Here is a 57671-nt window from a genome sequence, read left to right as displayed (position 1 = left end):
CTTTCATCCGGAAAGGCTGACCCTGATAGCATGGGCTTGGACATGAGGATTATTTGATTAAAAATCAAGTAAACAGAGGTGTGGTATTCGCTAGCTATTTATTAATCTTACAAGGGTTCAGGAGGAATAATGGATGCTTCCAATCGCTTTCGATCAAAAAGGAATGATCGATTTCGACTACTGGGTTGAAAATCCGATTGTTCCTATGTTTCACTCCCATTCTTTTTATGAAGTGTATTATTTTCATCAGGGACGCTGCAATTATTTGATTGGTGACAAGATTTATATGCTCTCTCCCGGCGATTTGATTCTCATGTACGGAATGACGCTTCATGGCGCAAATGCCGATCCTACGGTTCCTTATATTCGGACCATCGTGCATTTCGACCCGACCTTTCTGAGACCTTTTCTGGAGCTGCCTTATGCTGTTAATTTGCTTCAGCCTTTTCAGGAACTCAGGAATCGGAGAATCAGCCTTAATGGGAAAGAAAAGGAAGAAGTGGAGCGCCTGCTGGCTAATATGAACGAACAGCAGCTGCGACAAAATCGAACGGGTGTATATCGGATGCAGTTGGCTTTCGTCGATTTGCTTTATATCATTTATGAGCAATGTCTGAATCCTTTGCAGCATAAAACGGAAAGCGCCTCGGAAAAGGAACGTATTGTCCAGCAGATCATCTCCTTTATTGAAGATAACTACGCAGCCGAAATTCATTTGGAGCAAATGGAGGATCACCTGCATTTCAGCAAGTCCTATTTGTCCAAGCTGTTTAAGGAAATTACAGGCTTTACGATCTTCGATTATATATACCGTCGACGGATTAATCAGGCTCGTAATTTGTTTATGACGAATCCGAGACGAAGCGTGACCGAGATTTGCGTGGAAACAGGTTTCAAGCATCTGGCCCATTTCAGTAGATTGTTCAAGCTGCACGCTGGCATTACACCCGAAGTTTACAAAAGACAGATTAGAGATAGCTTGTTAAATCGACGTTAAAATCACGGGTGACAACGTGTCCATGGACACCCACCCCAACAATTATTTATGTAATCGATTACACAAATCCTGAAATATACGATGGAGGAATGTTCTGTGTCAAGAATCAAGCTTTCCTTAATGGGTTTATCGTTCACGTTATTGCTTTCTGCTTGCTCTGGTGCTGCAGGTACGACCGGGACTGCCAAAACCGTCGGAAATGAAGGCACTTCAAAAGAAGCTCCCAAGTCAGCTGCAAAAAGTGACGTCCAATTGACAATATCCCGCTGGGCAGGACCACACGCCGACGATCAAGCCGAGCTGCTGAAGGAATTTGAGAAGGAAACGGGCATCAAAGTCAAGATGGACGCGATCGATTTCGGACAGCTGAAACAAAAGCAATCGCTGAACATGTCAGGCCAAACCGGTCAATACGACCTGATCTGGGCACAGGAAGCCTGGTTGGGCGATTACGTGAAATCGGGCTTTTTGGCCCCACTGGATGATTTGATTAAAGATACGTCATTAACAGGCAGCAATTTTGACTTTGCGGATTATAATCCCAGTGTCATCAAGACGTTTACGGTTGACAATAAATTGTATGGGCTGCCTAATTTCGAACAAACGCCTTTACTCGTATATAACAAGGAAATGCTGCAGGCTGAAGGGCTACAACCACCCAAAACCTGGGATGATATTTTAAAAGTATCGAAGCATTTCTTTGACAAGGGCACAGGAATTGGCATCCCGGGCAAGCAAGGCAGCGCAAGCGTCAGCATCTATACGATTCTGAATCATTCCAACGACTCCAATTATTTTGACAAATCGGGCAAGCTGGCACTGGCCACACCCGCGAACATCGAAACGATGGAATTCTGGAAAAAGCTTGCCGCAACCTCCGCCAAGGGTAGCACAACATGGTGGTGGGATGAGGTTACCAAAGGGCTTCAGTTCGGGCAAATACCAATCGGTATTACGCAATCGGGTCTGCTCTCACAGCTTGAAGACAAGGAAAAGTCCAAGGTCGCGGGTAAGCTGGGCTATGCTCCTCTGCCTTATAACAAGCATGAAGCCGGTTTGATCAATGTGTGGAGTTGGTGCCTGCCCAAGGACAGCAAGCATCCGAAGGAAGCCTTTCAGCTCGCAGCATGGTTAACCAGTAAAACGACCGAGAAGAAATTGAGCTTGAAAAACAGCAGCCATATTAGCCTGAGGCAATCGTTATTTAACGATAGTGAGCTTGTCTCCAAAGCGCCGTGGCTTCCAGCAGTCGGTGCCGCACTAAAGGATGGCGTCACTGCACCGATGCAGCCCAATGCACCCAAACTGATAGAAGCACTTGGCAATGGAATGTCGTCCATTATTGTTACTGGTGCAGATCCGAAACAAATATTAGAAAAAATTCAAGCTGATTTAGCTGCTTCCTTCTAACTAGCATGAATAACTACTATACAAGGGGGAGAGCCCAGTATGAATACATCCCACAACGGAGCTATTGATATGAAGAAGCTTTCCCGGAGCAGCCTTAATTCGGGGAAGGTCAACTATCTTGCCGGATTTCTCATTCTTCCGGCAGCGGCCGTGGTCTTCATAGCAATGATTGTTCCTCTCTTTTATGCGCTGGTTATGAGCTTATATGATTATAAACTGGGGCAAGAGGCAGCAGGAACCTTCGTTTTTCTAGATAATTACATTCGATTTTTCAAGGATGAAGTCGCGCTACAATCTTTATGGAACACCCTATTGTTTACTGCCATGGCGCTTACCCTTGAGCTGGCACTGGGCATCGGCATTTCAATCTTCCTGTTAGGTCTTCCTATGAAGATGGCGAATTTCTTCCGCGCCTTGTTCACCATGCCGCTATTGATTTCACATGTTATCGTCGGTTTGATATGGCGCTATATGTATGATCCCACCTATGGCATTGTGTACTACGTGCTGGGCTTATTCGGACTTGATTCACATTTCGGCGGCTTGCAGACGACGGGCTGGGCATTATTCAGCATCGTGCTGGCCGATGCCTGGCACGCTACTCCTTTTATTATGCTGGTCGTGTCCGCAGGGCTTACCTCAATTCCCAATGACTTGTATGAGGCTGCCAAAATTGACGGAGCAGGACCTTTTCGGACCATGGTCAATATCACTCTTCCCTTGTTAAGCAAGGTGATCGTGGTCGTCCTGCTCATACGCGGTACCGATGCTTTTCGGGTATTCGACATCATCTTCGCCCTGACCGGCGGTGGACCTGCCAATTCCACCTCCTCACTCAGCATCTACGCGTTCAAACAAGCGTATGAGAATAATGAAATGGGTTACGCGATGGCAGTATCGGTATTAACCTTGGTTGGACTTATCCTGCTCTTCGGCTCTTTAATGAAAAACTCGGCTGCGGGAAAAGAAGATTAAGACTCGTGTTTGCCAAGCCACTTCTGCTTCATACAACAAGTTCATGCTTACGAAGTCAGCGTTCCATAAGGAACGCGCCTAGGAGGAGACCCTATGCTAACACGCTGGACAGGTGTGGGTTTTAAAATCATTGTACTGCTCTTTTTCACGCTGTGGACCATCGTGCCCATTGCATTAGTCGTCACCAATTCGTTCAAAAAAGAAATGGACATTTTCACTACCACACCTACCTTGTGGTTTAGTCCAACTTTAACGAACTATTTTAACGCATTTTCAAAAGGGGACTTCTCCTTATACTTTATTAACAGTACGTATGTCGCCGTGATCTCTTCACTCATTGCTGTCGGCTTCGGCACGTTTGCCGCTTATGGCTTGACCAGCTTTCGCTCAAAATGGTCCAATACGATAGCCAACGGCTTTCTGCTGGGCAAGCTGGTTCCGGCGATCTCCATGCTGCTTCCCTTGTTCACTTTAATCAGGCTTACCGGCTTCCTCGGCACTCTGGTCGGTCCCATTGTTGCCCATGCTGCACTTAATTTACCTTTTATAATTTGGCTGCTGATGGGCTTCATGCGGGATGTGCCGAAGGAGCTTAACGATGCAGCAACCATTGATGGCTGTACGAAAATGCAGGTTTTTTGGAAGGTTGTCGTCCCGATTATACTGCCGGGCATTGCAGCGGCTTCTATTCTGGCCATGCAATATTCGTGGAACGAGCTGCTGTTCTCCATGCAGCTGACGGATATGGACACCTACACCTTACCTGTAGGCATCTCGACCTTCGTAGGCGCAATTTCCGTAGATTGGGGCAAAAGCAGCGCTGCAGCCACAGTCACGATGGTACCTATGATCATTGTCGGATTTTTCGTACAGAAATATATTGCACAAGGCACTACTAGCGGTGCCGTAAAAGGCTAATACAACCTACACACTGGAAGGATGAGAGAAATGGCAGTTATGACAGCAGAAATGAAAAAGTTTTTTCAAGAAAATGGGTATGTGGTTATTAAAAATGCGGTTCCCAAGGAAAACTGCCAGAAGGCCGTAGATACGATCTGGGAATTCATGGGTAAATCACCGGATAATCAGGATGAATGGTATACACCTCCTGAAGGTATGGATCAGCTGTGGAATGATCAACAAAGAGGCATGGTTCCGCTTTTCCAGCATCAGGCCTTATGGGACAACCGTCAATATCCGCGGTTATATGAAGCGTTCGCTGAGCTGCTGGGTGAAGAAAAGCTGTGGGTAACCGTTGACCGCGTCAACATGAAACCGCCTAAGCGGGACGATAAACCGGAATTGAACGCGAGCTTTATTCATTGGGATTCCGATACGACCAACCTAACCTTCCCTCTTCCCCAACCGCGGCCGTTGCAAGGCGTTCTGTTCCTGGAGGATACGAATATTCATCAAGGCGGCTTCCGCTGCGTACCGAGTATTTATAAGGATTTTGAGCAATGGCTGAAAACCCAGCCGGAGGACCGTAACCCAATCAACCCTGATTATTCGGGACATGAAGTCGAGGTCATTCCAGGCGAAGCTGGCGATCTGCTGCTATGGGATGTTCTGGTTGCGCATGGTAACGGAGAGAATTTATCAGACCGGCCACGGTTGGCGCAATATATTACGATGTACCCGTCTGACCCTTCACAATTTGAAGAAAGACAAAGATTGGCTCTAGAAAGCTTGAAGAACAAAACCTCGATGCACCAGCAGTCCAATAAATTCAATCCACTGCCTGTTGACCCACGCGGCTGGGAGCTTACGCAAACACCTGAAGATCCCGACCTCACTCCGCTCGGAAGAAAGCTGCTGGGACTTGATCCTTGGTAAAAAAACGCGAGGGCTACCGCTTCAATCCAACGATTGAGCGGCAGCCCTTGTTGATATGATAAGCTTTATAAATCAAACGGTTATAGAGGATAATAGACTACAAGCATCGAAATGTTTTGGAAGAGAAACAGCACCGATGCTTGATCTCCTTGAGAACATAACTCCAAGTCGCTTAATTACTATGACATAGGTTGCCTGACCGAGCTGGAATTTACTATGGATACCACGGAGGAGCTACGATGATTGAATTTGAAAGGCTGCACCATATTAGTCTTGCTATCAGGGATTTGAAGCAGGCCAAGCAATTCTACGGCAGTACGCTTGGATTTCAGGAGTTAGTAAGACCTCCATTCGATTCAGAGGGGGCCTGGTATGCGATAGGTGACTCCCAGCAGCTGCACTTACTGGAATTTCCAGATGGAGAAACGTTGCGCAAAAGTGAAATTAATTCGATTGACGGCCATTTTGCCATCTGGGTCAAAAGCTATCAGAATACGATACAATCGCTGGAAGCGGCAGCTATTCCTTATGAAGCCCGACCTAACAGTCTCGCCGGCTTCTCGCAAATTTATATTTTGGATCCCGATCACAATATTATTGAATTCGATGCTGCTTACGGCTCATAGCCAGTCATCATGACAATAAGCTCGTCCCAATTAAAACAAAAATAACTGCCCTGCAGGCTGGAGGAAAGAAATTTGGACACGTTACAAGTGGAATTGATTGTTGATGCGCAGGCCACTTTGGGAGAAGGCCCTTGCTGGGATCACCGCAGCGGGCTGCTTTACTGGGTAGACATTAAAGGACAAAGGGTGCATATTCTGAATCCGCAAACTTTAGAAGACCGTACTATTCAGCTGGACCAAATGGTAGGTGCTGTCGTACCGAGACAGTCTGGCGGTGTCGTGCTGGCCTTGCAGCATGGGCTCTTCCTGTTGGACCTGGAAACAGAGCAGCTGACATTGGTCAATGCCCCCGAGAAGCAGCTCCAGGATAATCGTTTTAACGATGGAAAATGTGATCCCGCAGGTCGGTTCTGGGCGGGTACGACAAGTCATCTCGAAGAGCAGCCTGTCGGTTCGTTATATTGTCTTGAAGCCGATCATACCGTTCGTAAGATGGTTGATGGGGTGACGGTTTCCAACGGACTCGCCTGGAGTCCCGATGGACGCACGATGTATTATATTGATTCGCCGACACAGCGAGTGGTAGCCTACGATTATGATATCGATACAGGTGCTATAAGCGGTCAGCGTACCATTATCACAATCCCTGAGGGCGGTGGATTCCCCGATGGCATGACGATTGATGTAGAGGGTATGCTGTGGATCGCGCAGTGGGACGGCTGGCAGGTGTCACGCTGGAATCCGCATACAGGTGAAATGCTGATTGCCATCCCGATCCCCGTAGCCCAGGTCTCATCCTGCACATTTGGCGGACCGAATCTGGATGAGTTATACATCACGACTGCCCGTGTTCGTCAATCGGACGAGGCTTTGGCGAAGCAGCCGCATGCAGGCGGCATATTTCGCGTGAAGCCTGGCGTAGCCGGCATGCCAGCGCACTTTTTTGCTGGTTAGCCGGTCAGTCGAACGATGAGCATATAAGTAAAAAGCAAGCTGTCGCGCTACTTACGTGCGGCAGCTTGCTTCTCATTTGATAAGCCTTCATATTTTATTTTTTATCGGATAACCGCTTTAGCAGCATGTCATATAGATGTATCAGATCCACGGACGGTCGGATACCAAGCTCCCGGCTGAGAAGCCGAACATAATCCGTATACAGAGCCGTTAAGCCTTTTTTGTCCCCGGTCATCTCGCGGATCGTTATAAGCTGGCGAATAACCGATTCGTCCAACGGATTGCGTTCATTCAGCTTAAGCAGCAGCTTGGAAGCGGTGGTCGTATCCCCCAGCGACATCAGCACGGCGGCAAGCCGCTTTACGAACGAAGCATACAGTTCCGCATAACGCTCCGTTTCGTGAATGGCCCACACGTACGCCTTGTCCCCGAACAGATCGCCCGTATACATCCGTTCGATCTGCAGCGCACTCTCCACATTTTCGATATCTATGGTTTGCAGCCTTTCCACTTGCTTTTCGAATTCCACGCAGTCGATAATGTAATCCTTTAGTTCGAGCGCATAGCCATCATTCTCCGAGCGTACGACCTCGCGCATGCCCAGCGGTTCCAAAGACTTACGCAATTGATAGGCGGTCGTATTCAAGTAATTCTCCGCATTGACTTGGTACATCCCTCCGAAAATATCCGTTACCAGTCTTGAACGAGGAATTCGTTTGCCTCGGTAAAGCAGTAAATAAGCGAACAGCTCCACGCATTTTCGCGAGATCCACTTGACGCGTCCCGCTTCATTACTCACAGTAACGTCGCCAAGTGTCGTTAAGACGATCCTGCCACAATCTGCGGAAGCCGGGGCTGACAGTAATGGCGAATGAACAGCCTGCTGATTCGCCAGCGCACGATTGACCGTCCGCTGCAGCCGCTCCTGGGAAACGGGCTTGACCAGGTAATCCAACACGGACAGTTCAAAAGCCTTCAAGGCATATTCCTTGTGCGACGTGACAAAGACGACTTGCATCGTAGGATCAGAAACTTCCAACTTGGCAGCAAACTCTACTCCGCTCTCGCCAGGCATGGAGATGTCTACGAAAGCGAGTCCGATACCGGTGTTCTCCCTTAGGAAGGAGGTTGCAGACTGCGTATCCGTAAAAGCTCCTGCCACGTCAACCCCAGGCAGCTTGACCAGCATTTTACGCAAAATCAGATGCATTGTCGGCTCATCGTCCACCAAAATAACTTTCATAAGCTTCCTCCTCCATTCCACCGTTGTCGAACGCGTTTCGCATACCAGCTGAGCCGGGTAAGGTGAACGAGAAGGTCGTTCCAATTCCAGGCACGCTCTCGAACCAAAGGGTACCGCCATGGATACGAACGAATTCACGGGTCAGCGCGAGTCCGAATCTTGTATCCCCAGAATCGTTCCCGTTAACCATCGCCTTTAAGAATGGCTCCTCCAGACGCAGCAATTCCGATGTCTGATCATCGATTCCCGCTCCGTTGTCACGGATGGACACGACAATCAGATCACCCTCCAGAACGGCCCCGATCTCAATCGACCCACCTATTCCTGTAAACTTGATGGCGTTCGAAAGCAAATTTCGCAGAATGAGATCCAACATCTCTTTATCGGCCCTGACCGTAAGCTTCTCGTCAATTCCCTCCGTCATCCGAATTTGCTTCATAGCCGCCTTGGTACCAGATAACATCAAAGCCTGCCGGACGACCTGCTGCAAATTCCAGCCCAACGGTCGAAACACAACTTTCCCTTTCTGGCTGCGATACCAATCGAGCAAATTTTCGACGAGATGGAACGTGCTCTGCACTTGTCCTTTAAGCTCTCTAACCAATTCGGCATGCTCAAAGTCGGCTGCGGTCAGTTCATCGCCCAGCAGCTCGGTCAAGCTAACAAGGAGTGCGATCGGATCGCGAATGTCGTGTGCCACTACAGTGAACAGCTTATCCTTGAATGCGTTCAACTCGGACAGCTGCCGGGCGTTCTCGAGCAATCGGGTTTCGCTCTCCTTCAACTCCGTAATATCGCTGAACATCAAAATTTTACCGATCAGAATTTCACCCGATTCGTAGATGTGTGACAAACTGCAGTTGTAATACTTGATCCGGTTGGCATGGAATCTTTGAAACGGGAAGCGTTCGTCCCCGTCACTTGCGGTGCGAATACGTTCTAGCAGCTCCGGACTCGCCGACAAAACCTTCTCCATGTTAACGGGGGAGCGTTTCATCAATCCGAGCTCGGGAAGCACCTCTTGAGCTGCGCTATTGTAACTGACGATTTGGTCCTCATAATCAAACAAAATGACCCCGTCCCGAATCGTTTCAAACACTTTGGCCATCGCCAGCGGCGTTAAGCGAAGCAGATTAAACCGGAGAATTCCCCACGTGTAAACGACACCGGATACGGCGAATCCGAACGGTGTTAAATCAACTTTAATGCCGGCCCAAAAGAACAAATTTAAAAACATCGGTGCTGCTGCACCCAAAAGAAGGACAACGATTTGCTTGCGCACAATCGGCAAAGCCCGCCAATACATCGGGATAAACAACAGCATGCCGCACAGCAGCACGGAATAATTATAGATGGTGTGCACCTTATACCAAGGTCCCTTGTCCGTTGTGTACAAAGGAACCGAAGCGTCCTGATTGAGTATATAGCGTTCATAGATCAGGTGATGCCAATCATTCGTTAAATGGAGGAAAAAGACCGCTGTGGGGATAACGAACAGTACGATCGCAAGAAGCTTGCGATAACGAGCCGCCGTCCCGGTAAATTGAATGACCTGAAAGAACCAAAGTGTAGTAACGAAGGGAATACCCAAATATTGGATTTGAAGTGATAGCTTCACTTCATTTAAATCCCGGCTCAACACCTCAAACGCGTAACCGAGTGCATAGCAAGCTGCTGCCAGCATAATCAGAATCATCGTTTTGGCAACAGGCAGATGGCGTTTCCGATAAGACAAGAAAGAGACGAACACCATCAGCGCCGCTGCGAGAAAAAGTGTTACCGACATCCATTGTCTTGTGTCCACGGCTGCGTCTCCCTTGTTTCAAATAACTGTCGAACCGCTTCCACGGGCCAGTTCAACAAAATCTGCGTAAAATCAGGATATCATCTTCTCTAGGTTGTGTCCACGGTGCTTCTCCCTTCTATCAAGCGACTAACGAGCCGGTTCTAAGTGTTTCCCTTAATTGGATATTTGATTGGATATATTGGTTTTATTCATTCATAACCTTGATCGTGCCACAGCGGAACAGTATCCTTAATGATAGTGAGTCAAGTATGTTCCTTAAATAAGGAGGCCTATATGAAAATTAAAGCCCAAGGCGTGTCAGAGGTCGTGTTGGAAGTTAACGATATGAAACGTGCCGTTGACTTTTGGTCAGGTCAGTTAGGATTTCCTGTTGTGCAGCAATGGGGTTATCAGGACAATCAATTTACAGAAGAAGCCAATGAAATTTGGGCTACATGGCTGTATGTGGGTGGACCGACGAGATTAGGATTATGGCTGCCGCGCAATTTTAATAATCAGCAGCTTGTGGAAAAGGCCTCCCCGGTTTCTTTATGGAATGGGTTATTTGATGAAGGCGGTGTTCACGTGCATCTGGCGTTATATATAGGAATAGACCAAATTGAAGCAGCGATTCACTTGCTTGAGAGCCATCACATCGACAACAAGATCATCACAAGAGGTATTCATAAAAGAGTCTATTTTAAGGACACTGAAAATAATGTCATCGAGTTCTATACCCAAAGTATGGAAGAAGATTATTTGTCCAGGCTCAATCCCATGTAAGTCATGCACCACTACGTCATGTTCAGGAGGACTATCCCAATGAGTATAAATCTGCATGAATGGATCATCGAAGCAGACCTGACACAGCTGCAAACAGCTATGGAATCCGGATCCATAACCTCGGAAGAGCTTGTTCAAGCCTATTTGGACCGAATACATAAGTATGATCCCAGCATCAATTCCATCCTGGAGATCAATCCAGATGCGTTACATATCGCGCGTGCTTTAGATCAGGAACGCAGAGATACAGGAAGTCGGGGAAGCCTGCACGGCATTCCCATTCTTTTGAAGGATAATATCGATACACAGGATAACCTGCACACGAGTGCCGGATCGGTCGCTTTAGCTGGATCATTCGCAGCGGCGGATGCCTATATAGCATCAAAGCTCCGCTCGGCAGGTGCCGTTCTGCTCGGGAAAGCAAATATGACGGAGTGGTCCAACTTTATGTCCAGCCGGATGCCAGCGGGATACAGCTCACGGGGCGGATTTGTTCTAAATCCGTATGGTGCGGGCGAGCTCTTCATTAGCGGCTCCAGCTCAGGACCTGCGGCGGCTGTTACAGCAAATCTGTGCGCAGCAGCGATCGGAACGGAAACGGCGGGCTCCATTGTTGGACCGGCATGTCAAACCTCTCTGGTGGGGATCAAGCCGACTGTCGGATTGATCAGCCGTGCCGGAATTATACCGATTTCCAGCAGTCAGGATACTCCGGGACCTATAGCCAGAACGGTTACGGATGCAGCGATGATTTTGGGTGCATGTGCAGGGATTGATGAGAAGGATTCGGCTACGCTATTGAGTGAGAACCGTTCTTTTTCAGACTATACGCCCTTTTTGGATGCAAGCTTTTTGCGACACGCTAGAATAGGGATTCCCCGATATTATTACAGGCATTTGGACGAGGAAAGGCTTGCTATTATGGAAGCTGCCATTACGACTTTGATCCATGAAGGTGTCACTATCGTCGATAATGTTACGCTTCACGTTGAACAGAATAACTGGAACAATGATGTTATTACGTATGAATTCAAGAAGGGCTTGAACGATTACTTATCCCAATTAGCGGACTCCGTGCCGATTCACTCTTTGAAAGAATTGATTGCCTATAATGAAAAGCATGCCGAAATAACTCTGCAATATGGACAGGACACGTTGATCCGATCCGAAGAAACCACTCTAACCGAGCAAACCTATCTGATTAAGAAGCAAGCCTACTCGGAGCTCCCGCTGCAGCAAGGCATTGATTATGCCATAGATACGCATTCCTTGGATGCACTTCTGCTACCTGGGGATGTAGACGGCATGTATATTGCTGCACGATTGGGCTATCCCTTAATTACGGTTCCGGCCGGCTATTCAGTGAATGGCATTATCGATTCCGATGGAGACGCTACAAAAGGTCCATTTGGTGTTGTTTTCTCTGGTAAAGCATGGAGTGAACCGACTTTGATAAAAATTGCATACGGCTTCGAACAGGCTACACTTCATCGGGTTCCACCGCAATTGGATTAATTACACGGGAGATATATGAAGATGAACAGGCAAGTTATTTTGGAATACGTTCATTATTTACGTCCTATCGAAGAAAAATGGCGATCAAGGGAAATGAGGTATGACTATGACGAATTCGATTGAAGTTGGACCCATGACGAAGGCAGACATAGAACCCGTGTTTCGTATTTTTACTGAACACAAGATTAACAAGCCTTTGGATTACATCGAGAAGTGCTGGGAAGAAAATGTAACCAATCAACGGATAACGTTATTGGCCTCTTACGACGGTCAGTTTGCAGGAAGTCTGCATCTGCTCTCAACCTCTGAATATCCTTATTTTAGAGAAAATGGCATACCGGAAATCAACGATTTTAATGTAATCCCTCCTTTGCGAAAGCTCGGAATCGGTCATGCGCTCATGGAAGCCGTCGAGAACATAGCCTTCAACAAATACGGAATTGTGGGCATTGGTGTTGGACTTTATCAGAGCTATGGGAGTGCACAGCGCTTATACGCTAGAAGAGGATATATGCCAGATGGCAGGGGTTTGATGTACAGGCAGCAGCCTGTCACCCCCGGTACTGAGGTTTGTGCGGATGACGATTTAAACTTGTATTTCACCAAGTCCCTTATAAAAGAAAGTGAATGACACTCATCACGTAGACAGTAAAATAAGTCCATTACACGCACTCATGAACGGTCTCTTTATCAAAAGAGGTCGTTTTTTTATATTTCGGGAACTATTCACTTAGCAGTCTGTCTAATAGTAGAGGTGATTTCGTGGAACCACATTATTTACAGCATCTGAGTGGCGGGAGTGATAAAGACGTTATACTTGGGGACCTGATGACCCAATATGGAAACGACGTTTGGAACTTCGCGTTTTTTCTAACCCGTCATGCTGACGCAGCGGATGATCTCACTCAGGATGTGTTTTTATCCGTATATGACAAGTTATACAGCTTTCGAGGCGAATGTAGTGTGAAAAGCTGGCTATTGACGATCACGCGCAACAAGTCACTCAATTATTTGAAAAGTGCGTTCATCCGTAAAGTGACTTTGGTTGATTATGTTATTCGAAAAGGCTCCTCACGGTCGGCTGAAGCAGAGCTGTTTGATCGCTTGGAGACCCGCCATATTTGGGCAACTCTTATGCGGATTCCCCGCAAATTCAGAGAAATACTGCTTTTGAATGCTCATTATCAGCTAACGAACAAAGAAATTTCCATACTGCTTGAAATACCGGAAGCAACCGTCAAAACACGACTTCATCGAGCACGAAAAAAATTATCCGATATGCTGAACAACGATTACCAAGGAGGAGAGTGACAGTGACTATGAAAGAGCAACCGCCACAATGGAGCGAAGCGTTCAACTCATCCCCGTTCATGAAGCCTCGCTTTACGGAGCAAATGAAGCAGGACATCATGAACAAGACGAAGCAGCGGCCGCAAGCGAAAGAACAAAGGTCGCTCCTGTTGATTCCGGCGATGGCTATCCTTGTAGTTGTCAGTGCAATCATGGTATTCGCCCTCCTGCCGAAGAACGTTACAGAGCAAGGTCAGAATCCAACATCTGCAGCAGTAACAGACACTTGGACTGCTCGAATGGAATATCGACTTCATGATCAGACACTGTTCACTATTTTCCCTGACCCTAACCTTACTGCGGGCAGACCATTCGGGTATATGATTCATTTTACAGCGCCTTTTGCTACGTTTGCAGGTAACCAAATAGCGATCTCCGCTTATCATCAAGAAACCGGTATGAGCGTAATCGCACTCCCTCCACAAACAATTACAGAACCAAGCTCGGGGTATCCGGGTTTGGAGCGTTTTACAGCGACGTTTGCACTTCCTCTTGGTGGCATGTGGCGATATGAGGTGCTTGTAAACGATCAATTATACGGTGACGCTGTATTGTCTGTAGCGGAACCATCCTGGATGGTAAGTCCTACTTTTGAACTGCCTTATATAAGCGGGGATGGCAAGAACGGTTCCTATATTTTGGTTGGTGAGAAAGGAAAAGCTGGCTTTATTGTAGGTCCTTATCTAAATGAAAAGGGTGTAACACTAGACCAGCAACCTTTCATTGCAGGCAAGGGCAACAAATACATGTGGCATTTGTGGGGATCGGAGCAAGAGCTTGAGGGCGAATTCAAGGTAATGGCCGTCAAACAGGGTTCAACTGAACTCATACAAGTGTTCTCGACAAGTCAGTTAGGCGGAGGCCTGAATGGAGCTGATCGCACGGCGGTGTCATCCATGTCGTTGCCTGAACCTGGACGGTGGCGGCTTATGGCATACGTCAACGACCGCTTGCTTAACAGCATCGTTGTGGATGTGGTATCCAAATAGAAACGGTGCCATACACATGATCCACCTTACTCGGAGCCACATTGTTGATATACGGCCTTTTCTGCTGCAGCAGAAGAGGTCTTTGTATTGCGTTATTTGTGGCACCTACTGGCTCGCATACTTTTTGCTAGATACGGGAGGTCATCATTATATGGGAATTATTACATGTCGCCTTATCCTGCTTAACAACATACACGGCTTGCAGCTTTCACCATTGACCCCTTGGCAATATTCAGGATCGGTTGTTGGTAGAGATTGACCCTTATCTACATAAAACCTTTATATGTAGTTGACCCCTGGTTAACAAATGCGCTTTATACTGACAAAGATGCCAAGGAAGAACTCAGCTTCCCCATCAAATGCTAACCGCCTCTCTAAGGCCGTTACCGTCAGGAGTGAATGAAGCATGAGCCTCATGGAAAAACAACTCGGGAGCATTTCCAATAACAGACCAAAGCCAGCTGCCGTAGGCCGTACCCAAAGCCTTCACAAGCAGCGTCTGCAGGAAAATCTGCTTGCCTATTTATTTATGGCCCCCTCTCTGCTGCTGTTTGGCGTATTCCTATTTTATCCGCTGCTGCAATCCATCTATCTGAGTATGCATCTGACCGACCCGCGCGGACGCATTGCCGCATTTGTAGGCATGGCGAACTTCCAGGAGCTGTTCCTGTCAGAGCGCTTTTACCAAAGCTTGAAGGTAACGTTGTCCTTTACCCTGCTGACCGTCCCTACCTGTATCCTGTTGGCGCTGCTGCTGGCAGCACTGACGCAATCCAGACTGCGCGGCATGCGCGTGTTCCAGTTTATATTCTCTTTACCTATCGCCATCTCTGTCGGAACCGGCTCTGTGATCTGGATGATGCTGTTCCATCCAAGCGTCGGTACACTTAATTATTTTTTGAGCCTCGCGGGTATTTCACCTGTTGGTTGGCTTACCGATCCTGCCTGGGCGCTGATCTCTGTCTCGATGATGACGATCTGGATGACGCTTGGCTTCAATTACATCGTACTGCTGAGCGGACTACAGGGTGTGCCTGAGGAAATATATGACAGCGCCAAAATCGACGGCTCGGGACCGATCCGAACCTTCGTACAGCTAACGCTGCCGCTCGTATCGCCAACGCTATTTTTCGTAGCTATCGTATCGGTAATTGGAGCCTTCCAATCGTTTGGACAAATGCACATTTTGACCAAGGGTGGTCCGATGTACACGACCGATGTAGTCGTTTATAACATTTATCAGGATGCGTTTGTTAATTTCCGGTTCGGTATCGGCAGCGCACAGGCACTGGTTCTGTTCGCCATCATTCTTATTTTGACCGTGCTGCAGTTTACCTTTTTTGAAAAGAAGGTGCATTATCAATGACCACCCGCTTTCAAAATACCGTCGTATACCTTCTATTAGGTATCGCCGCAGCTTTGGTACTGTATCCTCTGCTGTTTACGTTCTCGGCAGCTCTGATGACTCCAGCGGAATCATCGTCCTACCCGCCCAAGCTGCTGCCTGGTGGATTGTATTGGGATAATTTCATTACTGTTACGCACCTGGTCCCGATCTTCACATTTATTATGAACAGCTTACTGATATCTACCGCCATTATGATCGGACAGCTGCTGACCGCCAGCATGGCCGCCTATGCCTTCTCTTTTTTAAGGTTCACAGGCAAAGGCATTCTGTTCGCGCTGTTCCTTTCCACGATGATGATTCCATGGGAGGTCACGATGATTCCCAATTATTTGACCGTTAAAAGCTGGGGCTGGCTGGACAGCTACGAAGGGCTGATTGTACCTTTTCTGGCTACGGCGTTCGGTACGTTTTTACTGCGCCAATTTTTCTTGCAGCTTCCTGCCGAGCTGTTCGAAGCAGCAAAGATCGATGGCTGCGGTCATATACGAAGCTTTTTCCAGATGGTCCTGCCCTTGGCTCGTCCGGCATTAGCGACACTTGGTGTTTACTCGTTCCTGACACATTGGAACATGTACCTGTGGCCGCTGCTGATCACAAACGGCGAGCAAATGCGTACCGTACAGATTGGAATCAGTATGCTGCAGTTCGAAGAAATGACTTCGTGGAATCTCGTATTAGCTGGCGTTACGTTGGTGATGCTGCCATCGCTGCTGCTTCTCGTGCTCGGAATCAAGCAGCTGGTTCGCGGTATTACAGCCGGGGCTGTGAAGGGTTAGCCTTACATTTGGTGGAAATAGCGCGTCCCCAAGACGCTCTATATAAATAAAACATTTTTTAAGGGAGCGAAGACGACAAATGATAAGCTGGAGTAGAAAAGGTTTAGTGACGCTTTGTATGGCCATCGTGATGCTCTTCATGGCAGCATGCGGCGGTACCCCAACACAACCGTCAGCCGCAAAGGGAACAGACAATAAAGAAATGGCCCCTAAGCCTGCTGCAAGCAAGGAACCGGTTAAGGTTGTATGGTGGCATTCCATGAGCGGAGAGCTTGGCAAAGCGATAGATAAACTTGTTGCTGACTTCAATGCATCGCAAAAAGATGTTGTCGTAGAAGCGGTTTTCCAAGGTACGTACGATGAAAGTCTGAACAAAATGAAAACGTCAATGGATTCCAAAAGCGGTCCTGCTCTGATTCAGGTATTCGAAATCGGCAGTCGTTTTATGATTGATTCCAAGGCGATTACCCCTATGCAAAAATTTATTGATGCCGACAAATATGACTTATCCCAGCTTGAAGAAAACATTCTCAATTATTATCGGATTGACGGCAAGCTGAACTCCATGCCTTTTAACACATCGAACCCGATCCTCTACTATAACAAGGATATGTTCAAAGCAGCAGGTCTTGATCCAGAGAAACCGCCAGCTACGTACGAAGAAGTAGCAGCAGCGTCCAAAGCATTAACCAAAGACGGCAAGTATGGCAATTCCTTCGCTATTTATGGTTGGTTTATGGAGCAATTTTTTGCCAACCAAGGTGCTGAGCTGCTGAATAACAGCAACGGCCGCAAAGGTCTGGCTACCGAATCAATGTTGAACAGTGACGCAGGCGTGAAAACACTTGCCTGGTGGAAGCAAATGGTGGATGATAAATCGTCCCTGAATCTGGGTCGTAAAACCGATGATACCAAAAAAGCCTTTATTGCCGGACAAGTTGCTATGACACTGGATTCCACAGGCTCTCTGCGCGGTATAGTTGACGGAGCACAAGGTAAATTCGCAGTGGGAACAGGCAATCTGCCTAAACCATCCGACGCTAAAGATGGCGGAGTTATTGTCGGAGGCGCCAGCGTTTATATTTTGAACAACCGCAGTGAAGCCGAGCAAAACGGCGCTTGGCAGTTTATCAAGTTCCTGGCTGAGCCTAAGCAGCAAGCTTACTGGCACGTTAACACTGGGTACTTCCCTATTACCAAAAAAGCTTATGACGAACAAGTCGTAAAAGACAATCTGGTGAAATATCCTCAGCTGAAAACAGCCGTTGACCAGCTTCACGCTACCAAAGCCAACACGGCAACACAAGGCGCTGTCATGGGCGTATTCCCGGAAGCTCGCCAGCTTACAGAAGGTGCGATTGAAGAGGTTCTTAATGGCAAGAAACAACCGAAGGAGGCACTTGACGGTGCAGCCAAGGAAATTACCGGTAAGCTCGGTACTTACAATAAAACTGTAAAGTAATTTATACTTTCAAAAAGCACCATACACGTACAAAAGGGGCCTCGGTACATACCGAAGTCCCTTTGTTTATCATCACCATGTATACTCAAGCTCCAACAAAAAGCCTGTTGAGTCTGGCTTCACAGCAGCACATATTTACCGAATCTTTAACGGTCCTTTAAATAGTAAGCTTTAAGAATATCGTCCATAACCTTGCTTGTTCTAATCGCGCTGCTCCCTGTGCTGGAGCATATCCCTTGACCCCGTAAAGCATCGACAACCGTTTGAATCAAGGGCTGCTGGATATGGTGCGGATGCTCGATCATGTACTGCTCCTCACCTTCTAAGGTAGATACAACGATCGGATTGTTCTGAAAGGTAGAAAATGTAATTTTCCCTTTGGTGCCCACAATCTCGTTCTTGTCCATATCCTCATAAGAGGTAAAACACCAATTTCCGGTACCGAATACACCGGACTCAAATTGATACGTCCCCGTTACAATATCCTCAGCCTCGTAATGGTGCCCTTGATTGCCCGCGAAGCCTTGTATACTCGCAATAGGCCCTAACAAATAATCAAGCAGATCAAGCGTATGGCTGGCTACATCCACAAACAGCCCACCCCCGGATATTTCCGGCTGGACCCTCCAGGAGCTTTTTTTAAACTGCCCCAAATGTATCGTAGTTACCAAGCGAACCTCACCAATGATTCCGCTCTCAAGAAGCTCCTTCACTTTCAGAAATCTGGGTAATTGTCTCCTGTAATAGGCAACAAACAGGGGCACATCCGCTTGGCGGCTTGCCTCCAGCATTTCCTCGCATTCCGCTACATTCATCGCCATCGGCTTTTCCACATAAACTGGCTTTCCCGCTTTCATGGCTTTGATCGCATATTCTTTATGAAAGGCTGGCGGTGTGGCGATATAAACTGCGTCTACCTGCGGATCCTCGATGAGCAGCTCAGCATCACTGTACCACTTCGGCACGTTATGCCTGCGGGCATAATCTTCCGCCAATGCGGCGTCTCTTCGCATGACAGCAACCAGCTCAGAATGTTCAGCCTTTTGAAAGCCTGGACCACTTTTGACTTCAGTTACGTCTCCGCAGCCGATAATTCCCCAACGAATTGTTTGCATAGATAAATAATCCCTCCTGATAAATAATAATTGGATGAACCTCAATGAGAGTTAAGTATGCACCCATCATACCATTAATGGCACTATTTATCCGAAGGGATTCCTTATTTATTGATGTTCCTGCTGACTTGGCTGTTCCAGATGATCTGGCTGTTCAAAAAGAGTATTTTGCGCTTGCAAGCTCTGCTGCTCTTCAAACTCCTGATCCTTATGCTTATGCTGCTCACGCGCTAGCTGGTTCTGTTGATTTTCAATCCACAGACGTAAAAGTCCATCCACATCAGCAGCATGCTTTGTTGGGATTTGATGCGGAGCACCGCGAATAAAATGCAGAGTACTGTGCGGCAGCCTCGTCTGCATCACCCTTGCATATTGATGGAACCGGGTATCTCTCTGTCCAAAGAGCAGCAGGATCGGTGCTTGAATCTCATACAGCCGATCCGTACAATTGAAACTCAGCACCTGCTCATGATATTGAGCGATATTCAATACATTTCCTGAATTACAGCTGTCGTACATCGATTTAAAGATATGAAAATTAGTTGCATTGCCTCCAGCATCGAGAGCGGATAACAAGCGTTTTCCATGAAGTCCGCATAACAAGTGTGCGATCCATACCAGGCCTCTCTGAATAGGGTCTGTTAATTCCGATGTTGAGCCTATCAGGATTGCCCCCAGATAACGGTCCGGATCGCTCAGAAGTGCTTGCAAAACGATTTGACCCCCTACCGAGTACCCGCACAAATAGGCTTGGCCAATTCCAAGGGAATCCAAAAGCTGCCTTATATCTTCAGCGATCATTGTATAGGAAAGTGGCTCTTCCGAAAAACGGCTTTTACCGTGGCCACGAATATCGAAGGTAATGATTTGATAACGGTCGGATAAAGAGGCACGCTGATAGCTGAAGATTTCTCCGGTTAAAAGAATCGGATGTATGCACACAATCGGTATTCCTTGACCCACGCTCTCATAATAGAGAGCCGTTCCATTCACATCGACAAATGGCATGCTGGTGCCCATCCTTTCTTACTGTGCTTTTTGTCTATGTTTTCTGTCCTGTTAGAATACCCGAATCATCCCATTTCATACGACAAAAAGCCTCATTGGGTCACAATGAGACTTCGTTCAGCAGGAGGCTTCGGCTATAGCTCCAGTAACGATTTATGTATCTTGATAACGACTTTTTTAATCTTCTGATCCTCTTTAACACTACAAACTGGACGATGAATATCGCTCGGATAAAAAACAGTAAAGTTCCCGGGAAGCAGCAGGATCGAGCTTTCCACACTTGTTGTTTTATAAAAAGCAATATCTCGTGATGCGAAATCTTCTTCGGAAATGACTGCTTCTGATGTTAGGCGTGCCACCTTGATCAGCTCTTCACCTTCGATCAGGTATTGAATATCGATGTAGGTTTGGTGTGATTCCGGACGCTGCTTCTCCCAGCTTTGAGTTGTCGGCTCCTGAACCATCACAAACATTAAATCACCTTCAATATCATGCTTGCCTGGCGCCATAGTGCTAAAATCGGTGGAACGGATATACTCCAAGCCACGGTTAAGCGCTTTCGGATAAAGTGCCTTTTCAAGTTCCCAAGTTGCCAAATCACTGAAAATCATGAATGATGCCTCCCCAACATATCGATGTTTGTACAGATAGCTGCTGTGCAGAATCTGCCCTTTTCAGTATAAGCTTCTTTGATTCTATTTAAAAGACCGATGATGTTCGGTGAAGTCTGACGAAGTCCGGTGAATAAGTCCCGCTGCGCGGCCAAATATCCTTTCGATCGCTGTCGTTTCCGTATTTTTTGATTTTATAAGATATTTATCGGTAAAAGTACGGAAGCAAAGGCAAACGCTAACGCTTCTACAGGATTATTTGGCCGCTCCGCTCATTATTCACCGGACTTTTAAAAGAACTTAACTAAAAAAGACTTATTCATGGAACAAAAAAACTGGATTCCTTATCGTGGAATCCAGTCATTAGACTAACGATGCATACATTAGATTGATAGCCTAATATTTAATCAGGCTAATCCTGTTAGCCATTAATAATTTCGCCACCATTGATATGCAGAAATTGTCCTGACATGTAAGAGGAATCATCCGATGCCAAAAAGACGTAAGAGGGTCCAAGCTCCTCTGGCTGACCCGGTCTTTTCATGGGCGTATCTCCACCAAACTCACTGACTTTTTTGGCATCAAAGGTTGAAGGAATCAGTGGTGTCCAGATCGGTCCCGGTGCTACACCGTTAACCCGAATGCCCTTATCCGCCAAGCTCATCGACAACGACCGGGTGAAAGCGACGATAGCCCCCTTAGTGGAAGAGTAGTCTATCAGCTGCGGATTACCCTTATAAGCCGTGATCGAAGCCGTATTAATAATGGCCGCACCTGACTTCAAATGAGGTAAAGCCGCCTTCGTAAAATAAAAATACGAGAAAATATTAGTACGGAACGTTTTTTCCAGCTGCTCCTGTGTAATATTTTCAATCGATTCCTGTGGATGCTGCTCAGCAGCATTGTTAACCAAAATATCGAGCTTGCCAAAGGTAGCTATACTTTTGCGTACAACCTCCTGGCAAAAGGCCTCATCGCCCACATCACCGGCAATCAGTAAACAGCGGCGTCCTTCCTTTTCGATCAGTCTCATCGTTTCCTTGGCATCGCTGTGCTCATTCAGATAGACGATCACAACGTCCGCTCCTTCAGCTGCATAACATACTGCCGCTGCCTTGCCTATGCCGCTATCTCCTCCGGTAATAATCGCTACCTTCCCGAGCAGCTTACCGCTGCCCTTGTATTGGCGGTCAACGGAATTCGGCTTCGGATTCATCTCGCTCTCCAGTCCGGGCTGGCGATTCTGATGCTGTGGAGGCATCGTTTGTGTGGGTGATTTGGTTGGCATGGGTATCTCTCCTTTTCTTATTAAAGTGATGATGTCCCAATCATGTGTTGCTGTAAGCTAGCTTGTACATATGGATAAGCTTTTATGTGGCTTTCAGTGGTTACGAGTAATTATGTGAAGTTTCAACGGTACCGTTCTTACGGTGAATAATTGCGCTGGTATTCGTATCTGATGCCCATTGCTTCGCTTTCTCGACGGCTTCTGCCTTTGTTTCCGTATTCAAACGAACATCATGCAAGCCCTCTTCCTTGACAGCCCATCCGTCTCCGTCGGGAACCACATGCAGATTGTGCCTGTTGTGCTCGTTATGGGAAGGTGATTGTCGGCTACTTTGAGTTGAGGTTGCTTCCTTCTCCTCATGTTTTTGTCTGTGTAAGGGATGATTATCATCCCACTCTTCCGCCTTGGCCGTAGCAATAGCGATTGCTCTGCCTTCCTCATACCCATCCTCCAACAAGGCATTTGCGATTTCGACTGCTTTATTGCGGACGCGAGGCTCCAAATTTTTCATTGAAACGGGGTAATCATTCTTTTTCCATGGCATAGTAGTCCCTCCTGGAATTAGTCATTACTTTATTTTATTAGCCAATTGACCTTGAATCGAATCATTCATTCAAATGCTTCTAACATCAACCGTCGAATTTTCCGCAAAAAAATACCCCAGCTGCCACCGCGGCAACTGGGGTTCAAGTTTATATATTTTAAAAGGGGGTCATCTATTAGTATAGGCTAAGAACATTAAACGAAGATGAAGCGTATGTTTCAATTCGATTACAATCGTGAGGCAAATTGTATCGGCATTTACGTCATGTTCATAATGTAAACAGTGACACTCTATGTTATATTCGAAAAATGTTTGCCTGAAGTTGAAGCTGCTCTTCCTCTTTATGCTGAATAGATTGCGTGGACATCCGCTTACTGGACATATATAGTAAAACCATCACGAAAATATATAGGTATAAGAGCTTCGTTATGCTTCAATGCCAGTTTTGCTGCGCAAAACTTTAAGGAGGGTTCATCAAACCATGAAAAAATGGACAAGTTGTTGGCTTCCCTTGATGATCATTATCACCGTGCTGTTCGTACCCTTGACCTCAATCCCGAATACTCATGCTGCCAATACCGTTACCTTCAGCGATACCGTACGACACTGGGGTGCAGATGCAATCGACTGGGCTGTGCTTAATAAAGTTGTGGATGGTTATGCCGATGGTACCTTTCACCCGGATAACCCGGTCTCTGAACCCGAGTTTCTCGCTATGCTGCTTCGGGCTTATCCTGAGATCAAATTACCTGACGCCGCTGCTGGATTGCCTTGGTATACACCCTACTACGACATGGCTGCAGCTCAGAAGTGGCCAGTACTGTCTGCCAGCAACCGTGACCAATTTAATCGGGGCCATGTAGCCCTGATAATCGCCGCTACACAAAAAGGTACCGTGAGCTTAACCGATGCCATATCGTTTTTACTCAACCAAGGTTTGTCCAAAGGCAAAACAGCCGCTACAGTCGAAGGCTACCGGGCAGCCGATAAGCTTTCTCGTGCCGAGGCTGTACAGTTCATACGTAATCTGAAGCAAATGCAGTTCCAGCTTTCAGCAAGTAAGGATGCTGCCGGTTCTGCTCCAAGCGTACCTGCTCCAGTAACACCAGATGTACCTGTCAGCCCAACTGCACCCACAGGATCAGTCTCATCCTCCGCTGTCATTACCTTGAAGGAAGTGCATATTGGGGACACATTGGAAGCAACCCTTAGCAAGCTGGGTCAACCAGCCCGTAAGGATGCCAGTGAATACGGCTTTACCTGGTATGTGTACAATCAGGATTACACCAGCTATGCGCAGATCGGCATCAGTGATAATAAGGTAGTTGCCCTGTATTCCCTGTCTACCAACTGGTCCAATAATAAGGGCATCCAAGACGGATCAGCCAAATCCGAGGTGATTAATCGATACGGTAATCCCCTGGAATCGATAAGAAAGGGTAATACCCGATTTATATTCAATTATGGAAACGGTGAAAGTGGCACCTATGAAATTGACGGCGTCTACGTTACCTTCTTTTATGACCTGTTCCAGAATAATGTTGTAACCGGAGTGCAGGCAGTCGCCAAACCCAATGAGCTCGCTTTGGAATCTTTTTATCCAAAAGAAAGCCCAGCTTTAATCACAGCCTATGAACGGGAAGCGTTCGATCTGGCCAATGCACACCGCACCAAGCTTGGAAAGTCCATTCTGGTATGGAACGATACCATCGCCGGCACAGCCCGCAAGCATAGCATGGATATGGCCGCCAGAAATTATTTTGCACATGAAACCCCGGAAGGTAAAAGTCCTTTTGATCGAATGAAAGATGATGGGTTGAAACTACGTGCTGCATCAGAAAATATAGCCGCAGGACAGACGAGCGCCATATTCGCCCATCATGGCTGGATGAACTCGGAAGGTCATCGCAAGGCTCTGCTAAGCGATATTGAGCGTCTTGGTGTAGGAGTCGCATTTGGCGGGAAAATGAGTATATATTATACTGAAAATTTTTATACGCCGTAAATTTTGCTATCTTGCCATCCTTCTTATAGCATACTTTTTAAAAAAGCGTACCTGGCTTCAACAGCCAGGTACGCTTTTTTTATTTGAACACAAGCAATCGTTCTTCGATCGGTTTAAATTCTTTATCTCCCGGAGGTGCGGTCGGTGTCCCAAATGGCATTTGGGCTACGAGCTGCCAGTTCTCCGGCAATTTCCATTCCGTCTTGACCTTCTCGTCAATCAGCGGATTGTAATGCTGCAGACTGGCGCCAAGCCCTTCACTCTCGAGCGCTGTCCAGATCACAAACTGATGCATCGCATTCGTATGCTGTGCCCATACAGGAAAACGATCCTGATAAGTCACAAATGCCTCCTGCATGCCTGTAACCACGTGCTGATCTTCAAAGAACAGGATGGTCCCATAGCCGTTGCGAAATCCATCCATACGCTGCTTGGTCGATTCAAACTGGTCTGCCGGAACGATTGCTTTCAAAATATCAGTCGTGATATCCCACAGCTTATCATGCTGGGCCGCTAATAGCACCACAACTCTTGTACTCTGCGAATTAAAAGCTGAAGGCACGTGTTTAACTGCATCTTCGACAATTTCCAGAATACGCTCATCCGATATCGGAGATTTCTTACTAATTGCATACATACTGCGTCGTTCTCTAACCGCTGTCAAAAAGTCCTTTGCCATCATTGATACCTCCATTATCTTATAAATGCTCACATTCTTTTATATAGTTACCCACTGGACACCAAATTATAACCTAGGCTGCCGGGCTTAACTCGAATACGAAAGTCTCTGGTTTTCTACCCATCACGTATTCATTTATGTAACACCTCAGTTGATCTCTCACCTTTTACGAGCTGTTTTCGGATCCTTAATATGACTAATTTCTGTATATTCCATGATTATAGACCTATACATATAAATTTCGTATTATTTTTCATTAATTTGTAAGATTTTCGCGAAATATGATGTTATAATGCCCATAGCACTTTCCTGTATTTTACATCTTCTTAGTCTCGTGAGCCTATAAATTTTGTAGAACACAGGTCCAAAGTAACAATTATTAAGCAGCCATTATAAGGAGGAACAAATGTGTTTTTAAGAAATCGTTACAGTAAAATCAGTGGATTCCTGGTTTTTATGCTGTTGTTTGGCATGCTGGTACCCACTTGGGCATTCGGTGCTGACACTCCAGTAGAATTAACGGATATCTCTGGTTCTTACGCTCAAAAAGAAATACGGAATTTGGTAGATAACGGTGTGATCAGCGGCTATGAGGATGGGTCCTTTCAACCTGCTAAAGCGATGAGTCGTGCAGAATTGGCCAAAATCATCGTTTTATCTCTCGGTCTAAAAGAAAATACGGAACGGGCATCTGCTTTTACAGACGTCGGTAAAAACGATTGGTACCAAGGTTTTGTAGGTGCATTGGTTGAATCCGGAATAACACAAGGAACATCGGCAACCACATTCTCGCCTAACGCAAAAGTGACAAGAGAAGAACTCATTGTATTTTTTATTCGTGCTATGGGTCTTGAGGAAGCAGCCGGAAAGATAGCAGTAGATGCTAATTTGTCTGACTTGAAACAAGTTTCAAGCTGGGCTCAGTCACATGTATCATTAGCTTTCAAAATCGGTTTCGTCAATGGAATCGAGAGTCACGATGGCACTTTAAAATTTAGCCCTAAGGATCATGCAGAAAGACAGGCTTTGGCTCGGTTAGCTTATGAGTTCAATACGAGCAAAGCAGCATACATAAGCAAAGGGAAAGATTTTGCCAATACGGGCTTGTCTGATGTTAGCTCGGTGTCGGTTGTGAACAACAGCAGCGTCGAAGTTACCTTCCACAAGGACGTTATTACCGTTAATGAGACGGACTTTACTTTTGATAATGGGTTGAATATTACGAACGCAGCGTTGAAAACCGACAGCAAAACTGTTGTAGTATTGACAACTAGCATTCAATCAACTGGAACGGTATATAAGCTGAGCTATAGAGGTAAAGATACCGGCTTAACCTTTACAGGATTTGCTGCTGGTGGTTTTGGCGGCGGGGGTGGTGGAGGTGGTGGAAGCGGACAAAACTCTCCTGTAATTCCTCCTTTAAAATCCGATCTTGATAAAGTGAATAGCGGCGGTACATACGATTCTCTCTTTATTACATCTTCTGGAACAGTTGGTCCTGCTGACGGAGCAGCTAAAACAATTGTTACAGGTACGCTGACATTAAATCCTGGTGCTGGTGGTGAGATTTTGCTGCAGAATGTGGAGGCTGCTAATATTGTAGTGGCTTCAGGCAGCTCTAACTCCATTAAATTGAAAAATACGATCATTACCACGTTAAGAGTAGCTGCCAATAATCAATCAGAGCCTGTTCGGATCGAGTCCCTCAGCGGTTCCGAAGTGACAAATACCAATATACAGTCCAAGGTAATCATGGAATCCAGTGCCGGAAGCCTGGGAATGATCACAATCGGATCAGGTGCCCAAGGACAAGAGATTGAATTAAGAGGCACCATCAAAGGTGATGTTACTGTACAAGGTGAAGGTGCGAAGATCAAGATTGCCGCCCCAAAAGACGGAGGCACTTCATCCATAGCAAACTTGAACGTAGGCACTAACGCAACGATCAGTGCAGCCACAGGTACCTCCTTAGGAAGCTTGAGCATCACGGCGCCGAACACTTCGGTAACTCTAAATGGTGAAGGTGAATTTCGCTCGGTTACCGTGTCTAAGGAAGCACAAGGCACAACCTTGAACCTTTCAAGTACGAGCACCAAAATTTCTGCGCTTCAATTAAATGCAAATATTAAATTAGAAGGCGATGCCGCTGTAATCGGGACTATTCCCATTACCGCTAGCCCCGGAGTTAAAGTAGAGGCATCTCCAGCATTAATCAATACTTTGAAGGCTAATGCCATTGCTGCTATCGCGGCCATTGGATCCTTTAATTCGTATTCTGCGGAAGTGGATGCCGCAATTACTGCAGCAGAGACGATTGCGAATAATGCGATCCTGCTTGGAGTAGCTGAAGCGGATATTACCGGTTATTCGACAAAGCTGGTTGAATACAAACGCTTGATGACCACATTCGCTTTGGAAGTGGCCTATCAGGATTTGAAAATAGGTTTTGCAGGAACTGATACGCTGCAGGCTGTTACGCAAAATATCGTGCTTTCGACAGTTGATGCTTTACGAGGGGTCAGCATAACTTGGAAATCCTCCCAACCATCGGTTGTAAGCAGCACGGGTCTGGTGACTCGCCCTGCACTAGGACAAGCAGATGTACAAGTTATCTTAACAGCTTTAATATCCAAAAATGGTCAAGTACGGGATGTTGAATATCCGATTACAGTATTAGCCCAAAGAACTTCCGTTCCGGTTGAGCCTACAGTACCCATTCTGGACTCATTATCCGTCGAACCAAGCAGCATCACCTTAAAGACTTTGGGTGCAACCCAGCCATTGAGCATCGTTGCAAAATACTCGGATGCCACGATTCGTCCAGTAACGAAAGAAGCTTCTTATACTAGCAGCACGCCGACTGTAGCCTCAGTAAGTAAAGAAGGTATTGTTACGGCTATAGCTAACGGGACAGCCGGTATTACGATTAGCTACGGTGGGAAAACAGTGACAGTGCCTGTTATTGTGGATGTACCTTCTGGACCAACAGATCCTTTTGGATTAAAGCCAATCGCAGGTGATGCCCAGGTATCGTTGTCTTGGAATCCATTAGGATCGAACGTTACCTATCAGGTTTACAGCTCCAAGACAAGCGGATCATATACCCAAGCGCCTACAACGGTAACGGGTACTACGTATACAGTAAACCGATTGGATAACGGAACGAAGTACTACTTTATAGTTAAAGCTATGGTAAATGGCGTCTTCACCGCGTCTAACGAAGTGAGTGCCATACCAATGGTCGATTCAAGAGAAAAAACCGCAAAACCTACTGTATCCGGCAATGTATATACCAACGGATTTTTACTAAGCGGAAAAGTTGGACCAGAGGAAACTTGGACTACTATTAAATTAACAAAAAAAGACGGCACCTATCTTTCTGGAAGCAGTGCAAACAGGGATGGCACATTCATTATTAGTCCCATCAGTTACTACTATACTAATTTAGTCATTTTGGAAGGCGAGGAACTGCTGCTTATTGCTCAAGCCGAAGGGAAGAAGCAGAGTGATCCTGTGACATTGGTCGTACAAGTTCCCAACGGTCAAACCAAAACGCCTACTTTTATAAGTGATGTCTACGAGGCATCGAACGTAATCAGTGTTAATGCGGAACCAGAAGCGTTTATTACCGTAAAGGAAAATACCAAAGGTTACAATTTGATCTTCGCGACGGAATCAAATAGTGGCACCTATAAGATATATGTTAATGGTCAATTTAACGTAGGTGACCAACTGCAGTTTACCGCCACTGTGCCCGGTAAAGCTACTAGTGATCCTGTTATTATGACCGTAAAAGCATCTTTGAAAACCGAGAAGCCTACCGTAAACGGCAATGCATATACCAACGGATTCATTCTCAACGGAAAAGCAGAACCCGGATTTGCAAATAACTGGGGATCAGTTTCTTTATCTAAAAAAGACGGTACCTATGTTGCCGGAGGCGGGGTTAGATCAGATGGTGCATATACCATTCAATCAAGTCCATACATCTCTGATCTGATGCTTACTGTCGGTGAGGAGCTGTTGCTAACCGCACAGGTCGAGGGCAAAAAGAAAAGTGATCCTGTATCCATTTTCGTACAGGCAACTACAGGCCGAACTGACTCCGTCATGACCGATATAATCAATGAAACCACTATTAGTGGTTGGGCACCATTCGGATCCGTACTCACCATAAAGGATGATTTAAATCGTCACAATATGAGGACTTTTGTTTCATCCATTGATGGCTTTTTCAACATTAGGATACAGACTGGAACCTTCCAGATAGGTGAACGGCTGACAATAACTGCCGCCTTCATAGGGAAATCTGCTAGCGATCCGATCTACGCGTTCGTTCAGGAAGCCCTGAAAACCGAAAAACCAACTATTGCTGGAAGCGTATATCCCAATGCATATGCTATAGAGGGAACTACAGTTCCCGGATTTGAGCAAAAGTGGACCGACCTGATTTTATCTAAACAAGATGGTACAAATATAACCTCGATCGCTGTTAATAGGGATGGTCGTTTTTCAATAACTGATCTAATTAACAATTCCTACGTTAATATTTTTGCGGGTGAAGAGCTGCTATTGACATCTCAAGCATATGGCAAAAAGATGAGTGATCCTGCAAAAATCATCGTACGGGCAGTTACCGGCCAAACGGCGATACCTACGAATATATCTGCCTCGGAAGCCACCATCAGTGGATATGCAGAGCCCGGTGCAATCGTCAGCATAAAAACCAGCTTGAAGGGAATCAATACGTCTACACGTGCGTCAACATATGACGGCTCCTTTAGTATGGAAATGCTCCCAGCTGGTATGTTTAATGCAGGAGAGCAGCTGACAATTACAGCAATTACACTTGGGAAAGCGACTAGCGATGTGGTCAATGTTATCGTGCAAGCATCACCGAAAACCGCAGTGCCTAAGGTTAATGGAAATTTGTATACAAATGGATTTATGTTGACTGGAACCGTAGATTCCGGATCAACATATGCCTACATTACCTTGAATAAGCAAGATGGTTCGTTTGTTGGATCATTTCCTACATGGTCGGATGGTACTTTCTCATCAAGTCAGCTTATCCAATCTTACGTTACACTGATTGCGGGGGAAGAGCTGCTGGTAACGGCTCAAGCCAAAAACAAGAATAGAAGCGAGCCTTTCAAAATCATTGTACAAGAAACTGTCGGCCAAACATCCGTACCCACTATTCTTGATGGTGTAATTACAAATCATTTAAGTGGACACGCAGAACCCGGTGCCATCATTACTCTGACAAACGATTCGAGAGCACACACTTTTGTTGCTACTGCATCAGCGGACGGTAACTATATGATTTATTGGTCAACAGATGCATTTAAAGCTGGAGATCAACTATCTCTCAATGCTACATCACTTGGAAAAGCAACAAGCGACACCGTACACATCACACTGCTACCGTCTCCTTAATATTTTTAGTGAAATAATACCAAAAAGGTGCTTATCAGTTTCATCCGATAAGCACCTTTTGTTGTTTTTAAAACTTAACACTAAACTTCGCTTATTTACAACGAATCCTGTAAATGAACCCCTGACGGCAGCAGCCCCTCAACATGCGCTCTCAAGGCTGGCTCCCCATACAGCTCCTCACTGAGAATCGCTATAAGGCCATGATCCTCACGAGTACGGATCAAACGACCCATACCCTGCTTAAGCCGCAGCAGCATGTAAGGCAGGTCAACCTCCTCGTAAGGCATAATCGCAGATTGGCGTTTGGCCATAAAAACTGGATCCTGCGGTGGAAAAGGCAGCGCCCAAATGATGACGTTGGATAGGGATGGCCCAGGCACATCGAGCCCCTCCCATAAAGTAACCGCACATAGAATGCTTGTCTCTTCACGCTGAAAAGCCGCGATCAAGTCGCTGATTTCACGGTCTCCTTCAAAACGGAACCGCATCCCCGCAACTTCCGGATAATGGACGATGTCTCGTTTGAACCGCTGCAGTGTATCTTTGGTCGGGAACAAAATCAAAGCCCTTCCTTCCGTTCGTACCAGCAGACGGATGGCCGTTTTCATTTTTTCTGAAAAGGTGCCTCTGTATGACCACCGCGGCGCGATAACCTCCATCTGATGTGCATAATCATACGAAGAATCCACACTGAACGACAAGTAATGTTCAATTCCGAGACTTTTCGTCACATAATCGAAAGAACCGTTAACGGACAGTGTCGATGAAGTAAATACAATCGGCATATTCGCGCTGAATACCCGTCTCTTCAGAACTTCCTTCACAGCCCTTGGCATAATGACCAAGGTCAAGCCCGTGATACTCTCCGTTACCCAGCATACAAAGCTTTCTGATTGCAGGAAAAGACTCAGCGCCTTTTGCATCATTTCCAAATGCTCTTCGACAATTCGCGAATGGTATGGATTCAATGAGTACAACTCACTTTCCAGCACCAACTCCTCCTCGATGATCGCAAGCGACTCTCGGAACAGGCTGATCTCTTGCAGCAGCTGCTCATTCAATAGAATCTGTCTACGATCCGAGCCGGGTATCGCCCTGTTTTGCCGCTCCAACAGATCGAACATAGCCTCACTGCGGTCGATCGCTTCGTCGATTAATACCGCCAGCGAATGACGAATCTGACCCTTCAGCAGCCGAACAATTAATTCTTCAAACACAATATGTTTGATTTTGTAGGTCAAGGCTTTCTGCGCCGCGGACTCCAGCAGGTGGCCTTCGTCGAACACGACGGTGCAGTGTTCCGGCAGCAGCGGCAGCTGTCCTCCACGTTTTCTTCCTTCATAAGTCCATACATGCTCCATATAATAATCGTGAGAGCAAATGATCAAATCCGCCGAGCGCCGAAAGTGATCGCGGGAAAGCGTTTGTCCACACCGATGTCGCTGCTCACAGACAAAGCAATCCTGAAAAGCATCCCAGCTGATTTTTTCCCATTGTTCATCGTTCATATCCGGATAATGCTTGCGGTCTCCATAAGCATGAAACGACTGCAGCGTTTCACGATAACGGACAAACTCTGGCAAATGCTCGTACAGGTCCCTGTACAGTCCCGCATCCTCATGACCTAATCTGGCTTCGTCCAGCTTCGTCAGACACACATATTGATCAGGAGATTTGGCTAATCTGGCGTCTATCGCAAGATTCAAGTATCGGGTGAGCTTGGCGATATCTCCCTCCGGCTTGACCAACTGCTCAATCAAGGATTCATCCGCACAAGCGATGATGGCGGGCTTGCGGGTATAACGCGCGTAACAAATCGCATACAGCAAGTACACCAGTGTCTTGCCCGTTCCGACCCCAGCCTCCGCAAATATCGTTTCTTTTCCGGCAAAGGCTCGTTCCAGCTGAAACGCCATAAAAATCTGTTCATCACGAACCTCGAAGCCGGATTCCGGCAATATATCGTATAACACATCCACAATCCATTCGCATGCCTGCTTCACGAAGGGCTGGGTGCGATCATAATGAAACGGATACAGATCCATACTGCATATGCCTCCATCGGGACTGATTTCAGTACACCCATAGCCCCTTTACATTGAAGCTATAGTATCACATAAATGCTACAAACATTCAATAATGCTCAAGTGAACTCACCCTACTTGTGGGCGGTATACAAAGAACCCCCCGGCTAGCCGGAGGGCTGTTCACAAGACGGTTGTTCTTATACTTCAGTTAACTGTTACACCGATCAGCTTGATAATAACTTAGGGTATAAACGATTTGGCGCCAGCAGAATTAATCTGACGAATAATGTTCACTTCCACTCGGCGGTTTTTGGCGCGCCCTTCGGCAGTATCATTCGTATCAATCGGTTGATATTCACCATAGCCGATAGAACGGTAATGGGCCGGATCAATTTTTCCATTTTGCATGAGCAGCTTCATAAAATTCAAGGACCGCTTGGCGCTCAGATCCCAGTTGCTCTGGAACTCTCTCGTATTGATCGGCACGTTATCCGTGAAGCCCGCCACTTCCACATTATATTGATTATAGCCGCTCAGCATACTCGTAATGCTTTGTGCCAGTACCTGCGATTCCTGCTTAATTTCCGCCGAGCCGGATTGAAATAAGGCATTGTCGCGAATCGTAATTTTTAACATATCCTCATTCAATTTGGTTTCCAGCTGGGAAAGAAGACCATTATCCTTGATGTATCCGTCCAGCTTCTGTTGAAGCTCCTTGAGATCCTGCATTTCCTTATCATGCAGAGCCTTCATTTGCTGCTCTTGCTGACTTTCCTGCTCATTTTTTTTCTTTTCATCTTCTTTTTTCTTCTCAATGTTAGGTGAAACAGTCAAAGGTACAATATTCGATTGCTCGAACATTCCTGTGCCGCCGTTAAAGCCCGAATTCAGACCCTTCATGATTTGCTCGAACTTTTTGGAATCAATCTGACTCGAAGCAAACAATATGATAAACAAAGCCAGCAAAAGAGTCAGCAAATCGGCATAGGGGATAAGCCACGTTTCATCGATGTGCTCCTCATGATGCTCATGTCGCTTTTTTTTCATTCAGCGCCACTTCCCTCATCAAGTAAATGACGTTCATTTGGCGGAATATAGACGGACAGCTTTTGCTTCATAGCTATCGTGGATATGCCTGATTGAATGGACAGCAGCCCTTCTACCATAATAAGCTTGATTTCGATTTCCTTCTTGGAAATTTGCTTCAGCTTGTTGGCCATCGGGTGATAGAGCACGTAACCAGAAAAAATACCAAGCAGCGTCGCGACAAAAGCCGCGGAAATCAAGTGACCCAGGTTCTCAACATCGTTCAGATTACTCAAGGCTGCGATGAGTCCAACAACCGCACCAAGCACCCCAAGTGTAGGCGCATAGGTCCCTGCTTGTGTAAAGATCAAGGCACCGTTACGGTGACGTTCCTCTGTTGATGAGATTTCCTCCAGCAGTACATCCCTGACAAATTCGCTATCGTTACCATCAATAATCATCCGCATGCCATTACGCAGGAACGCATCTTCAATTTGATCTACCTGAGTTTCCAATGCGAGCAAACCTTCACGACGTGTAATGGAAACCCAATCCATAAAGCGGCGAACCAATTCTTTTTTTTCGATTAATTGCTGCTGCTTGAACAAAATTTTCATCAATTTGGGAAACTTCTTAAGCTCACTCATTTGAAAGCCAACGAACAAGGTCGCCGCTGTACCTACGAAAATAATAAGAAGTGCTGCCGGGTTCAATAACGACATAACACTTGCACCCTTCAGCGTCATACCGACACCGACGGCGATAACCGCCAATACTAATCCAATAACTGTTGCCTTTTCCATATCCGATGAGCACCCCGCTGTAAATGATTTGAACTTTCTTAATCGTGCTTGATCCCTATATTTCTACATTTCATACATTTATTCGACATCCTGTGACGTGAAGCCTGCTTGAAAATATTAAAATTTATACAAATTTAACTAAATACCATTTTTAGCTTTTAGCCAGGACGAAGGGATTAGGACCAACGTATGATGGTGTTGCAGACAATTGATTCCAATGGCGGAGAATGATGCGGATAAAGCTCACCCCGTTGAAATAACAGTCCTCATTGACCAAATGGCTCTGACCCTTGAAAAGCAAAAAAACAGGACCCCATGGTGCGATCCCGTTCATTTGGAGAACCTATCCCCTCAGCTCGTGTACATACTCATCAACAGTGCATACACAATGGCGGCGATTATGGCAGCTGCTGCGATACTAATCAAGCCTACCCCAATACGTTTTCCCATCTTCTCCCTACTGAGCTTCACAACAAATTCCACTTCAGATGGTAGCTCACCCTGATCCATCGACTTTCTGATATCCGGCAGCTCACGAATATACTTTCTAGAGAGGTATATACCATAACCAATCTGAATTCCCCAAAAGCAAAGCAATAAGGCAACAACAAAAGAAACTACCACAGACACATAGATAAAGAGCGGGATTCCCCCCACAGGTGCAAAAGAATGCGTCAGGGCTGGCGGCTTCTCTCCAGCACCAAGCACGGCCAGATCGTCCGCAGAACCGCTTAACGGCTTCGTGCCATCACACAGCATTGTGGTTTGTTTACCAGTGCCGTCGCTGCTGGCATATACCAGATACTCCCGGTTCATTTCAAAGCTGTAGCCGCAGCTGGAACCGCTTATAGGCGTATTCACATTCAACTCGGCTCGTACCTCTCCCTTCCAGACGTTAGACACCGCGAATGTTACGGTCACAGGATCAGCCGATGAGCTAAAGAAACCTGTGTGTGGTTCTGAGAGCTTCACAACCTTGCCTGCAAATATGGCCGTCTTCCTCTGCAGCTCCTCCTGAACGGATGGCTTCTTGGCACAGGAGCACGCCTGAGAAGGCTGTGGCACCGCGATAAACGTTGCAAACACAAATAAAAGCGTATACAAACCAACAAGTCCTCTTTTCACTTTTCTTTTCCTCCTATGAGCTTTAGCAGAGAGCTGACTTCGTTAGCATCATTCAGATTTCAACACGAATTTTGCTTCAGAAGCTGACATTTATATCATATAGACGAAGCCTGATTACATTTTGTTCCAGTAAAATTTGTTGTCTGTGTCAGATTAGTTACATATTTAGACTATTACCATGAGTTAAGCTACAATAGATTGAAACCTTTTCGGTCTATTTGGAGTTTAAATCATTAAGGACAAATGCTTATTCATTTTAATCAGCAAGGAGATAACCATGACAAACAAACCGATGCTCGCTGTTGTATGCCTGACAATAGCTTTATCTGTATTCAGCGGATGTGGCGGAGATCCCAAGACCCCAACTGTTCAATCCCCACCTGCTGCTAATAATGCCAACCAACCCATTACGCAGCCTGGCACTCCAGCAAACAATCAGACCGCTGCTCCCAATGTGAGCCAAACCGGTTCTCAATCCGGCAATTCAGGCGCTGCCCCAGGCACCGTGGGGAAAGCTGCGGATTCCACTCCGTCCAAACCAGGCGCGATTCAGGTCGTGACCAGCCCGGAAAGCATTACGGTGCTCGTCAATAAACAGCAGGCCCTCCCTGAAAGCTATGAGCCGAAGGATTTGGTCTATCCGAATGTTCCTTTTACATTCACTGAAAAAATCGATAAACGCAAAATGCGCAAGGAAGCCGCTGCAGCTCTGGAAACCTTGTTTGCAGGGGCCAAAAAAGACGGGATCAGCTTGGCCGGAGTTTCTGCTTACAGATCCTACGCTACACAAAAAACGTTATATAACAACTATGTAAAACAAGATGGTGAAGAGAAGGCCAAAACCTACAGCGCCTTACCTGGCCACAGCGAGCATGAGACCGGACTTGCGATTGATGTATCAGGCAGCAACGGCAAATGCGCCGCACAAAATTGCTTTGCCGTTACCAAAGAAGCGAAGTGGCTGGATAGCCATGCCACTGAATATGGATTCATCATTCGTTATCCCGATGGCAAGGAATCCATTACGGGTTATCAATACGAACCTTGGCATTTGCGTTATGTAGGAACACAGCTGTCCAAGGAGCTGGCGCAAAAAAATATAACTTTAGAGGAATATTTTAACGCCGTTCCCGTGCAGTCACGCAAATAGAAAACTAAAGGAGCCCTGATATGTCGACAGTACAAGGAACCAAAGAGAATCCTTGGCAATTAAAAACGCCTCCTCTGACATCTGATTACGAAATGTACAAGGACGAAAAAGATGGAAAGGCCATTTTAGTTTGCACAGTAGGCAAAACGGTTTTACATTATGACTATCGCTGTGTTGACGACTTATATGCCATGCTCAAACTGCATGGTGACTGGATGGAGCTTGGCAGTGCTGATGAGCAGAAACCTGTCAAAGAAGGCACAGTTGAAGCCTGGGGACGTTCACCTGAAAATCCGGTCGGTGGGTGGTACGGGTTGAAAAAGGGGCTGCGTGGTCGATTGGGCATGTACCTACCTCCTCTAATGGAACAGCTGGGACTTGCGGAGGTTGAACACAATCCCAGGAACAATCGGATCAGAGCCATATAATATCATCACAAATCAAAGGGAGAACCTACTCAGCGTGGGCTCTCCCTTCTACTACTTATCCATCATAATCGATTGTTGGCAATGGTTGTAAGGCTGGGCCTTCAAGCACCTCACCCTTAAAATTAAAGCGTGAGCCGTGACATGGGCAATCCCAGGATCTATCCCCATTGTTCCATTTGACTTCGCAGCCCATATGGGTACAGGTCGTATCGACAAGATGCAGCTTCCCTTCCGTATCTCGATACGCCCCCGCACGCTTTCCGTTTATTTGGATCACCGAACCTTCATCCAATCCTAACGAATCAGCCTTCCTCGAAACAGCTTCCAGCTTGCCACCGATCAGTTGCTTGGCCACATCAAAATTCTCAACGATCAAATTTTTAATACCAGGATCTGGTTTAAACCGTGAAGGGGTAAACAGCTCGGTATAAGGATTCTCTTGTCCCATGAGCTGATCTTTCAGCAGCAGCGCAGCTGCTATCCCTGTGGTCATGCCCCATTTTTTATATCCGGTAGCCACCCAAACATTGGGATGACTTGCCGTTATGGGACCAATATAAGGGACCTTGTCCAACGTCAGCAAATCCTGCGCAGACCAGCGGTATGGAATGTCTTGAATACCGAAGGTTTGCTCCCCGAACCGTTCAAGATTCTGATAATACTCGTAGGTCGGCTCCCCCTGTCCTGTTTTATGCGTCTCCCCACCGATCAGTACCATCTGCTCACCATTAATCGTTACCGATCTCAACGATCGCTTAGGCTCGTCCACACTCAGATACATCCCACCTGGATAGTCGGCGATCGGCTTCATGGCAATGATATAGGAGCGTTCAGCGTGGAGTCGGGTAAAATACAGACCAAGTCCGTCATAGAATGGAAAGTGGGAGCTTGCAATCACATGACGGCAAGTAATCTGCTTTCCATCCATCGTCCAGATTTTCTGACGATCTCCTTGTTCCACTTTTCCATCGATCCTTGTATGCTCGTATACCCGGCCCCCTGCTTTAACAAAATGGGCTAGTAACCCATTCATAAATTTCACAGGGTGAAATTGCGCCTGCCCAGACAGCCTGAGTGCCGCGCAGACTTCAATAGGTAACGGAATATTTTGGACCAACTCCCCGGGTATCCCCAGCTTCTCGTAGGCTTTATACTCCAGCTCCAGTTTACTTGCTGATTCGGCGGTTTGGGCGTATAAATAAGCGTCCTCCTCCGACCACTCACAATCGATGTGCAGATCGGCTGCCGTACGCTGAATAAACTTCATCGCCTCGTTGTTAGCTTTATAATAAAGCAGCGCCTGATCCACGCCAAAATTTTTAATTAATTCATCGTAGATAAGGTCATGCTGCACGGTTATTTTGGCCGTTGTATTACCTGTGGTTCCGTGAATAATCTGATTAGCTTCGAATAGTGCGACCCGATGACCTTTTTCGGCTAACAGATAGGCAAGCGTAATCCCCGTGATCCCGGCGCCAACAATTGCATAATCGACATCGATATTCTCGTTAAGCGGCGGGAACGAGCTCGGCGGAGCGGATTCAATCCAATACGATTGTGGAGATTCCGGGATTTTGCCCTCGGCGGACGGGTGATCAGCATTCATTTCACTTCACTCCTTCGTTCTGCGGTTTAGGTTCTCTTTGTTCATGATTACCACGATTGACCTGACCTAAACCAGCATGGAAAAGAGCTAAGGTATATTGATAAAATCCAACTATTTTGACATGCTCCTGACACACTGCCATCGTACACTAAATATAAATTAAATCTGTGGAGATGATCTTATGCATTTTGCTCATGTACTTTATCTTTCAGCCATGCTGCTCATCAGTGCTTGCACCAACACGAACGGAACGATATTGCCCTCAACGACGACAACGGCTCCGCCACTATCAGTGCCAACTGCACCAGAGCAGGCAAGTTTCACGAAGGGTGCGGCCACCACCATTAATCCCGGGTTGCTTGCTTGCAAGGGAGGGCGTGTCAGTGCCGTTGGAGAGATCAAGTCAGAGGACGGCAAAACCTGGACAGTCCCCACTACTGTGAACAATAAGCTTCCTGATGCTTCTGACTTGCTTAATCCATGCACAAATGTCTTACATCCAAATCTCGCAGCCGTTGACTTAAACAAAGTTCCTGTCATTGAAATCGATCCAGACGGTACGATCATCACTGGTTACATTTTTGCAGATAACTATTTCGAGCTATATGTCAATGGCAAGCCCGCAGTCAAGGACGCTGTTCCTTTCACACCATTCAACTCTCATGTCGTCCGTTTCAAAGCTGCATACCCTATGACCTATGCGTTTAAGGTTGTCGATTGGGAAGAAAATCTTGGCCTCGGTACCGAGGATAACAAAGGCAACAAATATCATCCCGGAGATGCCGGTATAGTTGCAACCTTCAGTGATGGTACCGTGACGGATAACCGCTGGAAGGCACAAAGCTACTACATCGCCCCCCTAATGAACAAAACTGATCTGGTAATCGAGGAGAAGAATGGCAGGACGGTCCGATCCACTCCCAATGCTTCTAAAGCTCCGTCATGTGCGGCAAATTGTTATGCTGCCCACTTTGCTATTCCTGACAATTGGTATGCTGCCGATTTCAATGACTCTTCATGGCCGCAGGCTGTCACCTATTCAGCCGCAACGGTAGGAGTCGATAATAAGCGGGAATATACAAACTTCAGCAATGAATTCAAAAAAGGCTCCTTCGTCTGGACGAATAATCTTATTCTTGATAATGAAATTCTTTTACGCCATACTGTCGAGAAGGCTTCTAAATAAGAGGCCCCCCCCCCTTCCTTGATAAGTGCAAAAAAAGCTTCGCCATCGTACTTTAGTGGCAAAGCTTTTTGCGTTGTGGGTGGATTTGGTGATCGAGAAAAACCGGATCAGCTTCCGCTGCTATGATATCGCCACTGACTCTCCCTGCTTCACGGATCGATAACCGGCAAGGGCAACTTCGGTCGAACGCAGGCCATCCAATCCCGTAATCGGTACCGATTCGCCAGCAAGCAGCGCATGGACAAATGCCTTTACCATGTAAAAGTCCATCGGATCACCATAGAACATACTTACGCCTTTCCCCAAGGAGTCGCTGTAAAGCATGTTGCTTTGGGCAAAAGCATCGATAGATAGATGACCTTTCGATCCGATGATTTCCATCGTCACATCGCCCCATGTTGGAAACGATTTAGGCCTTGACCAGCTTGTGTCCAGCACACCGATCGTACCATTCGCAAACTTGACATGAATCATCCCCGCATCGTCAACCTCCAGCCCTTCATGAAACAGAGTATTGCAATATGCGTAAACATCTGTCACTTTGGACCCGGTGAACCAGTTCATAAGATCCATCACATGGACGGTGTGATCCAGCAGAGCACCCCCGCCAGATAAGCCGGGCTCTGTAAACCAGCCTCCGGGTGCGGTTCCGCGATTCGTCCCTTTAATCGCCAGGATCTCGCCGATTTCACCTTGCTCAACTGCCTTCTTCGCCTTCGCTACGGCTGCCAGATAGCGGCATGGGAACGCCGTCATCAGCTGAACACCGTTCGTTTCACAGACTTCGATCATACGCTCCATTTCTGCAACGGATAAGCCAAGTGGTTTTTCACACAAAACGTGCTTACCCGCTTCAGCGGCAGCGATAACCTGCCCAGCATGGTTCACATTTTCCGAGCAGATGACCACAGCATCAGCATCCGTCTTCAGCAATTCCTGATGATCCGCAAAATATCGCAGTCCATGCTTGCTTACCACAGACTCCACTCTGCTGCTCTTTTCATCGGCAATGCCGACGATCTCGACCTCAGGCAGCTCCAATAGAGATTTCAGATATGAATGGGCATGTCCGTGAGCAAAGCTGATCATACCTACTTTTAATTTTGTCATGTCGGCGATACCTCCCGTTTGTCTTGACCTATTGTGACAACCTTCCCGGTTTGAACAGACTGAACGACAGCAAGAGCGATTTCCAGCGCTTTATAAGCATCCTTAGGAGTAACGACCGATTCCCGGTTGTCGCGAACGCATTCGATAAAATGACGCAGCTCCTTCTCATAAGGAGTTTCATATCCCGGGCTTTCCGGCACCTCCACGAAAGGTCCCTTGCTTAACGAAGCAGCCGGTTTACGTACTTGCAGCGATTTGGAGGTCGATCTGTCACTGCGGATGACACCGCCGCTTCCGGCAAACTCAACTGCTGTTGTGAACGCTCCCGGATATCCCCAATACGCTTCCAGATTAGCGACAGCCTCGCTTTCGAATACAAGCGTTGCCGTTGCATAGTCCACTTGATCATTATGCTTGTGCTGCGCGAACACCGAGCGGACTTCACCTGCAACCCAGCGCATGTAATCGATATCGTGTACCATTAAATCCAATACCACACCACCGCTTTTGTCATCCTCCCGATACCAAGGACGAATGTCACCGGGATGTACGCCTATCCGCTTCGCATGTGCAACGCCAAGCCGACCAATCGAGCCATCATCAATCTGCTGCTTCATCTGAACATATTCCGAAAAAAAGCGGACAACATGTCCGACGAACAGCCTGACGTTATGACGTCTGCAGGCCTCAATCATTTCTGCAGCGTCCTCCAGATGGAGCGCAATCGGTTTTTCACAAATCACATGTTTACCAGCTTTAGCCGCCTCAATTACAGCCGATTTATGCAAATAGCTCGGAAGCGTAATACTCACGATTTCACAATCGCTGTGTGCCAACATATCGGCAAGAGACACATAAGCTTTGGTACCCACCTTGGCAGCCAATTGCTGTGCCCGTTCTTCCAACATGTCGCAAACACCTGTAACCGTGACTCCGGATATGTTCGCATAGCATTCAGCATGTATGTTTCCCATGCCTCCACAACCAACTACAGCGACTTTCATATGTATCCCTCTTCTCTGATTGTTGTATAATAGTTCTACATTCAAGATACAACTAGATGAAGGTGACTTGTATGACCGCTTTTGCTGAATTACTATCCTAATTTGTCGGCTGGTAGCCATACAGGAGAGATTTAATGAACATTTATAAAGAACCGATTCATTACCAGAATCCTCTTCTACATATCAAAGTCTGGGAGTTTACTTCGAGCGGCAGCGTTGCCGTCACCCCTCCTATTAACTTAACCTGGCACCATCATCCAGAAGTCGAATTTATTTATGTACGTTCAGGTATTCATGGTATGCATACGCTTACTAATCGATATATCCTGAATCCAGGCGATATTATGGTCATTGGCTCCTCCCAGCTGCACTGGGGCAACAAGCTCAGTGATGAAGATCTCGTCTATATCGTGCTTCATGTAGATTTGCAGCCTTATTTTGATCCTACAATGATGATGTATTATCCGCATTTCTCTGAAATCCACCAGCCTCTCGAAACGCTAAACGAGATGTTTCGTGAAGACCAGCATCTTAGAGAAGAAGTAGCCGGCTTCATTCTCCGCATTCATGAAGAAATGATGGGACGCGACAAAGGCTATGAGATCGCAACCAGCATTTATATCCGCCACATATTGCTGACGATGCTGCGGGGAGACCACAGAAATTTGCTGAAAGGTAATATCGCGGACGGCACCCTCTTATTGCGACCCATACTTGAGCATGTGGACCAGCATTTATGCGAAAAGATCGATATGGAGGAAGTGAGCAAGCTGGCGAATATGAGCTACTCCTATTTTTCCAAGTTTTTCAAAAAAACAATGAGCCTTACATTTACCGAATATGTTAACCGAAAACGGATTTCTCGTGCCGAACAGCTGCTTCTCACCAGCTCCATGACGATTACGGAAATTGCTGAATCAATCGGAATCGAGAACATGGCTCATTTCTATGAAATGTTCAAGCGATTTAATGGCTGTACGCCAAAGCAATTTTTGCTCAAAATGAGCACAGATACATCAACCGGAGTCCAAAATAAGAGTAACTGAGTTATCCATCAGTTACTCTTTAACCCGTCGATGACGATTTGGGCTTAATCGCAAGCAATGCACATAATCCGCCCACCCCTGCGATAGCGGCAAATGTATAGAATAATAAGGGCTCTTTACCCAGGAGCAGGGAAGTGACCGGTGGACCAGCCGCAACGCCTATAAATCGCATACTGCTGTAAAGTGAAGTAATCGTGCCGCGCTGCTTTTTATCGATGCCTTCCGTAATCAGCGCATCCAGACAAGGCAAGGCCGCCCCAATACCAAGTCCGGCGGCGAATAGTAGGGAAAGCAGCAGCAGCAATGCCTTGGTAGGCACCCATCCACATACCAGCATAGCTGCAGTCACAATAACGAGCCCTGTGAAGGTAAACCATTTCATCCGCTGCTTGTTCTCCCCTACCAGCTTGCCTGTCACATAGGAAAATAAGCAGACGGCTGTCAGCGGAATCGCCAGCAGCAAGCCCTTCCGTATCCCTTCAATGTGGTATTGTTCTTCCAGTATGGTAGACAGGTAAAATAAAAATCCGAACAAAATATACATACCGATTCCGCCAATGCCAAATATGGCATATAGCCAACGTCCCTTTTGCTGCAGAATTTGTTTGATTGAAGTAATAAAGGCTTTTAGCGTCACCTTTTCCCCCTGCTTATTGCCGGGGACCTTGATCAGAAAAGCTACCGCCAGAATCGAGATCAGACAGAAGAAGGGAATAATAAGAAAAGGCAGAAACCAGACCAGCAGAGCCAACGCAGAACCCAGTATAGGACTGAGCACCTTCCCGAATGTATTCGAGGTCTCTACGATGCCCAATCCGCTTGTAACCTCCTCCTCGCTTTGGAACATGTCCCCCACGAGCGGTATCACGATAGGAAAGGCACCGGCGGCTCCAATCCCCTGTACGAATCTACCCGCCAGTATGACCCAATAGGCAGCCATACCATCCATTAACCAAGCACCCGAACCCGATATGCCCCCTCCAATCGCAGCGAGAATCAGACTCGGTATAATAATTTTTTTTCGTCCGAAGCGATCAGACAAATAACCGGCTATAGGAATGCATATAATCGCAATTGCCGCATAAACGGTAATAATCAAACTCGATTGAACGGAGGAAATCCCCAGCTTTTTCTCCATGATCGGCAGCAAAGGGATCAGCATGGAATTGGCCAATGTCATAATAATCGGAATCGATGCCACAGCCGCGAGTTCGAGTTTCTTCGTATGATTCAAGTGAATTCCGCCTTTTCGAGTGATCTCAGAGTTCCGATAGGGCAAATCGGCTTTGCTTATCATCATTCAAACCGCCCGGAAATATACATATCCCGTACCGTTTGCACTCTTTTCACACCAAATAACTTTTTGCATTCCTCAAAGGGAATGAACAAAAGGTTGTCGGATATTTATGATTTAGATGGTTAATGATTGGGATCGTTAATCTCTTGTCGTGCTGATCTTCTTAAAATGCTTCCGGACAATTTCGTAAGCCAGCTTTGGTCGGCGGTATTCGTCCACAATGCCCTTGCTGTTCTTCGTCTGTGCGCGCCAGATGGCCCACGAGCCCTCTTCGCTAACGCGGCAGTCGCAGAACTGCCAAATCAACATACCCGATATATAATCGCGTTCGCCGTAAGCCTGCAGATTGCTGTCAATAATGTCGGCCTGTCGTTCCTCAGTACCCTTCACTCGGGATGGAGATCGATAACCATAAAAGCCATCGCCACCAAACTCGCTCATAATCATCGGCTTACCAAGTCCTCCTGCTGCATCTGCCCAGCCTCTCGCTCTGTCACACAGCTCACCTGGATCTTCAGCTCCGTACCAGCCTGGATACAAATTGAAGGAAACGATATCGGCCAGATCAAAGCACAGCTCCTTCTCCCGATGGTGCGAAGCAAAGGTCAGCGGCCGGCTTCCATCCATCTTACGAATCTGCTCCAACTGTCGCTTATAATGGGCTCTGCCCTCCTCCGTATCGCTCGCGCACTCATTCAGAATGGCCCAGATGATGATAGCGGGGTGGTTCTGGTGACCCTCGACCATTTCCTTGTTCACCATCGCACACTGCTCAATGAAATGTGGATTTTGCATCCGCTCCAAGCTTAAGCCTCGGGCATGATTCTCTTCCCAGACATAGAAGCCCCTTTCGTCACACAAATCCAAAAACCGCTCATCATTCGGATAATGACTGGTACGGACACAGTTCGCGCCCATATCCGCCATCAGGTCCAGATCCTTCACCATCAATGCCAAAGGAAAAGCCGCTCCGACAATTGGATGATCTTCATGCCGATTGAAGCCTTTCAGTACAATATCCTCGCCATTGACTTGAATACGTCCTTCAAGCGTAGTGACCGTTCGAAAACCCACTCGCTCAATCAGATCGTCAACAGCCGTTAAGCCTTCAACAGGCTCGCCATTACTAGCGAACAGCTGGCAGCTTAATGCATACAGCTGCGGATGACGAGCCGACCAAGCTTTGGCATCCGGCACTTGGAAGCTTCCCACAACAACCAGCTCGGCTCCTGGCTGAATGCTCGCCGTATCCCATTGCAATTGCTGGCCTGCCAGCTCGCCGCGAAGCTGAAAGCTTTGCTCCACAACCGATACGTTGCGGACTGCCACCTCTATGCGTGCGCTCCACTCTCCATGCTGAAGCTGTGGGATAAAACCGATCCGCTCGATGTACAGCTCGTTAATCGTTTCCATCACCACAGGCCGAATCAAACCGCCATATGTGTAATAGTCATTCGGGATGTGGAGGGCAGAACCTTCATGAAAGCTGTTATCCACCTCTATCGTAAGCGTGTGCTCCCCTGGCATCACATGCCGTACCACTGCAGCGAATGCTGTATACGCATTATAATGCGCAGCAATCAGCTTGCCGTCAAAAAATACACGCGCGGTATGGCTTACTCCCTTGAATACAAAACGCAATGCAGCGGCTTCCTTGGCGATGACGATTCTCCTCCGATACAAGCCCTTACCCCGATAGGTTAACAGCTCGGGATGCTGCTCCCAGCAGCCAGGGACCGGCAGCCGATAACCGTAATCAGGCTCCGCTGTTGTGATGGTATCGCTGCCAGCCACCATACTGCTGGGGCTATCCGTGTTATCATTGCTACCCTGTGCAGCCTGTTCGATCACGGCAAAATCCCACATACCCTCAAGCTCCGTTACTTGACGAAGCTGATTCGTTTCAAATAAACGGATCATCATTCAATTCTCCTTATTATGCAGTGTATTCGTTACTTCCGATTGCGAAATTGCTCCCGATACTGGGTCGGCGTCGAACCGACCGCTCCCTTGAAGATTTTATTAAAATACGAGTGCTGATAGCCGACCTGCTCGGCGATCTCGCTAATTTTTAACTGCGTACTCATTAAAAGCTCCTTGGCCTTGTCTATCCGCACATTCATTATATAATCGACGTAGTTAAGACCAGCAACCTGTTTGAAGGAACGACTTAAAGTATACGGGCTGGTTGACAAACGATCGGCGCATTCTTCTAACGACAGATCTTCCATATAGTGAGCCTGCAGCAGCTCCATCGCACGCTCAATCAGATGCCGCGACTGCAAATTCTGCGTGTGCCGGTATTCATCCAGATAAGGCATCATCATACGCTGCCTGAACCACCGTTCCATCACCGCAGGCTCATGGATCGCGATCAGTTCCTCAACCAGATGTCCTTCTGTAAACAGCGCATGACGGGTAAAACCTAACTCAATCAGTATATGGCGCATACTGCCGACCAATTGAAACAATGCCTGCTGAACCATAATCTCTCTGTCTGCATGCAGTTGAACCTCACGCATAAACTCGTTAAATTTCGTATAGGCTTCTTCAGCCAAACCGAGCCGCAGCACATGAATAAGCTCCTTCTCTTGCGTAAAAGGATAATGAGCCACCGGCTGCGGACTGGGAGCAAAATCCTCCATGTCGATAATTTGCTCGCTGACCTGCAAATCGCGATACCTGGCAGCCTGTCGCGCTTGCTCCAGCAGCTCTGGAATATCTCCCGCCTGATCGGTTAACCGGCAGATCATCACCGTTACCTGCAAGCCCAGCATTTTGCCGAGTGTTGGTATCAATTCCTGGGCAAGCCCATACAGCTCGCGCCGACTTTCCTCCCGGCTCCTCTCCTGAGGCAGCATACATAACAGTCCAATGGACAAATCCTGAAAATTAATGACATGCGCATCTGGAATTCGTACAGAAGCCTGCTCCTCGGCGATATTCGCCGCAGCGAAGCTGATCAGCTGCTGATCGTCCTCCTTAAAGCGTGTGAGCTGTTCATTTAAGCCGGACAACTGGATCAGAAGCATCAAAAAAAACTTGTCCTTGACCTCCCAGCCAAGCTTGCTCATTCGCTCTCGAAGCGAGACTTCATCAAGTGCGTATAGATGTCCCTGTACAAGCTGCAGCAGAAAGCCTTCGCGTAAAGAAGGAATCGACAGCTTTAACCGCTCCTGCAGTGTCTGGCTCTCCCGGGTTAAAGATTTCCACTGCTGCTCGATAAACTCGATCTCATGCTTCACGCTGTCTTCCTGAAGCAAGCGGTCGGTTTGGAACAATTGCACGAGCCTTCCAATCGGTCGGTAGAGCCGCTTCGAAGCGAACCATGCCAGGATTAGCGCTGCCAGAACGCCAATAGCACTGCTTGCCAGAATGAGCCTGGAGGTGTCAAAGACAGGCTTGGTCAGCTCCGACATCGGTGTCGCCGTTACATAGAGCCATTCAGCCTTGGTCACTTCTCCATACGAAACCATGTAGCTTTCCCCGTTCCATTTGTACGGAAAAGCTTCCATACTGCCTTGACGGTTCAGCACAACCTCTTTCAGCTGCAAGGAAAGCGCTGCTTCCTCTGGCCGCGGAGGAACGACCCATTCACCGGATTTACGCATCAGAAATGCGGCTGTACCCTTCTCATCCGTATGAATATGGCGGATCATCTGCTCCATTTCCGTTTTGTTCAAATTCAACACAAAAGCGCCAAACGGCAGCTCTGAGTGCCATGGCAGCTTGAAAATGACGGAAACAGGAGCGGTTCCTTTTTGCGATACGGAAGTTATCGGCAGCCCATAGGCGAAAAAAAGCCCTTCCCTGTGGTTCAATACGGACATATAAGGCTTCAGCTGCTCCGTATTCAAATACCGGATACCATCTGATGCGAGCACAGCCCTTTGACGTGTCAAAAACAACTGAGCCTCATCGATCAGCACGTTTGAGCCACCAACCACGAGCAGTGACTGCATGATCTCATGCATGCGGTCAATATTATCGATAAACACGAGATCGTCCAAATGATCGCCATACAAGGAATTCGTTGACCACCGGCTCATCACGAGTGCAATTTGATCGAACTGCTTGTTCATCGTATCCGAGAACTGCTCAAATTTGATTTGATGGGTGCGAAACAGCTCCTTTTCTATTTGACCAATTCCGATCACGTAATTGGAGATAGCTATAAATATGGAGGGTACGCTTGTAATCAGCAGCACAAGGATCAGGCTTTTGCGAAAATAATCGCCTTTTTCTTCCTTCCATCGCCACCCTGTGATTGTAGACCACCACCGCTGCAAGCCGTCACCCCCTTCATGTACATTCCATTATAGCGTAACTCGGATCTCCCCGACAAAGAAAGGCACCCCCCACCGCAGCTTTCTGCAGAGGGCACCTCACCTGAATTCAATTTCATTTTTAAGCTTTTAATCTACACTTCCAATCCACACTTGCAATTAACTTCGAATGAACCAGATCTACTTGGCCCCGCTATTCGCACGGTATGCTTCATTATACTCATCCAGTATTTTCATGTAGTTTTTGTCAGCTTTCAGCTCATTTACGAAAGTATCCCAGTCGGCAAGCGTCGCTTTATTCATCATGACCTTCGTTTTCATATCCTGAATTTTCTTATTGAAATCACTGCCCAGCTTGTTATTTGTTTCCGATATTAGACTTGAGGTCGGACTCGGAATGCTCACCGGCTCGGAAATATCTATCAGCTTCTTGTCCCGCGTGATTTGCTCAGGGGTCAGACCGGCTGTAGCGACACTTGCATATTTATCGTATTTCATAAAAATATTTTGCAGGAATTGATAGCTCGGGTCGTTCAAGGTCGCTTCCGTCACCACATAATTCCCATCCTGTAGCTTAAAATTAATATCCTTCAATCCATAGCTGGCCAGTTCATGACCTTCGTCCGACGTACCATAGTTCATGAATTCCAGCAGCTTCTTGACCTTGGCCTCCGGCACTTTTTTGGGAATGACGAACATGCCGAAAACTCCAGTACCCTTAGAGGCATATTTCCCTTGTGGACCTGTCATGTATGGAGCCCATTCCATATCCGGCTTGGCGTTCGGGTTCATCGTGCTGATCTCTTTAATGAACAGCGGCTCCTGATTCGGCTTATCCGGGAAAATTCCCGCTTTGCCGGCAATCACCAAATCCTTGGCCTGATTATGCTTGAGCAGAGCAAAATCCTGCGGAATCAAACCGTCTTTAAAGGCGTTCTGGAACCATTCCAGCGATTTGCGCATCTCCGGTTCAAGCGTTACATCGATAAGTTTGTCACCCTTCACCTTGTATTTGCCGCTGGCGCCCGTGAACACGCTCTCGATAAAACCAAATTGACCCATATCATTCTGGTTCACATAACCGGACAATCCGATCGTATCCTTCTGACCGTCAGGCGCATTTTCCTTAAAAGCTTTCATCACACTGTACAGCTCATCTGGTGTTTGCGGCATTGTCAGGTTCAGTTTTTTCAGCCAATCGGCGCGAACCAATGGATGTGCGTTGCCTTCAGTTGGACGTACCCGTGGAATACCGTACAATTTCCCTTCAATCATCAGGTTTTTGTAAGTAATATCCGGGAATCTCGACAGGTTCGGATACTGCTTGATCATCGTCGTCAGATCCCAGAAGGCTCCCTGCTTGGCCATGCTGCGAAATGCGGCATTGCCCGTATCGGTCACAAGCATCAAATCCGGCAGATCACCAGAGGCCAGCGTGACATTGACCTTTTCTCCAAAGTTATTCGGAGTAACCCAGGTAATATTCAGCTTGGTGTTCGTCCGCTTCTCAGCCTCCTTCAAGATGGCATTGTCGACAGCTGGTGGTTCCTTTTGATAAAAGATGGATAGGATGCTGATTTCCAGCGGCTTGCTATCGCTTGTGGCCGATGCGCCAGGGGCTTCCTTCGCAGCTTCATTGCCTCCACACGCAGATACGGTCATGACGGCGCTCAGCATGAAGGCAGTGAGAGTGCCTTTCTTCCAGCGAGCAGCTTGCTTGTTGATCATGGTAATGCCTCCCTTTTTTTCATGCAATTCATTAGCCTTACAAACATTTATGTTTCATTCCTTCACAGAGCCGACCATAGCTCCTTTGGCAAAATGCTTTTGCAGGAATGGGTACACCACAAGAATAGGTAACGTGGAGATGACAACAGCAGCCATTTTTTTCGTTTCCGACGGAATATTCTGCATACCTGTCTCGACGAGCGCATTCACACCCATGGCGGTAGAGGAATCGATTAGCATATTTTGCAATAAAATTTGCAGCGGCCACCGCTCGTGGTTGTTGATATACAGCACAGCAGTGAAAAACGTGTTCCAATAGCCCACTGCGTAAAACAGTCCAAAGGCAGCCAGCGAAGGCAGAGACAGCGGTAAAATAATTCGGAACCAGACGCTAATATCGTTACAGCCGTCAATGTGTGCCGCTTCGTCCAGACTTGGCGGGATCGAATCAAAAAATCCTTTCATCAACAGCACATACCAGCCATTGGTCAGAACCGGAATAATCAGTGAAGAGATGCTGTTGATCATACCCAGTTCCTTCACCACCAGATAGCCGGGAATGATGCCGGGATTGAACAATGTCGTCAGCAATATCATCAACATCAGCAGCTTGCGCCCCTTCAGCCTTCTACGGGACAAGCCGTAAGACAGTGTGGAGGTGGCAATCAGGCTCGCTACCGTACCGACAATCGCCAGAAAGCCGCTAATACCTGCCGATTTGACAAAAGCCTTGGTCGATAAAATATACTCATACGATATTAACGTCCACGCCTTCGGAAACAGCAGCAGCCCGCCCAGCCTGAACTCTGCCGGTGTTGCAAATGACACAACGACAATGTAATAGAAGGGAAACAGACAAAGCAATCCAACCAGGGACAGCACGACGATAATCCCCGTTTGAAACGCGCGCTCAGAGAAGCTTGACTTTATCTTAGTGTTCATCAATAGACGCCCTCCTCTCCGAATTTTTTCGCTAATTTGTTAGCGCCGATGACCAGCACAAGTCCAATAACGGATTTAAACAGTCCGACAGCGGTGCTGTAGCTGAACTCCCCTTGCAGCACACCCACTCGATACACATACGTATCGAACACCTCGGCCACCTCGGATACAGCCCCATTCATCATCAGGTAAATTTGCTCAAAACCAACATCCATAATGTGACCAATCCGCAGTATAAGCAGAATAATGATCACATTGCGAATCGCAGGCAGCGTGACATGCCACATTTGGCGCAGCCGGCCTGCACCATCCATCCGGGCGGCTTCATACAGCTGCGTATCCACCCCGGCAATCGCCGCGAGAAATATGACCGTCCCCCAGCCAACCTCCTTCCAGATCGATTGCAGTGTCAGCAAAGCCCAAAAGTAGTCCGGCTCTGTCAAAAAATCAATCCGGTTCAGACCGATATATTCGAGCAGATGATTGATGACCCCTTCCGTCTTGGACAGCATCAGAAAGCTGATTCCGACAATGATGACCCAAGATAGAAAATGTGGCAAATACACGATGGATTGAATCGTTTTCTTAAACCATTCCCGGCGTATTTCGTTCATCAGCAGCGACAGCACAATCGGTAGCGGAAAGAAAAACACCAGATTCAGCAGGCTAATGACCATCGTGTTACGGAAAATCCGGTAAAAATCCTTATTAGCAAACAGCCGATCAAAATGCTCTAACCCGACCCAGTCGCTATGCAGAAACCCGAGATAAGGCGAGTAATCCTGAAAGGCAATTAATACTCCCCACATCGGAATGTACTTGAAAATCAGGAAGTAGAGGATACCTGGCAGTATCAGCAAATACAAAAATAAGTCACGTCTTAGCGTCTGGCCGATCAGGCTAAGCCAAGTCTGTCGGGGTCGCTCTCCCAGCTGAGCGCTCGTGTGTGTTGGTGATGAAATGGGTATCACGCTCCTACGTTTATGAAATTGAAACAGCCGTTTGGGGAGCCATCAGCCTGTGATGTGCTCGGTTCCAGACCTTACTATAGCCCCGCAGTTTCTTGAATGCATTAAAAAAATCTTGCAAATCGGTACAAATCACCTTGCAAATTTTTGAGTTTATTTCATTTGTCCGTTTCAGTATAAAGATTATCAGTTTCAATGCATTCAAAGCGGACATGCGCAGGTGCTAAGATACAACTATCAAATACAAATAAGAGGTGAGCGACATGGAAACCGTACCAGCGCTTTATAATTATGCAACAGAAGAAGAAGTCGCACTTGCTGAACGTATCAATGCCACAATGTATCGTTATGACAATCCCGCAACCAATCATATCGATTCGCTGGCAAATGTAACCGAGGCTGACATTGCCGATTTTTGGAAGCAGGGTTATATGGTAGTTGATAACGTTTTCAATCAGGAAGAAGTCAACACATCGCTCGAAGCAATCATGGACATTATTTTGGAGCGTGTGAAGGGACCCCAACTGCAGTTCGTCAAGCCGCGCGATCAACTGAAAAATGACTTTGAGAAGGAGCTGGCGATTCGCAAAATCGAACGTTTTGTCGAGCATGATCCGCGTCTGCATCATCTTGCCTACCATGAGGGTATGATGCAATTGCTGAGCAGCCTATTCACTGACACCCCTAAGCTTGTGCAGCAGCAGGGAATATTGAAACCTCCACATGGCGGCGCCGAGAAGCCTTGGCATCAGGATATGGCCTACGGCAATCTGACTTATGAGAAACCGGTCATAGGCGTATGGATTGCACTTGACCCTGCAGGAGCCGATAACGGCTGTATGCACGTGATCCCGCGCTCACATATGGAAGGTCCGGTTCCCCATTATGCCGTTCGTGATTGGCAGGTGTGCGACACCAGTGTACGGGTTGAGCAGGATGTCATCGTTCCGCTTGCACCCGGCGGTGTTCTTATATTTCACGGGATGACGCTTCACGGTACACCACCGAATTTCTCGGAGAAACGCAGACGCTCCCTGCAATTTCATTATGCACCTGAAACGGCTGTCAAGATGTCCCCGAAGGAATACAAACGCTGGTTTACGAATGAGATGACCAAAGCCGAGTGCTGAGTGGACAATAGTGAGTCTGACACATTCAATATCAATGGAATGATTTGAATAACTACAAAGCACAAAGCCTCCTAAATCACAGAGTAGACGTGGTTTGGGAGGCTTCTTTATGCTGAAGAACTGAGTTCGCGTTACTCATCTGCCTCGATGTCGTCAATAACATGCAGGCTTAGCGTCATAAGCAGTCATGTCGCCTAACATTTTGCTATAATAAGTGGAGAACGATTCTACAATGAACCTTGGACGGGATGGCGGAGATTCCATGGATATCAACAAGCTTCAAGAACAAATTATTTTTACCCGATCTGGTAATAGTGGAAAAGCACGCTGTGAGGAAGGCTGGAACTGGAATCCACCGCCTTTGCATGACTATGATTTGTGGTATGCACTTTCAGGCAGAGGCGAAATGCGTATTCAAGGACAGTCTTATCCAATCCGTAAGGGCAGCTGCTTTCTCGTTCGCCCTGGGGACAGTCCTCAAGCGACACAGCTGTCCGAGGATCGGCTGCAGGTCATATTTATTCACTTTCAATACGCCCCTCCCGATGAAGAAGATGCAAGCCGTGCGTATATACCTGAGCGGCATACCGTTATCACGGAAACGTATGCTTTTGAAACGATGCTGAATCGGATTATGGAGCTGGAAGAACGGAAATTCGTGTGGAAAGAATTGGAGTTTGATCTGATTATGAAGCAGCTGTGGTTTCAACTGCTCCGCAGCCAGGCGAATGTTCCGGAAACCCGACTGAGGGAGGATAAGCACGGACAACTGCTTTCGCGTGTCGTTGCCCTTATCAAGGATGTGCCGGGTTACCGGATCAGTCATCAGGAGCTGGCTGACCAAGTCAGCATGTCCCCTGAATATTTGAACAAGCTGTTCAAGCGAAATATGGGGATGTCCTTGAAGCATTATATGACTGAGGCAAGGCTGGAACGGGCGCTCCATCTCTTGCAGGAGACCTCTATGAATGTTTCCCAGGTTGCAGAGGCGCTTGGCTATGGCAATATTTATTTGTTCAGTCGACAGTTTAAGGAGCAATATGGCCGCCCCCCCTCCGACTTCAAGTTCAAGGGCGTTGCCTCCAGGCCACACGGAGGAAAGGAACAAAGGGACTCATAGACAACGAATTCATGCAAGCTACAGAAACGTGTACAAGCACGCCAAGAACAGCGCTAATAGTCTATGCCTGAACCTTGAATGTACGATACGTGTCGGTATCTGTGATCTCCAGGCCATTCAGCTGCATGCCGAACGCACAGCCACCGTCTACACCAATCTTGTCGCCACCAAACCAAATGTCCGGCGTTCCTTGAATATCTTTCGTTTTCGTATGTCCGAATACCACGACTTTATTGACCACCGTTTTGTTTTTGAAAAAGGGGTCCTTAATATACATAAATTCTCGGGTTGGCTGATTCTTCCAATCCACATATTTCGGGTCCAGTCCCGCATGAACGAAGATATGAGCAGGTCCCTCGTAATAATAGGGCAAGCTCTCCAGAAAGGCTACATGTGCCGCATGATCAGCGCGAACCAACTGCTTGAACGTCTCCAGCTCTTCATGGATCATTGCATAATCGATTGTGTCGATGTTCAGATAACTCATCATCGTTTGTTTACCGCCATGGTCAACAAATTTGGAGTTAACCAGATGATCCTGATTCCGGACGATATCGATGAACCGCTGATCATGGTTTCCACGCAGCGCAATCACGTCATCATCCTGAACCATCTTCCTAATCTGCTCGACTACCTCTTTGCTGTGCGGACCGCGATCGACATAATCCCCAAGCAATATTAATTGGTCCACCTTGGGCTCGTAGCTCATCAAATCCAAAAGCTGATTAAATGGCTCGTAGCAGCCATGAATATCGCTGATCACCAGTGTTCGTTGCGTCATGGGTTCGCTCCTCTCATCCGACCGTCAATGTAGCCCCTGCAGGCAGCGCCTATCGTTAAACCCTTTTCTTTATGCGCAGCAGCAAATACAGGAAATACGGGGCTCCAATCAAAGATATCATAATCCCGACAGGGATTTCTACCGGTGGCATAATAATGCGCCCGACCGTATCGGCGGCGCTCACCAGTACAGCACCAAGCAAAGCGGAAACCGGCAGGACATATCGGAAATTCGAACCTACCAGCAGACGGGCCAGATGCGGGATGATCAAGCCGATAAAGCCTATAGCACCAGCGACTGCAACTACACTCGCCGCCAAAGCTACAGCAACGGCAATCAGGAACAGCCGCGCCGTTTCGATACGCATTCCGAGCCCACGAACGGTCTCTTCACTTAACAGCAACGTATTCAAATACCGGCTACTCATCAGCGCCAATAGGACGCCAATCACTGTCCACGGCCATATCATATCGACATGCTCCCAGGAACGGGCATACAGGCTTCCTTTTAGCCAAATCAATGCCTGAGCCGCAGACGGAGCAAATTTCACAACAAGCAGTGTAATCAATGCATGCAGACCGCCGCTAACGGCTACTCCACAGAGGATGAGGCGCTCCGGCCTAATTCCATTTTTGTAAGCCAAACCGTATACCAGCATACTGGCGCACACCGCCCCGGTAAAAGCGAACAGCGGCAGTGAAGCAGCCGAATAATTCGGCACAGCCAGAATCATCAGCACGGTAACGAGACCTCCACCTGCTGTAATTCCCATCAAATCGGGTGCGGCTAACGGATTCCGTGCCACTCCTTGCAGGATCGACCCGGATAATGACATATTGATGCCGATCAGCATCGCAATGAGCAAACGTGGCATCCGATAATCGTATACCACACCAGAATGCGCGATCAGCTCCTCCATTAACTGCTCGAAGGGAATTTCTACGGCGCCAAGACGTAATGATAATACAGCAAAGATCAGCAGCAGCAAGCAGCCTGCGATCATGGTAATGATAAATCTCCGCAGAGGATTCAACTTCAGCATTTAACCCTCCTCCCTTTTGCGGCGCATCAAATACAGAAAAAACGGGGTACCGAGCAGCGCCGTTATAATACCTACAGGTGTATCAGTAGGGTACAGAATCCACTGTCCGGCTGTATCAGCCACCAGCAGAAGGCAGGCACCTGTCAGCGCCGAGATCGGGATCAATATCCGATAATCCGTTCCAACCCACGCTCTAACGATATGAGGGATCATCAATCCGACGAATCCAATTGGCCCACACAAGGCAACTGATCCCCCTACAAGCACAATAACCAGAATAAAGGCTGCGCGGCGCACCCAGACAATGTGCTGTCCAAGCCCCCGCGCCGCATCCTCCCCAAGCACGAATATGTTGAATTGATTGGCCAGAAACATACTGGCAATCATAGCTGGAACGATGCTGATCAAGCTTAACTGTATATCTGTCCAGTTCGTCCCGGACAGCTTGCCTGCCATCCAATACAAAATTTCCGACAAGCGTTCATCATGTAAAATAATAAGTCCTGTCGTTAACGCGCCCATGAACAATGAGACCGATACCCCGGCCAGCAGCAGCCTTATGGCCGTGTAGCCAGAAACCTGGGACAAACCATAGACGATGCTACCCCCAACCGCCGCACCCAGGAAGGCGGCTATCAGAATGGTAGCCGTTACATCCTTCAATCCAAACCAGGCCAGGGATGCCACGACAAAAAACACAGCACCCTGATTAATCCCCATAATTTCGGGATCTGACAAGGGATTCCGTGTGATCCCCTGCAGCAGGCATCCGGCTACGGCCAGCCCGCCCCCCACAATAACAGCCAGCACGGCACGCGGCAGCCGTACGTACCAAACCTTATACACAAGCAGATTGGATGGCTCCAGACTCATCAATTCCGAGAGATTATGCCAACCCAATCCTTTGACACCTGATGTGAGGGCAATAATGCCAACTACCATCATCAGGGTCATTAATCCGATACACAGAAAAGGGACAGACATAGTCCGCCCCTTCCTGCTCGATTGCAGCCGATTCACAGTGAACTACCCCCTGATCTTATTTTCCGCCTGCCATGGTTTGTATA

Annotated in this window: 48 protein-coding genes (1 of these 48 cut by a window edge); 23 read left to right on the top strand and 25 right to left on the bottom strand. The window is 47.2% G+C overall.

From position 1 onward, the window contains the following. Positions 1-133: 133 nt before the first annotated feature. The 7 genes from OB236_RS17610 (at position 134) to OB236_RS17580 (ending at position 6798) form a co-directional block, all read left to right on the top strand. A complete protein-coding gene (locus tag OB236_RS17610) occupies positions 134-997 on the top strand; it encodes an AraC family transcriptional regulator (protein ID WP_262685177.1) in 864 nt (287 codons plus the stop codon). A 96-nt stretch (positions 998-1093) separates the two neighbouring features. Continuing rightward, complete coding sequence (locus tag OB236_RS17605; RefSeq protein WP_262685176.1) at positions 1094-2407, top strand: ABC transporter substrate-binding protein; 1314 nt, start codon at positions 1094-1096, stop codon at positions 2405-2407. A 39-nt stretch (positions 2408-2446) separates the two neighbouring features. Continuing rightward, positions 2447-3382, top strand: a complete 936-nt coding sequence (locus tag OB236_RS17600; protein WP_262685175.1) for a carbohydrate ABC transporter permease — start codon at positions 2447-2449, stop codon at positions 3380-3382. Between the two features lie 93 nt (positions 3383-3475). Beyond that, positions 3476-4300: a carbohydrate ABC transporter permease gene (locus OB236_RS17595; RefSeq protein ID WP_262685174.1), complete on the top strand. Its 825-nt coding sequence runs from the start codon at positions 3476-3478 to the stop codon at positions 4298-4300. Positions 4301-4330: 30 nt separating this feature from the next. Then, positions 4331-5218, top strand: a complete 888-nt coding sequence (locus OB236_RS17590; protein WP_262685173.1) for a phytanoyl-CoA dioxygenase family protein — start codon at positions 4331-4333, stop codon at positions 5216-5218. A gap of 239 nt (positions 5219-5457) precedes the next feature. Then, positions 5458-5844 (top strand): VOC family protein, encoded by a 387-nt coding sequence (locus OB236_RS17585; RefSeq protein WP_262685172.1) that lies wholly within the window; start codon positions 5458-5460, stop codon positions 5842-5844. 72 nt (positions 5845-5916) lie between these two features. After that, positions 5917-6798: an SMP-30/gluconolactonase/LRE family protein gene (locus OB236_RS17580; RefSeq protein WP_262685171.1), complete on the top strand. Its 882-nt coding sequence runs from the start codon at positions 5917-5919 to the stop codon at positions 6796-6798. 94 nt (positions 6799-6892) lie between these two features. Here the strand turns inward: OB236_RS17580 and OB236_RS17575 are convergent, their stop codons facing one another. Both OB236_RS17575 and OB236_RS17570 read right to left on the bottom strand, forming a co-directional pair. After that, positions 6893-8041, bottom strand: coding sequence for a response regulator (locus tag OB236_RS17575; protein ID WP_262685170.1), 1149 nt, complete (start codon positions 8039-8041; stop codon positions 6893-6895). Then, entirely contained in the window at positions 8016-9845 is a 1830-nt protein-coding gene (locus OB236_RS17570) for a sensor histidine kinase (RefSeq protein WP_262685169.1), read from the bottom strand. The genes OB236_RS17575 and OB236_RS17570 overlap by 26 nt, the downstream gene beginning before the upstream one ends. A gap of 276 nt (positions 9846-10121) precedes the next feature. On the opposite strand from OB236_RS17570, the gene OB236_RS17565 reads away from it, so the two are divergent. The 8 genes from OB236_RS17565 (at position 10122) to OB236_RS17530 (ending at position 18110) form a co-directional block, all read left to right on the top strand. Further along, positions 10122-10610, top strand: a complete 489-nt coding sequence (locus OB236_RS17565; protein WP_262685168.1) for a VOC family protein — start codon at positions 10122-10124, stop codon at positions 10608-10610. 39 nt (positions 10611-10649) lie between these two features. Next, positions 10650-12125: an amidase family protein gene (locus OB236_RS17560; RefSeq protein ID WP_262685167.1), complete on the top strand. Its 1476-nt coding sequence runs from the start codon at positions 10650-10652 to the stop codon at positions 12123-12125. 106 nt (positions 12126-12231) lie between these two features. Beyond that, complete coding sequence (locus OB236_RS17555; RefSeq protein WP_262685166.1) at positions 12232-12756, top strand: GNAT family N-acetyltransferase; 525 nt, start codon at positions 12232-12234, stop codon at positions 12754-12756. 131 nt (positions 12757-12887) lie between these two features. Next, positions 12888-13436: an RNA polymerase sigma factor gene (locus OB236_RS17550; protein WP_262685165.1), complete on the top strand. Its 549-nt coding sequence runs from the start codon at positions 12888-12890 to the stop codon at positions 13434-13436. An 8-nt stretch (positions 13437-13444) separates the two neighbouring features. Then, entirely contained in the window at positions 13445-14464 is a 1020-nt protein-coding gene (locus OB236_RS17545; RefSeq protein ID WP_262685189.1) for a DUF4871 domain-containing protein, read from the top strand. A 415-nt stretch (positions 14465-14879) separates the two neighbouring features. Beyond that, positions 14880-15830, top strand: a complete 951-nt coding sequence (locus tag OB236_RS17540) for a carbohydrate ABC transporter permease (protein ID WP_262685188.1) — start codon at positions 14880-14882, stop codon at positions 15828-15830. Beyond that, a complete protein-coding gene (locus OB236_RS17535; protein WP_262685164.1) occupies positions 15827-16648 on the top strand; it encodes a carbohydrate ABC transporter permease in 822 nt (273 codons plus the stop codon). The genes OB236_RS17540 and OB236_RS17535 overlap by 4 nt, the downstream gene beginning before the upstream one ends. 79 nt (positions 16649-16727) lie before the next feature. Further along, positions 16728-18110 (top strand): ABC transporter substrate-binding protein, encoded by a 1383-nt coding sequence (locus tag OB236_RS17530; protein WP_262685163.1) that lies wholly within the window; start codon positions 16728-16730, stop codon positions 18108-18110. 146 nt (positions 18111-18256) lie between these two features. Here OB236_RS17530 and OB236_RS17525 read toward each other — a convergent pair whose 3' ends face one another. The 5 genes from OB236_RS17525 to OB236_RS17505 all read right to left on the bottom strand — a co-directional run bounded on the left by OB236_RS17525 (position 18257) and on the right by OB236_RS17505 (position 22676). Continuing rightward, the gene (locus tag OB236_RS17525) at positions 18257-19225 is read right to left on the bottom strand and encodes a Gfo/Idh/MocA family protein (RefSeq protein ID WP_262685162.1); all 969 of its coding nucleotides are present in this window, start codon (positions 19223-19225) and stop codon (positions 18257-18259) included. 108 nt (positions 19226-19333) lie between these two features. Then, positions 19334-20233 carry an alpha/beta fold hydrolase gene (locus OB236_RS17520; RefSeq protein WP_262685161.1) on the bottom strand — a complete coding sequence of 300 codons (900 nt, stop codon included), beginning with the start codon at positions 20231-20233 and terminating at the stop codon, positions 19334-19336. A 134-nt stretch (positions 20234-20367) separates the two neighbouring features. Next, positions 20368-20844 (bottom strand): YhcH/YjgK/YiaL family protein, encoded by a 477-nt coding sequence (locus OB236_RS17515; protein WP_262685160.1) that lies wholly within the window; start codon positions 20842-20844, stop codon positions 20368-20370. A gap of 421 nt (positions 20845-21265) precedes the next feature. After that, positions 21266-22132: an SDR family oxidoreductase gene (locus OB236_RS17510; protein WP_076230978.1), complete on the bottom strand. Its 867-nt coding sequence runs from the start codon at positions 22130-22132 to the stop codon at positions 21266-21268. 100 nt (positions 22133-22232) lie between these two features. After that, on the bottom strand, positions 22233-22676 hold the full coding sequence (locus OB236_RS17505; protein WP_262685159.1) for a DUF2188 domain-containing protein: 444 nt from the start codon (positions 22674-22676) through the stop codon (positions 22233-22235). Between the two features lie 481 nt (positions 22677-23157). Here OB236_RS17505 and OB236_RS17500 point away from each other — a divergent pair, with 481 nt between their 5' ends. Continuing rightward, the gene (locus tag OB236_RS17500; RefSeq protein ID WP_262685158.1) at positions 23158-24681 is read left to right on the top strand and encodes a CAP-associated domain-containing protein; all 1524 of its coding nucleotides are present in this window, start codon (positions 23158-23160) and stop codon (positions 24679-24681) included. 79 nt (positions 24682-24760) lie between these two features. Here the strand turns inward: OB236_RS17500 and OB236_RS17495 are convergent, their stop codons facing one another. Further along, positions 24761-25360, bottom strand: coding sequence for a nitroreductase family protein (locus tag OB236_RS17495; protein ID WP_076230972.1), 600 nt, complete (start codon positions 25358-25360; stop codon positions 24761-24763). A 408-nt stretch (positions 25361-25768) separates the two neighbouring features. On the opposite strand from OB236_RS17495, the gene OB236_RS17490 reads away from it, so the two are divergent. Next, on the top strand, positions 25769-30799 hold the full coding sequence (locus OB236_RS17490; RefSeq protein WP_262685157.1) for an S-layer homology domain-containing protein: 5031 nt from the start codon (positions 25769-25771) through the stop codon (positions 30797-30799). Between the two features lie 95 nt (positions 30800-30894). Here the strand turns inward: OB236_RS17490 and OB236_RS17485 are convergent, their stop codons facing one another. The 4 genes from OB236_RS17485 to OB236_RS17470 form a co-directional block, all read right to left on the bottom strand. Continuing rightward, the gene (locus OB236_RS17485; RefSeq protein WP_262685156.1) at positions 30895-32844 is read right to left on the bottom strand and encodes an ATP-dependent DNA helicase; all 1950 of its coding nucleotides are present in this window, start codon (positions 32842-32844) and stop codon (positions 30895-30897) included. Positions 32845-33066: 222 nt separating this feature from the next. After that, positions 33067-33873 carry a flagellar motor protein MotB gene (motB, locus tag OB236_RS17480; protein WP_076230966.1) on the bottom strand — a complete coding sequence of 269 codons (807 nt, stop codon included), beginning with the start codon at positions 33871-33873 and terminating at the stop codon, positions 33067-33069. After that, positions 33870-34655 (bottom strand): flagellar motor stator protein MotA, encoded by a 786-nt coding sequence (gene motA, locus OB236_RS17475; protein WP_076230964.1) that lies wholly within the window; start codon positions 34653-34655, stop codon positions 33870-33872. The genes motB and motA overlap by 4 nt, the downstream gene beginning before the upstream one ends. Positions 34656-35006: 351 nt before the next feature. Continuing rightward, entirely contained in the window at positions 35007-35780 is a 774-nt protein-coding gene (locus OB236_RS17470) for a hypothetical protein (RefSeq protein ID WP_262685155.1), read from the bottom strand. A gap of 277 nt (positions 35781-36057) precedes the next feature. On the opposite strand from OB236_RS17470, the gene OB236_RS17465 reads away from it, so the two are divergent. Then, entirely contained in the window at positions 36058-36930 is an 873-nt protein-coding gene (locus tag OB236_RS17465) for a M15 family metallopeptidase (RefSeq protein ID WP_262685154.1), read from the top strand. A 20-nt stretch (positions 36931-36950) separates the two neighbouring features. Continuing rightward, positions 36951-37358: a DUF6855 family protein gene (locus OB236_RS17460; protein WP_262685153.1), complete on the top strand. Its 408-nt coding sequence runs from the start codon at positions 36951-36953 to the stop codon at positions 37356-37358. A gap of 55 nt (positions 37359-37413) precedes the next feature. Here the strand turns inward: OB236_RS17460 and OB236_RS17455 are convergent, their stop codons facing one another. Beyond that, entirely contained in the window at positions 37414-38964 is a 1551-nt protein-coding gene (locus OB236_RS17455; RefSeq protein WP_262685152.1) for an FAD-dependent oxidoreductase, read from the bottom strand. Positions 38965-39145: 181 nt separating this feature from the next. Here OB236_RS17455 and OB236_RS17450 point away from each other — a divergent pair, with 181 nt between their 5' ends. After that, positions 39146-40150 (top strand): hypothetical protein, encoded by a 1005-nt coding sequence (locus OB236_RS17450; RefSeq protein WP_262685151.1) that lies wholly within the window; start codon positions 39146-39148, stop codon positions 40148-40150. Between the two features lie 120 nt (positions 40151-40270). On the opposite strand, the gene OB236_RS17445 is transcribed toward OB236_RS17450, so the two are convergent. Together OB236_RS17445 and OB236_RS17440 are read right to left on the bottom strand one after the other, a co-directional pair. Further along, positions 40271-41260, bottom strand: a complete 990-nt coding sequence (locus tag OB236_RS17445) for a Gfo/Idh/MocA family protein (RefSeq protein ID WP_262685150.1) — start codon at positions 41258-41260, stop codon at positions 40271-40273. Continuing rightward, the gene (locus OB236_RS17440; protein WP_262685149.1) at positions 41257-42264 is read right to left on the bottom strand and encodes a Gfo/Idh/MocA family protein; all 1008 of its coding nucleotides are present in this window, start codon (positions 42262-42264) and stop codon (positions 41257-41259) included. The genes OB236_RS17445 and OB236_RS17440 overlap by 4 nt, the downstream gene beginning before the upstream one ends. Before the next feature lie 134 nt (positions 42265-42398). Between OB236_RS17440 and OB236_RS17435 the strand changes: the two genes are divergently transcribed. Next, entirely contained in the window at positions 42399-43310 is a 912-nt protein-coding gene (locus tag OB236_RS17435) for a helix-turn-helix domain-containing protein (protein WP_262685148.1), read from the top strand. 19 nt (positions 43311-43329) lie between these two features. Here the strand turns inward: OB236_RS17435 and OB236_RS17430 are convergent, their stop codons facing one another. The 6 genes from OB236_RS17430 to OB236_RS17405 all read right to left on the bottom strand — a co-directional run bounded on the left by OB236_RS17430 (position 43330) and on the right by OB236_RS17405 (position 52495). Further along, positions 43330-44610 (bottom strand): MFS transporter, encoded by a 1281-nt coding sequence (locus tag OB236_RS17430; RefSeq protein ID WP_262685147.1) that lies wholly within the window; start codon positions 44608-44610, stop codon positions 43330-43332. A 135-nt stretch (positions 44611-44745) separates the two neighbouring features. Beyond that, the gene (locus OB236_RS17425) at positions 44746-46527 is read right to left on the bottom strand and encodes a glycoside hydrolase family 2 protein (RefSeq protein WP_262685146.1); all 1782 of its coding nucleotides are present in this window, start codon (positions 46525-46527) and stop codon (positions 44746-44748) included. 32 nt (positions 46528-46559) lie between these two features. Continuing rightward, positions 46560-48896, bottom strand: coding sequence for a helix-turn-helix domain-containing protein (locus OB236_RS17420; protein ID WP_262685145.1), 2337 nt, complete (start codon positions 48894-48896; stop codon positions 46560-46562). A 177-nt stretch (positions 48897-49073) separates the two neighbouring features. Then, entirely contained in the window at positions 49074-50621 is a 1548-nt protein-coding gene (locus tag OB236_RS17415; protein WP_262685144.1) for an extracellular solute-binding protein, read from the bottom strand. A gap of 54 nt (positions 50622-50675) precedes the next feature. Next, positions 50676-51563 (bottom strand): carbohydrate ABC transporter permease, encoded by an 888-nt coding sequence (locus OB236_RS17410; protein WP_262685143.1) that lies wholly within the window; start codon positions 51561-51563, stop codon positions 50676-50678. Next, positions 51563-52495 carry an ABC transporter permease gene (locus OB236_RS17405; protein ID WP_262685187.1) on the bottom strand — a complete coding sequence of 311 codons (933 nt, stop codon included), beginning with the start codon at positions 52493-52495 and terminating at the stop codon, positions 51563-51565. Before OB236_RS17405 ends, OB236_RS17410 begins: the two co-directional genes overlap by 1 nt. A 299-nt stretch (positions 52496-52794) precedes the next feature. Between OB236_RS17405 and OB236_RS17400 the strand changes: the two genes are divergently transcribed. Continuing rightward, the gene (locus OB236_RS17400) at positions 52795-53661 is read left to right on the top strand and encodes a phytanoyl-CoA dioxygenase family protein (RefSeq protein ID WP_262685142.1); all 867 of its coding nucleotides are present in this window, start codon (positions 52795-52797) and stop codon (positions 53659-53661) included. A 232-nt stretch (positions 53662-53893) separates the two neighbouring features. Beyond that, positions 53894-54781 carry a helix-turn-helix domain-containing protein gene (locus OB236_RS17395; protein ID WP_262685141.1) on the top strand — a complete coding sequence of 296 codons (888 nt, stop codon included), beginning with the start codon at positions 53894-53896 and terminating at the stop codon, positions 54779-54781. A gap of 61 nt (positions 54782-54842) precedes the next feature. Here OB236_RS17395 and OB236_RS17390 read toward each other — a convergent pair whose 3' ends face one another. The 4 genes in view from OB236_RS17390 to OB236_RS17375 are tightly spaced (at most 55 nt apart) and all read right to left on the bottom strand, a layout consistent with a single transcriptional unit that may run on beyond the window. Then, positions 54843-55562: a metallophosphoesterase family protein gene (locus OB236_RS17390; protein WP_262685140.1), complete on the bottom strand. Its 720-nt coding sequence runs from the start codon at positions 55560-55562 to the stop codon at positions 54843-54845. A gap of 55 nt (positions 55563-55617) precedes the next feature. Continuing rightward, positions 55618-56604: a FecCD family ABC transporter permease gene (locus OB236_RS17385; protein ID WP_262685139.1), complete on the bottom strand. Its 987-nt coding sequence runs from the start codon at positions 56602-56604 to the stop codon at positions 55618-55620. Then, positions 56605-57588 (bottom strand): FecCD family ABC transporter permease, encoded by a 984-nt coding sequence (locus tag OB236_RS17380; RefSeq protein WP_262685138.1) that lies wholly within the window; start codon positions 57586-57588, stop codon positions 56605-56607. Between the two features lie 55 nt (positions 57589-57643). After that, on the bottom strand, positions 57644-57671 hold the end of the coding sequence (locus OB236_RS17375; protein ID WP_262685137.1) for an ABC transporter substrate-binding protein. The gene runs 995 nt beyond the window's last position; only the last 28 of its 1023 coding nucleotides appear in the window; the start codon falls outside the window, past its right edge; the stop codon is at positions 57644-57646.

Source organism: Paenibacillus baimaensis (assembly GCF_025567575.1).
This window is presented reverse-complemented; position numbering and strand designations above follow the sequence as displayed.

Coding starts and splice junctions, on each gene's coding strand:
- OB236_RS17610 (WP_262685177.1), top strand. CDS start 134: ATGCTTCCAATCGCTTTCGATCAAAAAGGAATGATCGATTTCGACTAC.
- OB236_RS17600 (WP_262685175.1), top strand. CDS start 2,447: ATGAATACATCCCACAACGGAGCTATTGATATGAAGAAGCTTTCCCGG.
- OB236_RS17595 (WP_262685174.1), top strand. CDS start 3,476: ATGCTAACACGCTGGACAGGTGTGGGTTTTAAAATCATTGTACTGCTC.
- OB236_RS17590 (WP_262685173.1), top strand. CDS start 4,331: ATGGCAGTTATGACAGCAGAAATGAAAAAGTTTTTTCAAGAAAATGGG.
- OB236_RS17585 (WP_262685172.1), top strand. CDS start 5,458: ATGATTGAATTTGAAAGGCTGCACCATATTAGTCTTGCTATCAGGGAT.
- OB236_RS17575 (WP_262685170.1), bottom strand. CDS start 8,041: ATGAAAGTTATTTTGGTGGACGATGAGCCGACAATGCATCTGATTTTG.
- OB236_RS17565 (WP_262685168.1), top strand. CDS start 10,122: ATGAAAATTAAAGCCCAAGGCGTGTCAGAGGTCGTGTTGGAAGTTAAC.
- OB236_RS17560 (WP_262685167.1), top strand. CDS start 10,650: ATGAGTATAAATCTGCATGAATGGATCATCGAAGCAGACCTGACACAG.
- OB236_RS17555 (WP_262685166.1), top strand. CDS start 12,232: ATGACGAATTCGATTGAAGTTGGACCCATGACGAAGGCAGACATAGAA.
- OB236_RS17545 (WP_262685189.1), top strand. CDS start 13,445: ATGAAAGAGCAACCGCCACAATGGAGCGAAGCGTTCAACTCATCCCCG.
- OB236_RS17540 (WP_262685188.1), top strand. CDS start 14,880: ATGGAAAAACAACTCGGGAGCATTTCCAATAACAGACCAAAGCCAGCT.
- OB236_RS17535 (WP_262685164.1), top strand. CDS start 15,827: ATGACCACCCGCTTTCAAAATACCGTCGTATACCTTCTATTAGGTATC.
- OB236_RS17530 (WP_262685163.1), top strand. CDS start 16,728: ATGATAAGCTGGAGTAGAAAAGGTTTAGTGACGCTTTGTATGGCCATC.
- OB236_RS17525 (WP_262685162.1), bottom strand. CDS start 19,225: ATGCAAACAATTCGTTGGGGAATTATCGGCTGCGGAGACGTAACTGAA.
- OB236_RS17520 (WP_262685161.1), bottom strand. CDS start 20,233: ATGCCATTTGTCGATGTGAATGGAACGGCTCTCTATTATGAGAGCGTG.
- OB236_RS17515 (WP_262685160.1), bottom strand. CDS start 20,844: ATGATTTTCAGTGATTTGGCAACTTGGGAACTTGAAAAGGCACTTTAT.
- OB236_RS17510 (WP_076230978.1), bottom strand. CDS start 22,132: ATGCCAACCAAATCACCCACACAAACGATGCCTCCACAGCATCAGAAT.
- OB236_RS17505 (WP_262685159.1), bottom strand. CDS start 22,676: ATGCCATGGAAAAAGAATGATTACCCCGTTTCAATGAAAAATTTGGAG.
- OB236_RS17500 (WP_262685158.1), top strand. CDS start 23,158: ATGAAAAAATGGACAAGTTGTTGGCTTCCCTTGATGATCATTATCACC.
- OB236_RS17495 (WP_076230972.1), bottom strand. CDS start 25,360: ATGGCAAAGGACTTTTTGACAGCGGTTAGAGAACGACGCAGTATGTAT.
- OB236_RS17485 (WP_262685156.1), bottom strand. CDS start 32,844: ATGGATCTGTATCCGTTTCATTATGATCGCACCCAGCCCTTCGTGAAG.
- motB (WP_076230966.1), bottom strand. CDS start 33,873: ATGAAAAAAAAGCGACATGAGCATCATGAGGAGCACATCGATGAAACG.
- motA (WP_076230964.1), bottom strand. CDS start 34,655: ATGGAAAAGGCAACAGTTATTGGATTAGTATTGGCGGTTATCGCCGTC.
- OB236_RS17465 (WP_262685154.1), top strand. CDS start 36,058: ATGACAAACAAACCGATGCTCGCTGTTGTATGCCTGACAATAGCTTTA.
- OB236_RS17460 (WP_262685153.1), top strand. CDS start 36,951: ATGTCGACAGTACAAGGAACCAAAGAGAATCCTTGGCAATTAAAAACG.
- OB236_RS17455 (WP_262685152.1), bottom strand. CDS start 38,964: ATGAATGCTGATCACCCGTCCGCCGAGGGCAAAATCCCGGAATCTCCA.
- OB236_RS17450 (WP_262685151.1), top strand. CDS start 39,146: ATGCATTTTGCTCATGTACTTTATCTTTCAGCCATGCTGCTCATCAGT.
- OB236_RS17445 (WP_262685150.1), bottom strand. CDS start 41,260: ATGACAAAATTAAAAGTAGGTATGATCAGCTTTGCTCACGGACATGCC.
- OB236_RS17440 (WP_262685149.1), bottom strand. CDS start 42,264: ATGAAAGTCGCTGTAGTTGGTTGTGGAGGCATGGGAAACATACATGCT.
- OB236_RS17435 (WP_262685148.1), top strand. CDS start 42,399: ATGAACATTTATAAAGAACCGATTCATTACCAGAATCCTCTTCTACAT.
- OB236_RS17430 (WP_262685147.1), bottom strand. CDS start 44,610: ATGATGATAAGCAAAGCCGATTTGCCCTATCGGAACTCTGAGATCACT.
- OB236_RS17425 (WP_262685146.1), bottom strand. CDS start 46,527: ATGATCCGTTTATTTGAAACGAATCAGCTTCGTCAAGTAACGGAGCTT.
- OB236_RS17415 (WP_262685144.1), bottom strand. CDS start 50,621: ATGATCAACAAGCAAGCTGCTCGCTGGAAGAAAGGCACTCTCACTGCC.
- OB236_RS17410 (WP_262685143.1), bottom strand. CDS start 51,563: ATGAACACTAAGATAAAGTCAAGCTTCTCTGAGCGCGCGTTTCAAACG.
- OB236_RS17400 (WP_262685142.1), top strand. CDS start 52,795: ATGGAAACCGTACCAGCGCTTTATAATTATGCAACAGAAGAAGAAGTC.
- OB236_RS17395 (WP_262685141.1), top strand. CDS start 53,894: ATGAACCTTGGACGGGATGGCGGAGATTCCATGGATATCAACAAGCTT.
- OB236_RS17390 (WP_262685140.1), bottom strand. CDS start 55,562: ATGACGCAACGAACACTGGTGATCAGCGATATTCATGGCTGCTACGAG.
- OB236_RS17385 (WP_262685139.1), bottom strand. CDS start 56,604: ATGCTGAAGTTGAATCCTCTGCGGAGATTTATCATTACCATGATCGCA.
- OB236_RS17380 (WP_262685138.1), bottom strand. CDS start 57,588: ATGTCTGTCCCTTTTCTGTGTATCGGATTAATGACCCTGATGATGGTA.